Below are 47283 nucleotides of genomic sequence, written 5' to 3'. Positions count from 1 at the left end.
GGCGGCCCACGTCGGCGGCCCACGTCGGCGGCCCGGGTCGGCGGCCCGGGTCGGCGGCCCGGGTCGGCGGCCCGGGTCGGCGGCCCGGGTCGGCGGCCCGGGTCGGCGGCCTGCTACTCGCGGGCGGCGAGCAGGGTGATCGGGGCGCGGCGGGTGGCGGACCAAGACGTGATCAGGCTGGTCGCGCCGGTCACCACCAGCGCCACCGCGCAGACCGCGCCGATCAGCGGCCACGGCAGGGTCAGGGTGCCGTGGCCCGTCACGGCCGCCGTGGAGTTGACCGCGGCCAGGATCGCGCCCGCCGCCGCGACGGCGCCCAGGAGCAGGCCCGCTACCGTCACCGCGGAGGACTCGAGCAGGGCCGAGCGGATCACCTGCGCCCGGGTCAGGCCGGTGATCCGGGCCTCGGCGAACTCGCGGCGGCGGGCGGCGGCACCGATCACGACCGAGTTGACCACGCCGATCAGGGCGTAGAGGCCGCCCAGGCCCATCACGACCAGCATGATCTTGTCGCTGATCTCGGTGCGGGACTTGGCGTCGGCCTGCAGCCACTCGTCGAGGCCGGACACGACGCCGACGCGGGACAGGGCGGCCCGGGTGGCGGCCGCGTCGGCGCCGGGGTCGAGCGTCACGAACGCACGGGTCGGCGCCTCGGCCAGCACGTCGGCGGGGACGAGCCCGGGCGGGAGCAGGAGGTTTGCCCCGCCGCTCATCATGGCGGGCAGGGCCGCGACCACCGGGACCTCGCCGAGGTCGGCGCCGGGCAGCTTCACCCGGACCGTGCCGCGGGTCGGCACGTCCCCGCCCGGCCCGGCCGCCACCGCACGGCCGCGCAGCGCGGCAAGCGAGCCAGTGGAGTGCGCGACCACGTAGGCGGCCGGGTCGATGACCAGGGCCGACTCGACCACGGACTCGGTGTCCTCGCCGGAACCGAAGGTCACCTCGACCGGGACCGAGGTCTCGGTGGAGGCGGACGCCACGCCGGGGGCCGCGAGGATCGCCGCTTCGGCCGGGCCGGTCGTCTCGACGACCAGGTCGGCGTGGGTCTGACGGCGCAGCTCGTCGATGCCGGACGCGGTGAACGACGCGCCGGCCGCGGAGGTGCCGACGACCAGCGCCACCAGGACGATCAGCGGGGCGGCGATCGAGGAGCTGCGGCGTCGGGCGTCCCACAGGTTGGCCCGGGCCAGCGCGCCCGCCACGCCGGAGCCGGTCGGCAGCAGGCGGCCCAGCAGCGGCACCACGAGCGGGCTCAGCGCGGCGGCGGCCACGGCCGCGGGGAGCGGGACGTTCATCGCCATGGCGGCGCCGCCGTCGGGGCCGCCGTGCGGGGCGACGATCATCAGGGCCAGCGCGCCGCCGAAGAAGATCAGGCCGGCCAGCCAGCGGGTCGCGGTCATCACCCGGGAGGCCTCGCCGGTCTCGCGCAGCGCCTCCAGCGGGCGGACGCGTGCCGCCCGGCGGGCCGCGACCATCGCGCCGGCCACCGCCAGGACGATGCCGGTGCCGAAGGAGACGGCCAGGATCCACTGCCGCCACTCGCCCTCGAAGCCGGGCGGGACGAAACCCAGGCGGCGCATCAGCCAGGTCTGCACCGACATGACGACCAGCCCGAGCGGCACGCCGGCCGCGGCGCCGAGGCCGCCGAGCAGCACCGCCTCGCCCAGCAGCAGCCGGCGCACCTGGCCCCGGCTGCCGCCGACCAGCCGCAGCAGGGCGAGGTCGCGACGGCGCTGGGCCACCGTGAAGGCGAACGTGGAGCTGATGATGAAGCCGGCCAGGAACGTCGCGATGCCCAGCACCAGCCCGAGCATCGAGACGACCGCGGCGGTGTTGTCGGAGAACTGCATCCGCTCGGCCTCGCTCAGCCCGGCCGGCGGGTCGAAGTTGGCCGCCGAGATCAGCAGCAACAGCGACGACTGCACGAGCGCGACGCCCAGGGTCACGGAGAGGAACGCGCCGGCGAAGAGCTGCCACCGCTCGGCCAGGCTGGCCCGGCTCATGCCCATCATCGCCGCGCCTTCCCCAGACCGGCCTGCCCCAGACCGGCCTGCCCCAGACCGGCCTGCCCCAGACCGGCCTCCCAGCCGGCCAGCCGGTCGGCGACCTCGCGCGGCCCGGCGCCGACCAGGCGGTCGACGACCCGGCCGTCCCGCAGGAAGACCACCGCGTCGGCGCGGGCCGCGGCCATCGGGTCGTGGGTGACCATCACGATGCTCTGGCCCGCGTCGGCCATCTGGCGCAGCAGGTCGAGCACCACGTGCGCGGCCGACGAGTCGAGCGCGCCGGTGGGCTCGTCGGCGAAGAGGACCTCGGGCCGGGTGACCATGGCGCGGGCGATGGCCACGCGCTGCTGCTGGCCGCCGGAGAGCTCGCGCGGGCGGTGCCGGGCCCGGTCGGCCAGGCCGACGGCGGCGAGGGTATCGCGGACCTCGGCGCCCCGCGGCCGGCGGCCGGCCAGGCGCAGGGGAAGAGCGACGTTCTGCGCGGCGGTGAGCGAGCCGATCAGGTTGAAGCTCTGGAAGACGAAACCGATGCGGGTGCGCCGCAGCGCGGTCAGGGCGCGATCGCCGATGGCGGTCAGGTCGGTGTCGCCGAGCAGCACCTGGCCGCCGTCGACCCGCTCGAGGCCGGCGGCGCAGTGCAGCAGCGTGGACTTGCCGGAGCCGGAGGGGCCCATCACGGCCGTCCACCCGCCGCGAGGGAACTCGAGTGTCACATTGTCGACAGCCCGCACCGCAGCCGTGCCGCGGCCGTAGACCCGGCTCACCCCGCGGAGCGTGACGGCCGCACCAGCCCTGGTCATGGTCGTTGTCGTCATGACCGAAACGCTATGGCGGGCAGAGATCGAAATCCTTACAGCGGGCACCCGTCTCTGGGGTAGTGCCAGCACTACCTGGGGGACCTTAGGGTGGCTCATGGCAAAACGGCGGAGATGGCCGTGGGTGGCGGCGCTTGTCGTGGTGGTCGCGCTTGCCGGGGGTGCGGCATTTCTCCGCGTACGGGATCCGCTCGCGTTCCCGGGCGACCACGAGGTCGACGTGTACGCGGTGAACGACGGCGTCTCGACCCAGGTGAGCGAGCCGCCGAACCTGTTCGGCCGCCTGCTCGGCCGGTGCGACGCCGACACGTACTACGCGACGGACGGCGACCGGCATCTGTGCCTGGTGCTCAACGGTCCTCTCGGCAGGGTCCGCGCGAGCCGCGACGACGGCCGGGTCAAGGTCGCGAAAGACCAGATCGCCCGGCTGCAGGCGATGGCCGCTCAGGACACCGGCACGCCCGCGCCGACCACCACCCTGGTGCTCATGTCGGGCGGCCCGGCGGCCCTGATCCCGGTCGCCGGCCTGTCCGACGGCGCCGCCGTCAGCGTGCCCGCCCTGGGCTGAGACGTGACACTTGCCTGACTCGTCGCGCACCGCACGTCACATTGCGTCGCCTTCGGGCGGCGTAGATACTTGTAAGCCCGCTATGAGGTGACTCCATGACGGACGATCTCTCCGGCCGGACAGCGTTTGCCGACGCCCTGGCCAGGCTCCGGACGAGCCGTGGACTGAACAAGAAAGACCTGGCGAGGATGATGGGCTTCGACCCGTCCTACGTCAGCCACGTGGAGAACGGACGACACCGCCCGACGCTGGAATTCGCGAGCCGGGCTGACGCCGTCCTGCGGACCGGCGGCGAGTTGTCGGCCGCCTTCGAGGAATTCCTGGCCGAGACACACACCCGGCCGGCCCACCCGTCACCGCGCACGACCCGCACGGTCGTGCAGATGTCGCGTGGCCTGGTGGTGCGCCGCGAGGAGGCGGCGCTCACCCTGGGCGACGACGGCTACTACCGCATCCGCATCCTGCGCGATGTGCACAACGCGGGCGACCAGCCGGTCACCCGCTTCCCGGTGCGCATCGAGGTCGACGCCCATCCCGCCGACCCGACGCTGTCGCGCGACTTCTACCGGGACAATCCGATCACCCTGGCCGAGCTCGACTTCCACGCCACCTTCGACGGCGAGCCGGCCCGGTGGGAGTTGGTGAAGGACTGCGACGCGTACAAGAAGATCTATGTCTTCTTCGAGCCGGGCGGCCTTCCCGCGCCGATCTACCCGGGGCGATCGGCCACGATCGTCTGTGCCTACCGGGTGCACGCGACGAAGTGGGGCAACTGGTTCGAGCGAGAGATCCGCTGGCCCACCGAGCAGTTGTCGGTGCAGCTGCGCTTCCCCGACAGCATGGGCGTGCGGCTGACCGGCCGCGAGGTCACCTGGAGTGGCGACCGCACCCTGCCGACCGAGCTGACCGCGGCCACCCGGGACGGCATGACGAACTACTCGTGGAGCACATCCGTGCCGCCGCTGACCAACCAATACCGGTTCGATTGGAAGGTCGCCTGACCGGGTTGCCGGCCGAGTGCCGGCGAAGCTGACCGGCACCGCGAACGCCACCTCGTCGATCTCGCGGAACGCCGCGTGGTCGGCGAGGCGGGCGGCGATCTCGTCCGACGTGCCCACGGCACCGCGTGGGCGCGCCCGTCAGGCGATCGGGGACGCGGCCACCCACGTCCCGTCCGGGGTCAGGTACCGCTCGACGAACAGGCCGGCGTCGCGCAGGGCCGTCTCGAACTGCTCGACGGTCAGCGGGCGGGAGCGGAACGTCTGGGTCCAGTGGGCGTCGGGGAAGTCGTACTCGACGTGGACCTCGCGGACGCCGTCGCCGACGTCGTTCGAGGCGGTGACCCGGCTGAAGCCGTCGGCGATCGGGTTCTGTCGGGGGATCCTGGTGTGCCAGCCGGCGCCCTCCCGCTGGACGATCACCACTCCGTCGGGCTCGACGTGCCGGCGGCAGGCCCGCAGCATGCGCCCCCGGACCTCCGGATCGGGGGCGTGCACCAGGAACGAGCTGAGCCAGACGATGTCGAAGACCCGATACAGCGCCAGATCCTCGATCGAGCTCCGGACCGACTCGATGCCGGGGCCGCCGTCGCGCACGTCGAGGGCGCCCTCGACGGCGGCCAGCATCTCGGCGCTCTCGTCCACCGCCGTGACCCGGTAGCCGAGCTCGGCCAGCGGGCGGGTGACCCGGCCGGCGCCGCAGCCGAGCTCGAGCAGGGTGGCCGGCGGTGGCTTCACCGCCGCGATGATCTGCGGCTCGTCCCGCACGGGGATCCGCCGGTAGAGGTCGACGGCGCAGCCGTCGGGGGTGAACTGGCCGGGGCCGGTGCCCTGATATCCGGGTCGTTGTCGCACGAGATCCAGCCTGGCACGGATGGCCGGGTTCCGGGGGCGCCGATCCAGGCGCGGTCCGGCATCGGCGGGCCACCGCGGGGCGGGCCGCCGTCGTAGCCTGGCGGGCATGTCCACCACCACGTACACCCCGGGACAGGTCGTCGAGAAGACCGGCTTCAGCCTCGACACGCTCCGCTACTACGAGAAGATCGGCTTGCTGGAGAGCGTCGGCCGCACCTCCGGCGGCCGCCGGCAGTATCGGGACGACGACGTCGGCTGGCTCGAGATGCTGCGCTGCCTGCGCGACACCGGCATGCCGATCGCCCGGATGCTGGAGTTCGCCGAGCTCACTCGGGACGCGGGCACGATCGCCGACCGGATCGCGCTGCTCGAGGAGCACGACCGGGACGTCGAGGAACGGATCGAGATCCTGCGGCGGCAGCGCGACCACATCCGCGGCAAGATCGCGTATTACCGGAGCGAGCTCCAGCGGTAGATCTGGCCGTCGCGCAGCTCGCCGGACTCCGGCGGGACAGCCGCCCGGAGTCCGACGAACAAGCCTCAGGCTCCGCGCAGCGTCGCCCCGTACCGCGAGGCGACCGCCGCCACCGCCGCGTCCCGGGCGGCGAGGGCCTCCTCGGAGGTCAGCGTCCGGTCGGGCGCCCGGAAGGTCAGCTTGTACGCGAGCGACCGCTTGCCCTCCCCCAGCTGGTCCGACTCGTACACGTCGAAGAGCGCGACCGACTCGAGCAGGTCTCCCGCGCCGGCGGCCAGGGCCGCCTCGACCTGCTCGGCCGGGACCGTGCGGTCGAGGACCAGCGCCACGTCGATCAGCGCCGGCGGGAACGACGAGATCCGCACCCCCTGCACGACCGGCGCCGCCGGGATCGCGCTGAGGTCGAGCTCCATCGCCACGGTCCGCTTCGGCAGGTCGAGGGCCGACACCACGGCCGGGTGCAGCTCGCCCGCGTGCCCGACCACCTGGCCGTCCACCGAGATCGCCGCGCACCGGCCCGGGTGCCAGGGCGCGAGCTCGGCCGCCGCCACGGTTACCCGATCGGAAGCCATGCCCGCCGCCGCGAGCGCGATCCGCGCCGCCTCGATCGCGTCGGCCCACATCGCCGCCCGGCCGCCGCCCCACCAGCCCGACGGCTCGAACTCGCCGGTCAGCACGGCCGCGAGGTGCCACGGCTGATGCGGCACGAACGCGTTGGCCGCCGCCCAGTCCTCGTCGCTCGGACGCCGGTCGACGCCCATCGCCGGCGGCGCCGTGTCGGACGAGGACGGCAGGAACACCGTGCCGATCTCGTAGAGCGCGAGGTCGCGCAGCCCGCGGCCGAGGTTGCGCTTGAGCGTGCCGAGCAGGGGCGCGAGCAGCGACGTACGCAGCAGCGGCTCCTCCTCGGAGAGCGGGTTGGTCAGTCGCACCGCGCTGCGCCGCGGGTCGTCCACCGGGAAGCCCAGCGAGTCGGCGAGCCCGGGCGCCACGAACGGGTAGGACAGCACCTCGACGTACCCGTTCTCGGCCATCGCCCGGCCCACCGTGCGCCGCCGGCGCTGCGCCGGGGTGACGCCGCTGCCGCCGCGCGCCGGGGGCAGCAGGCTGGGGATGTCGTTGTACCCGCCGAGGCGGGCGACCTCCTCCACCAGGTCGATCGGGGCCACCAGGTCGGGACGCCAGGTCGGCGGGGTGACCTCGAGCGGGCTCACCCCGGCGACCGTGCAGCCGATCCGCCGCAGCAGGTCGACGACCCGGTCGGCGGGGTAGGACACGCCGATCCGCTGCGCCGGCAGCGCCGGGTCGAGCAGGATCACCCCGGGCTTGCGTACGTGGTCGATGTCCAGGACGCGAGGATCGACTGTGCCGCCCGCGTGCGCGGTGAGGATCTGCACCGCCCGCTCCAGCGCGGCGAGCGTCAACGAGGGGTCGACGCCGCGCTCCCACCGCTTGGCCGCCTCGCTGAACAGCTTGTGGCGGCGGGCCGTGCGGCCGACCATGATCGGGTCCCAGTGCGCGGCCTCGAGCAGCACGTCGACCGTCTCGGGCTGCCACTCGCTGGTCTCGCCGCCCATGACCGCGGCGAGCGAGATCGGGCCGGTGTCGTCGCAGATCACCATGTCCTCGGCGTCGAGCAGCCGGGCCACGCCGTCGAGGGTGGTCAGCTTCTCACCCGGGCGGGCGCGGCGCACCACGAGCGGCCCGCTGATCCGGTTGAGGTCGAAGACGTGCATCGGCTGGCCGAGCTCGAGCATCAGGTAGTTGGTGATGTCGACGGGCAGCGAGATGGTGCGGATGCCGGCCGCCACGAGCCGGCGCTGCATCCACTCGGGCGAGGTGGCGTGCGGATCGATGCCGCGCACCACCCGCGCCGAGAACCGGTCACAGCCGACGGTGTCCTCGACGGTCAGGTCGTAGGGCGCCGCGGTGGTCGCGCCGGGCGCTTCGATCGCGGCCGGGTCGGTGAAGGCGGCCTCGAACGCGTACGAGAGCTCGCGCGCGAGCCCGCGCAGGCTCATCTCGTAGCCCCGGTCGGGGGTGATCTCGACCTCGACCACGACGTCGTCCAGACCCACCACCGGCCGGGCGTCCTGCCCGGGCGCGGCCGCGTCCGGGGGCAGCACGATGATGCCCGAGTGGTCGCCGGACAGGCCCAGCTCGGCGGCCGAGGTGATCATGCCGTTGGAGTTGCGGCCGTACGTCTTCCGCGCCCCGATCTTGAAGCCGCCCGGCAGCTCGCCGCCGGGCAGGATCACCACGACCAGATCGCCCTCGGCGAAGTTGCGGGCGCCGCAGACGATCTCCTGCGGGGTGTCGCGGCCGACGTCGACCGTGCAGAACCGGATCGGCTTCTTGAAGCCGGTCAGCTCCTCGATGGTCAGCACCCGGCCGACCACCAGGTCGCCCTTGACCGTGGCGGCCTGGTCGACGATCGACTCGACCTCCATGCCCAGGTTGGTGAGCGCCTCGTCCAGCCGCTCGGCGGTGAGGCCCGCGGGCAGCTCCACGAATTCGCGCAGCCACGAGAGTGACGTCTTCATCGCCGGTCAGACCTCCATGCCGAAGTTCTCGGTGAACCGCACGTCGCCCTCGACGAGATCGCGCATGTCGCCGACGCCGTTGCGGAACATCAGGGTGCGGTCGACGCCCATGCCGAACGCGAAGCCGGAGTACCGGTCGGGGTCGATGCCGCAGGCCACCAGCACGCGGGGGTTGACCATGCCGCAGCCGCCCCACTCGACCCAGCGCGGCCCGTCGCGGTGCTCCGCGAACCAGACGTCGAACTCGGCGCTGGGCTCGGTGAACGGGAAGTAGTGCGGCCGCCAGCGGGTGCGCGCGTCGGGGCCGAACATCGCCTTGGCGAAGTGGTCGAGCGTGCCGCGCAGGTGGGCCATCGTGATGCCCTCGTCGACGACCAGGCCCTCGATCTGGTGGAAGACCGGGCTGTGGGTGGCGTCGAGCTCGTCGGAGCGGTAGACCCGGCCCGGGCAGACCACATAGATCGGCGGCTGCTTGGTGAGCATCGAGCGGACCTGGCCGGGCGAGGTGTGCGTGCGCATCACCAGTCCGGGCAGGTCGACGTAGAAGGTGTCCATCGAGCCGCGTACGGGGTTGTCCGGCCCGATGTTGAGCGCGTCGAAGTTGGCCCACTCCAGCTCGAGCTCGGGGCCCTCGACCACGTCGTAGCCCATGCCGGCGAACAGGTCGCCCATGTGCTCCATCAGCGTGGTGATCGGGTGCCGGGCGCCGCGCGGCCGCCTGTCCCACGGGAGGGTGACGTCGACGCGCTCCTCGACCAGCACCCGCGCGGCCCGCTCGACCTCGAGCTCGGCGTTCCGTTCGTCGAAGGCGCCCTGGATGGCCTGGCGCGCGATGTTGACCCGCTTGCCGGCGTCGGCCTTGGCGGCCGGTGGCAGCGAGCCGATCTCGCGGCGGGCGAGCGAGACCGGCGAGCGATCGCCGAGATGGGCGGGCTTCAGCGCGCCGAGCGCGTCGAGATCGGACGCGGCCGCGAACGCCGCTCGCGCCTGCGAGATGGCCGCGTCGAGGGCCTCGGGCGAAAGCAGGGCGGCCTGCTTGGGATCGTATGGATCGTTGCGGTAGGACATGGACTCCCTCACACCGGATCAACCACGGGGCAGTGTACGGAGAGGCGGCTGAGCCGCAGCCCGCCGGTCAGGGAGTCAAACGCGCAGAAGTCAGATCCGGCGCCCGCGACCAGCGGGCCGGCTAAACAGCGTCATCGGGTCCGACACGTCAGCCAGCATACTCGTTCACCGCGACGACGATGCCCGCGGACCGCGCGATCGGGTCGTCCATCGCCATCAGCGCCCGGCCGGCGTCGGCGAGCGGAACGGTCGAGCCGACCAGGCGGCGCGGGTTCAGCCGGCCGGAGACCACGAGATCGAGCATGGCCGGGTAGTCGGCGGCCGCCATCCCGTGCGATCCGGCCACCGTGAGCTCGTGGGCGACGACGAGGTCCCACGGCAGCGGCGCGCGGGCGTCGTCGCCGAGCATGAGCCCGACCTGGACGTGCCGGCCGCCGCGGCGCAGGCTGCGCACCGAGGCCATGGCGGTGGCGGCCGAGCCGTACGCGTCGATCGCCACGTCCGCCTCGCCGGCGATCTCGGCCTTCGGCACCGCGCCGAGGCCGGCCGCGGCGGCGCGGGCGGCCGGCGACGGGTCCACCACGAGCACCCGCGCGCCCAAGGCCACCGCGATCATGACGACGGACAGGCCGACGCCGCCGCAGCCGTACACGGCCACCGTCTCCCGCGGGTGCATCCCGCGCAGCGCCCGGAACGCGGTGGCGAACCGGCAGCCCAGCGCGGCGGCCGCGACGAAGTCGATCTCCTCGGGCAGGCGGACCAGGTTGGTGTCCGCGGCGCGCACCACCACCCGCTCGGCGAACGACCCGTGATGGGTGAAGCCGGGCTGCGTCTGCGAAGGGCAGATCTGGGCGTTGCCGGACCGGCAGTAATCGCACTCCCCGCACCCGTTGACGAAGGGCGCGGTGACCCGGTCACCGACGGCGAAGCGCTCCGCATCCGACGAGACGACCACGCCGGCGAACTCGTGTCCCGGCACGTGCGGCAGCGCCACCGGGTCGTGTCCGCGCCAGGCGTGCCAGTCCGATCGGCACACCCCCGTGGCGCGCACCCCGATGACGGCGCCGCCAGGCGGGCACACCGGGTTTTTCAATTCTTGTAGCGAAATCTCGCCGCCGACCTCGTCGAAGACGAGCGCCTTCATCGGTGCGCCCGCGCCGACGCGTAGAGGCAGACGGCGGCAGCCGCGGCCAGGTTGAGGCTCTCCGCGCCGCCGTAGATCGGCACCCGCACCCGCCGGTCGGCGGCGTCGAGCACCTCGCGGGGCAGCCCGTGCGCCTCCGACCCGAAGATCCACGCGGTGGGCGCGTCCAGCACGCCGTCGTCGAGCAGGGAGTCGAGGTCGTCCGCGCCATGTCCGCTGGTGGCGAGCACCTGCAGGCCGGCGTTCCGCAGCTCGCCGACCACACCCAGCCCGGTGCGCACGACGTCCACGTGGAACAGCGAGCCCGCGGAGGCCCGTACACATTTGCCGTTGTAGGGATCGACGGCGTCGCCGGCGAAAATCACCGCGCTCGCCCCCGCCGCATCGGCCGTCCGCAGGACGGTCCCGGCATTGCCGGGATCCCGAATCTCCGCCGCCACCGCGACCAGCCGGGGCCGCTTCGCGAGCGCGTCGCCGAGCGTGACGTCCATCTGCTCACAGACCGCGACGAGACCCTGCGGCTGCACCGTCTCGGCGAGCGCGGCCAGCGCGTCCTCGTCGACCGGCGACACCACCGGCGCGAGCAGCGCGAGATCACCGTGCCGAGTCAGCGCGCCGTCGGTGCCGAACAGCTCCAGCACCACCCCCGCGGCCAGCGCCGCGCGCACCGCCTGCGGTCCTTCGGCGAGAAATCGGCCGGTCTGATCGCGATCCTTGCGCCGCTGCAGGCGCCGGGCCGCGACAATCCGAGGGGTACGGGTGGTGAAAGTCAACGTGGCCTCTCGAAAAGCCGGGCGCCCCCCGAGGATCCGGGAGGCGCCCTGCTGATGATGCGGGTCAGGCAGCCTGGGCGGACGCGCCGCCGGTGCCCTCGGCCGCGACGGCAGCCCGCGCGACCTCGACGATCGCCGCGAACGCCGCGGGGTCGTTGACGGCCAGGTCGGCCAGGATCTTGCGGTCCACCTCGACCTCGGCCAGCCGCAGGCCCTGGATGAGGCGGTTGTAGGTCAGGCCGTTGGCCCGGGCCCCCGCGTTGATCCGCGTGATCCACAGCTGGCGGAAGTCGCCCTTGCGGTCACGGCGGTCGCGGTACGAGTACTGCATCGAGTGCAGCACCTGCTCCTTGGCCTTGCGGTACAGCCGCGAGCGCTGCCCGCGGTAGCCGCTCGCGGTCTCGAGCAGGGTACGGCGCTTCTTCTGGGCGTTGACAGAACGCTTGACGCGTGCCATTTCGGTACTCCTAACGGGGTTACGTGTGTGGCGCGCGCGTCAGCGGCCCAGCAGCTTCTTCACTCGCTTGGTGTCGGCCTTGGCCACGGTCACCGTGCCGGTCATCCGACGCGTGACCTTGGAGGACTTGCCCTCCAGCAGGTGGCGCTTGCCGGCCTGCTCGATGACGAGCTTGCCCTTGCCGGTGACCTTCACCCGCTTGCCGGTCCCGGTGTGGGGCTTGAACTTCGGCACTTGAAGCCTCTTTCTCATCTTTCCGCGCGGCCGGTGGGCCGAGCGGAAAAGCTTGACTGACGAGGACTGTTCACGTCGGTGGAGATCATGCGATCCACCCGCGTGAACAACCCTCACTCTGCGGTGGTGTCGGCCACAGCGGCCGGCGTGGCGGCACCATCGCCCTCACGCGGCTCCCGCGCGGGCTTGGCCGCGCTGGCGGTGGCGGCGTTGGCCGCGGCCTTCGTCGCCCGGTGCGGAGCCAGCACCATGATCATGTTTCGGCCGTCCTGCTTCGGGCTGGACTCCACGAAGCCCAGGTCCGAGATCTCCTCGCTGAGCCGGCGCAGAAGCCGGAACCCCAGCTCGGGGCGGCTCTGCTCACGACCGCGGAACATGATCGTCACCTTGACCTTGTCGCCCGCCTTGAGGAACCGCACCACGTGACCCTTCTTGGTCTCGTAGTCGTGCGGGTCGATCTTCGGACGGAGCTTCATTTCCTTGATGACGGTCTGCTGCTGGTTGCGCCGCGCTTCGCGGGCCTTCAGTGCGCTCTCGTACTTGAACTTGCCGAAGTCCATGAGCTTGCACACCGGCGGCCGCGCCATCGGAGCAACCTCGACCAGGTCCAGGTCTACATCCGCGGCCAGCTGCAGGGCGCGCTCGAGCGGCACGATGCCGACCTGCTCGCCCTCGGGACCGACCAGACGGACCTCACGAGCCCGGATCTGTTCGTTGACGCGTGGTTCGACGCTGATGGGGCCTCCTCAGTTGCGTTTCTCGCCCGGCCGGCGGCCGGGCGCTGCCAATGTCGGTCGGCCTCGGGCGTGCCCCTTGGTACGGACACGCCGAGAAAGCAGAAGGCCCTGTCCGCACTGAGATCAGTGCATGCCAGGGCCCGCTCGACCGGTCATCGGCGTCCATGAGGACGCTCCCCATGCCCGGGATATTTCCCCGAGCCGGGTGACCGGACCCGATCGCCTCAGGGGCGAGTGGGTGGGAGCCGGCGGGCTCCTCTTTCGCGCCCTCGGGAGGAGGGCGTGGTCGACTGCCGTGAAGTCTATCAGGCCTCGACGGATGCCGAATGCAGGGCCCGCAGCGCGCGGACGCCCTCGACCGCGTAGTCCTTGTCGGCCGCCTGCAGCGCGTGGATCGACACCTGCTCGTCGTCGTGCAGCTCGAGCTGCGCCCACGGCGAGTTGCGGTCGAAGCGCACCGCCCGCACCACCGACCAGGGCAGGTCATAGCCGCCCACCACGTTACGGATCTTGATGTGGTCGGCGTCGGCGTCCACCCGCGGCCGGCAGAACGCGAGGATGCCCAGCCCGATCAGGACGCCCAGGCCGATCATCGCGGTCTGGTCGCCGCGCTCGAACTGGCCCGAGTTGTCGAAGCCCTTGGACCCGTGCAGCCCGAAGCTGATCGCCGTGAACAGCACCACGACCCCGGCCGCCGCGATCCCGGCGACCCAGCGGATCTTCTTCGGCCGATAGCTCACCACAGCCACCACGCTACAACCTACAGTTCGCGATGTCGGTGACCAGGATGGCGCGGGCGCCCAATTCGTAGAGCTCGTCCATGACGCGGTGGACGGAGGCGCGCTGCACCATGGCCTGCACGGCGACCCACCCCTCGCGGTGCAGCGGAGACACGGTCGGCGATTCGATGCCCGGGGTCAGGGCGGTCGCATTTTCCAACAGATCCGCGCGTACGTCGTAGGCCAGCATCACGTAGCTGCGGGCCACCAGGACGCCCTGGAGCCGGCGGAAAAGCTGAGCCGCGCCGGCCGCGGTGTGCCCCGGACGGCCGATCAGGATCGCCGACGAGCGCAGCAGCGGCTCGCCCAGCGTCACCAGGCCGGCCTGGCGCAGCGTCGCGCCGGTCTCGACCACGTCGGCGATGAGGTCGGCGACGCCGAGGCGGACCGCGTTCTCCACCGCGCCGTCGAGCCGCACCACGTCGGCCTTCAGCTCGTTGTCGGCGAGGTAGCGTTCGACCACCCCGGGGTAGGCGGTGGCGATGCGCCGCCCGCCGATCTGGTCGGCCGACACGATGGTGCCGGCCGGCGCGGCCCAGCGGAACGTGGCCCCGCCGAACGCGAGGTCGACCAGCTCCTCGGCGGCGACGCCGGAGTCGACCAGCAGGTCCCGGCCGGTGATGCCGAGGTCGAGGTCGCCGGTGCCCACGTACGTCGCGATGTCCCGCGGGCGCAGGTAGAAGAACTCGACGTTGTTCGCCTCGTCCCGGCAGATCAGATCCTTGGGGTCGGTGCGCTGGCGGTACCCGGCGTCGCGCAGCATCTGCGAGGCCGGCTGGGAGAGGGTTCCTTTGTTCGGGATGGCGATGCGCAACATGGACGTGCTCCTTCGTTGTCTTCGGAAACGACAGAACGGCACGTCAGAGATGTCGGTACACGTCCTCGAGGTCGAGTCCCGTCGCGATCATCAGGACCTGGGCCTGGTAGAGCAGCTGGGAGATCTCCTCGGCGGCCCGCTCGGGCCCCTCGTGCTCGGCGGCCATCCAGGACTCGGCCGCCTCCTCGACGACCTTCTTCCCGATGAAGTGGACCCCGCGCTCCAGGGCCACGACGGTGGACGAACCCTCCGGGCGCGTCTCCGCCTTCTCCCGCAGCTCGGCGAACAGCTCTTCGAACGTCTTCACGGCAAGCATTGTGACAACTCATCACGGGATCGATACGAACGGCCCCGCCAGGTGAGACGTGCCCTAGGCTGCCGGTCATGGTCAGCCGAAACACCCTCACCACCGTCGGCGGCGCGGCGCTGATGATCGCCGCCCTGGCGGCCTGCGCGCCCGCCGACGAGACCGACGGCGCAAGCCCCACCGCCTCGGCGTCCACGAACTCCTGCGCGCCCGGCACGCTGCGGACGAAGACGGCCGGCAAGCTCACGATCGGCACCGACAACCCGGCCTACGAGCCGTGGTTCAGCGACAACAAGCCGAGCAACGGCAAGGGCTTCGAATCGGCCGTGGCGTACCAGGTCGCCCAGCGTCTGGGATACGCGGCCGAGAACGTGACGTGGGTCTCTGTGACGTTCAACAACGCCATCGCGCCCGGCCCGAAGTCGTTCGACTTCGACATCAACGAGTTCTCGATCACCGATGACCGGAAGAAGGCGGTCGATTTCTCGTCGCCGTACTACCTGGTCCGGCAGACCGTGATCACCACGAAGGGCTCGAAGATCGCGAACGCCAAGTCGATCGCCGACCTGAAGCCGGCCAAGCTCGGCGCCCAGGTCGGCACGACGAGCTACCAGGCCATCACCGACCTGATCAAGCCGAGCACCCAGCCGTCGGTGTTCAACAACAACGACGACGCCAAGGCCGCGCTGGTCAACGGCACGGTCGACGGCATCGTGGTCGACCTGCCGACGGCGTTCTACATGACCGGCGCCGAGCTGAAGGACGGCGTGATCGTCGGCCAGCTGCCGCAGGTCGGCGTGCCCGAGCAGTTCGGCCTGGTGCTCGACAAGGACTCGCCGCTCACCGGCTGTGTGAGCACCGCGGTCGACCAGCTGCGCCAGGACGGCACCCTCGCCGTGCTGGAGAAGACCTGGCTGACCCAGACCGGCGGGGCCCCCGAGCTGCAGTGAGCCCCGAGATCCACCACCCGAGCGACCGGCAGCTCGGACGGATCGCCTACCGCCGCCGGCAGGCGATCCGGTCCGTACTGCTCGCGGCCCTGTCCACGGCGGTCCTGGGCACGCTGCTGGGCCTGCTGATCACCGGCGCGCCCGGCTGGGAAAGGGTCAAGCAGTCGTTCTTCGACCCCGAGATCGCCCGGGAGTTCCTGCCCGAGATTCTGGTGGGGCTCTGGCTCAACATCCGGATGCTGGTCGTCTGCGCGCTCTGCGCCCTGGCGCTGGGCCTGCTCACCGCGGTGCTGCGCACGCTGCGCGGGCCGGTCTTCTTCCCGGTGCGGGCGATCGCGACGATCTACACGTACTCGTTCCGCGGCCTGCCGCTGATCATCGTGATCTACCTGTTCGCGTTCGGCGTGCCGGGCCTGCGGTTGCAGGGCACGCCCAGCGTGACCGTGCTCGGCGGCGCGGCCATCGTGATCACCTACGGCGCCTACCTCGCCGAGGTGTTCCGGGCCGGCATCGAGTCGGTGCATCCGAGCCAGATCGCGGCGGCGCGGTCGCTCGGGCTCACCTACCGCCAGTCCATGCGCCACGTGGTGCTGCCGCAGGCCGTGCGCCGGGTCGCCCCGCCGCTGCTCAACGACACGGTCGCGCTGCAGAAGGACGTCGGGCTGATCTCGCTGGCCGGCCCGATCGACGCGATCCGGGCCGCGCAGATCGGGGTGGCGCAGACGGCGAACTTCACGCCGTACGTCGTCGCGGGCGTGCTCTTCGTCCTCCTGGCGCTGCCGCTGATCGGGGTCACCGACTGGGTCACGCTACGCGCCGCACGCCGGCAGAACGCGGGGACCTGATGCTGTTGACCTGCACGGACGTTCGCAAGACGTTCAGCGACGCGGTGGTGCTCGACGATCTGAGCCTGGCGGTCGACGAGCACGAGGTGGTCGCGCTGATCGGCGCCTCGGGCTCGGGCAAGTCGACGCTGCTGCGGTGCGTCAATCTGCTGGCGCAGATCGACGACGGCGTGATCGAGCTCGATGGGGAGGACATCACCAACCCCAAGATCAACCCCGATGTGGTACGCCGGAAGATCGGCCTCGTCTTCCAGTCGTACAACCTGTTCCCGCACATGAGCGTGCTGGACAACATCACGCTGGCCCCGACCCGCGTGCACGGGCGGCCCGCCGCCGAGGCCAAGGCGCAGGCGATGGAGTGGCTGGAGCGGATCGGCCTGGCCGACAAGGCCGGCAGCTACCCGGACCGGCTCTCCGGCGGCCAGCAGCAACGCGTCGCGATCATCCGCGCCCTGGTCAACTCCCCGCGGCTGCTGCTGCTCGACGAGGTGACGTCGGCGCTCGACCCCGAGCTGGTCGGCGAGGTGCTCACGATGATCCGCGACCTCAAGGGCGAGGGCGTCACCATGATCCTCGCGACCCACGAGATGGGCTTCGCCCGCCAGGTGGCCGATCGGGTGGCCTTCCTCGACAAGGGCCGCGTGCTCGAAGTAGGCCCGCCCGCCCAGGTGCTCGGCGACCCGGTCGAGGCCCGCACCCGCCAGTTCCTGGCGAGGATCATCGAGGCCGGTCGTCTTTAGCGGACACCGTCGGATCACGGACGGACGGCGTGGGGCTGCGCCGGCTCGGGCTGCGCGGCGGCGCTCGTCCGCGTCCGCGTCACCTAGCTAGGGTCTGTGTCGGATCACGGCTTGCCCAGCTCGCGCAGCACCAGCGCGGCGTCGAGCGCGGCGACCGTGCTCTGCCAGCCCTTGTCCTCGATCGAGTCCTCGAGCCCGGCGCGGTCGCGCGCCTGCCCGAGGCTGTGCACGGTGAGCACGCCGTGCGCGACCGGGGTGCGCTCGTCGAGCGCGATGCGGGTCAGGCCGGTGGTGACGGAGTCGCAGACGTACTCGAAATGCTCGGTCTCGCCCTTGATCACCACGCCGATCGCCACCACCGCGTCGCACTGCCTCGCCAGAGCCTGCGCCACCACGGGCAGCTCGACCGCGCCGGCGACGCGGTGGACGACGACGTCCGTCACGCCGCAGGCCTCGGCGGCGGCCGTGGCCCGCTCGATCATGTGATCGACGAGGTCGGCATGCCACCGTGCGCCCACGATGCCGAGCCGCAGCCCGGCAGCGTCGACGGTCTCCATGTGCGGATCACCGAAGCCGGCCATGTTTGCCCCCTTTTTCCGATAATTTCACACTAATCAGCCGAGCGCTTCGAAAAGGTGGCCCATCCGGTCCCGCTTGGTGCGCAGGTACCGCACGTTCTCCGGGTGCAGCCGCACCGGCAGCGCCTCCCGGCCGGTGATCGTCAGCCCGTACCCCTCGAGCCCGGCCCTTTTCGCGGGGTTGTTGGTGAGCAGCCGCATCGAGCGCACGCCCAGGTCGTAGAGGATCTGGGCGCCGGTGCCGTAGTCGCGCGCGTCGGCCGGCAGGCCCAGCTCGAGGTTGGCGTCCACCGTGTCGAAGCCCTTGTCCTGCAGCTGGTACGCCTGCAGCTTGTGCAGCAGGCCGATTCCCCGGCCCTCGTGCCCGCGCATGTAGAGCACCACGCCCCGCCCGGCCTCGGCGACCCGCTGCAGCGCCGCGTCCAGTTGGGGCCCGCAGTCGCAGCGCCGCGAGCCGAAGACATCCCCGGTCAGGCACTCGGAATGCACCCGCACCAGCACGTCCTCGCCGTCGCCGAGCTCGCCGTAGACCAGCGCCACGTGCTCGCCGTCGTCGACCGTCGCGCGGTAGCCGACCGCGGTGAACTCGCCGTGCTCGGTGGGCAGCCTGGTCTCGACCACCCGCTCCACCTGCCGCTCCCGCTGCCGCCGGTAGGCCACCAGGTCGGCGATCGTGATCAGCGAGAGGTCGTGCTCCTTGGCGAACCGCTCGAGATCGGGGCGGCGCTGCATGGTGCCGTCGTCGTTGACCATCTCGCAGAGCACGCCCGCCGGCCGCAGCCCGGCCAGCACGGCCAGGTCGATCGCAGCCTCGGTGTGGCCCGGCCGGCGCAGCACGCCGCCCGCCTTGGCCCGCAGCGGCACCACGTGGCCGGGGCGGGAGAGGTCGGTGGGGCGGGTGTCCGGGGACGAGAGCAGCCGCAGGGTACGGGCCCGGTCGGCGGCCGAGATGCCGGTGCTGACCCCCTCGGTCGCGTCGACGGTCACCGCGTACGCGGTCCCGCGCCGGTCCTGGTTGGTGTGGAACATCGGCGGCAGGTCGAGGCGGTCGGCCTCCTCCTCGGTGATCGGCGCGCAGATGTAGCCCGAGGTGTAGCGGACCATGAACGCGACCAGCTCCGGCGTGGCCTTCTCGGCCGCGAAGATCAGATCGCCCTCGTTCTCACGGTCCTCGTCGTCCACCACGATCACGGCCCGGCCGGCGGCGATGTCGGCGATCGCCCGCTCCATGTCTTCGAACATCATCGGCTCCCCAGCATCTTTTCCACGTACTTGGCGATCACGTCGACCTCCAGGTTCACCGGGTCGCCGGCGCTCTTGGATCCCAGGACGGTCAGCTTCAGCGTGGTCGGGATCAGGCCGACGCTGAACGACTCGTCGTCGACCGCCATGACGGTCAGCGACACGCCGTCGACGGTGATCGAGCCCTTCTCCACCACGTATCTGGCCAGGTGGGGCGGCAGCGAGAAGCGCAGCACCTCCCACTCGGACCCGGGCGTGCGCTCGAGGATCTCGCCGACCCCGTCCACGTGCCCCTGCACCAGGTGGCCACCGAGCCGGCTGCCGACCGTGGCCGCCCGCTCCAGGTTGACCTGGCTGCCCACGCGCAGCGCGCCGAGCGACGACCGCCGCAGCGTCTCGCCCATCACGTCCGCGGTGAACACGCCGTCCTCGTTGTCGATCACGGTGAGACAGACCCCGTTGACCGAGATCGAGTCGCCGTGCCGCGCGTCCGACGTGACGACGGGCCCGCGTACCGCGATGACCGCGGAGTCGCCGCCCGCGTCGACGAGGCGGACCACCTCACCCAGTTCCTCGACGATGCCTGTGAACATTAGAGAGCCTTCCATTCCGGATACGGGTGGTGGGCGGGCTGGTCGGACGGCTTCTGCCGGAGCGATGCGATGAAGCGCAGGTCGGGGCCGATCTGCGCGATGTCGGTGAGATCGAGCTCGATGGCGTCGCCGATCGTGGTGACGCCCGCGTCGACCAGCGCCGGCTTGCCGGCGCCGAGCAGCTTGGGCGCGACGTAGCCGATCACCTGGTCGACCAGCCCGGCGGCCAGGAACGACCCGGCCAGCGTCGGCCCGCCCTCCAGCAGCACCGAGCGGATGCCGCGCCCGAAGAGCGCGGCGAGCAGGGAATGCAGGTCGACGCGGCCGTCCGGCCCCGCGCCGACCTCGGCCGTGGTGACGATCCAGGTGGGTGCGGCGACATCGCGGACGCGAGCTTTTTCCGGCGTACGCCCGTGCGAGTCGACCACGACACGCAGCGGCTGCTTGATCGCGAGGGTGCCGTCCTTGAGGTCACGCACGGTCAGTTGCGGGTCATCGGCGATCACCGTGCCGGCGCCCACCATGATCGCGTCCATCGTGCTGCGCAGCACGTGCACGTCGGTGCGCGCCGGCGCCGACGTGATCCACTGGCTGGTGTTGTCGGCGGCCGCCGAGCGGCCGTCCAGCGTCGCGGCGAACTTCCAGGTCACGTACGGCCGTCCGCGACGCACCGCGGTCAGCCAGGCCACGTTGCCCTGCTCCGCCTCCTTGCGCCGCACCCCGGTCTCGACCTGGACGCCGGCCGCCCGCAGCGTGGTCGCCCCGCCCGCCGCGACCGGCGTCGGGTCGTCCACGGCGATCACGACGCGCCGGACGCCCGCGTTGATCAGGGCGTGGCTGCACGGCCCGGTGCGACCGGTGTGGTTGCACGGCTCCAGGGTGACCACGGCGGTGCCGCCGCGCGCCCGCTCGCCGGCCTGCGCCAGCGCCACGATCTCGGCGTGTGGCCCGCCCGCGTAGGCGTGGAACCCCTCGCCCACGATCTCGCCGTCGCCGTCGAGCAGGATGCAGCCGACGACCGGGTTGGGGCTGGTCGTGCCGAGGCCCCGGGCGGCCAGCGCGATCGCGCGGCGCATCGCCTCGTCCTCGGTCACCATCCGCTTGGGTCCTCTCGAGCGCGGTACGGTCACGCGCCGAGGGAAGCGGGAGATAACGCCAAGAATCGGACACCTGGGTACGCTTCGCGCACCCCCGGTTGTCGCCGGGCACGCATACGCGAGCCCGAGGTCCGATTCCGCGCGCTGTCTCCCATCCGGACTGTCTGACCGTGCGGCTCGTTGCCTCGCCGCTCGATCAACCGTCGGCCCCGGATTCTCACCAGGTCCACCGTCCGTCTGTCGACGTCCGGGTCGCGGGCTTACCGATGCTTGCGCGTCGGATCACCGCCGGTTCGGAATTTCACCGAGTCCCGCCAGCGCGTGGTGGGTCACCACCGAGTCTTGCACGCTCGCCGGATTTTGCCATCACCTCCGCGAGCCATCTCACATCCGGCCGCGAACCCGCAGCTCAGTCGGGTGGGCAGGCGCTACGACTCGGCGTCGGCGACGGTGCGACGGCGGTCGATGGCGACGTACGAGCCGGGCTGGGACTTGGCGACCTTCTTCATCTCGGAGGCCACCGCGATCACCACCCGCGGGTCGGCGAACGTGCGGCCGTCCACGGTCGCCTGGGCCACGCCGATCGAGAGGGTCACCAGGGCGGCCCGGTTCTTGTTGCCGCGGCGGTCCGGGACCTCGATGTAGCCGCGCTCGGCGTCCGAGGGGTCGTACAGCTGGTCGGCGGCCTGCTCGAAGTCGTTCACCGTCTTCTTGGTCAGCGGCAGCACCTGGTCGGGCGCGCAGATGAAGACGAAGTCGTCGCCACCGATGTGGCCCAGGAAGATCGACGGCGGGCCGACCGAGGTCACCGCCTTGTGCAGGCTGCGGGCCAGCGCGGTGATGAACTCGTCGCCGCGGTCGAAGCCGTACACGTCGTTGACGCTCTTGAAGCGGTCGATGTCGATGTAGCCGACCGAGTACTCGCCGCCGGCCTTCATCCGGTCGGCGATCTCGCGCCGGACCCGGGCGTTGCCGGGCAGGCCGGTCAGCGGCGAGACCTCGCGGAACTCCTTGTTGCGCCGCAGCGTCGAGCCGACCCGGGCCAGCAGCTCGGCCGTGTCGAACGGCTTGACCAGGTAGTCGTCGACGCCGGCGGTCAGGCCGACCACCTTGTCGATGGTCATGCTCTTGGCGGTCAGCATGATGACCGGCAGGGCCGAGGTGAGCGGCTCGGCGCGCAGCCGCTCGGTCAGCTGCACCCCGTCCATCCGCGGCATCATCCAGTCGACGACGGCCAGGTCGGGCCGGTTGTCCTGCATGAGCTCCAGGGCGTCCTCGCCGTCCTTGGCGCGGATCACGTCGTAGCCGTGCATCTTCAAGTTGAACTCGACGAAGCCCGCGATGTCCTGATCGTCGTCGACGACGAGGATCAGATCGGGCCGGTCCTCCGGCTCGGGGCCGAACTCGTCCACCTCGTCACGCACCACGCCGGTGCTCATCCTCGATCCCGCTCCCGCCTACCCGGAAAACGCCGAAACGGCTCAATCATGCGACGGCTGCGCCGGCGCGGCCAGTGCCCGCAGCCGGCGCACTGCCTCGGCCGGATCGGAGGCGCCGTACACCGCCGTGCCGGCCACGAACGCATCGGCGCCCGCCTCGGCCGCCTCGGCGATGGTGTCGGCCGCGATGCCCCCGTCGACCTCGAGGCGCACCTCGAGACCCTTCGCCCGGATGCGGCGGCGCACGTCGCGCACCTTGCCGAGCATCTCCGGCATGAACGCCTGCCCGCCGAAGCCCGCCTTGATCGTCATGATCAGCAGGGTGTCGATGTAGGGCAGGAACTCGAGGTAGGGCTCCACCGGCGTGTCCCGGTCGATCGCCAGACCCGCCTTGGACCCGGCGGCGCGCAGCGTCTTGGCCAGGGCCGCAGGGTTCTCGCAGGCCTCGGCGTGGAAGGTCACGTTGTACGCCCCGGCCTCCGCGTACCCCGGCGCCCAGCGCTCGGGGTCGGTGATCATCAGGTGCACGTCCAGCGGGACGTTCGTCGCCTTGCGCAGGCTCTGCACCACGGGCAGGCCGATGGTCAGGTTGGGCACGAAGTGGTTGTCCATGACATCGACGTGCACCCAGTCGGCCGTGAGCTCGATGGCGGCCACCTCGTCGGCCAGCCGGGAGAAGTCGGCGGCCAGGATGCTCGGCGCGATGATCGGCGTTCGGTCCACGGGGGCAGTCTATGGCGTCCGGTGGGCGGCCGAACGGACGGACGGGAAGCACACGTTAGAGTGACCCGTCCGGACGGCCTGGGGAGGCGATCATGCGACGGTGGGTGGCCGCCATGTCCATGATCACGTGCGCCGCCCTGGCCGGCTGCGGCGCCGATCTCCCCCGCGGCGTCGACGGCGACCTCACCAACAACTGGCCGCCGATGGCCCCGGCCACCCAGTTCCGCCCGTCGGCCGGCGCCTGCCATGCCGAGCTCACGCGCACAGCGACGGCCGACGACTACGAGCCCGTCCCGTGCGCCGGCGCCCACCTGGCCGAGACCGCGGCGGTCGCCGAGGTGACCGAGCAGAGCCAGGCGTACGCCACCTGCGCCGAGAAGGCCAGCACGTTCCTGGGCGGCGACTGGCGCACCGGCTGGGTCGTGCTGCAACCGGTGCTGCCGAGCCGCGCGGCCTGGTCGGGCGGCGCCCGCTGGGTGCGCTGCGACGTCGTCGAGACCTCACCGGTCGACGGCGCCCTGGTCCGCCGCCGGGGCAGCATGAAGGGCGCCGTGCAGCCGGGCGGCAGGCTGCGGATGGCCTGCGCGAACCCGACGATCGAGGACGACTCGGTGACCGAGATGCACCCGGTGGCCTGCGGCCGCACGCACACCGCCGAGTTCGCCGGCCTGTTCGCCACCGACCGGGCCAAGTCGTCCCAGCTCTCCGGCGACGAGCTGGCCAAGGGCTGCGACGCGGCGATCGCCAAGTTCGCCGGCCTGCCCGACGACGACACCCTGCCGAGCCGGATCGGCTGGCTGGGCTTCCCGCCCGACGACGCCGCGTGGGCGATGGGCGACCGGGCGATCCGCTGCTTCCTGTGGCTCAACGGCGAGACGATGACGGGCTCCTACCGCAACGCCGGCACCGCCAAGCTGAAGATCCACTACAAGAAGCGCTAGGCCCTGTTTCGTAACCCGGCCAAGTGCGAGGCGACCCCTGGGCCACGCCGCAGCCCTGGTCGGGTTACGAAACAGGGCCTAGGCCGTACGCCGCAGCATCGCCAGGAACATCGCGTCGGTCCCGTGGCGGTGCGGCCACAGCTGCACCGTCGGCCCCGGGCCGAGGCCCGGCATGCCCGGCGGCAGCAGCGGGCGCGCGTCGACGAAGTCCACCTCGACCCCGCTGCGCCGGCTCCCCTCGGTGACCGTCACCTGCGTCTCGACCATGTGCGGCGAGCACGTCACGTACGCCACCAGCCCGCCCGGCCGGACCGCCCGCAACGCCGCCACCAGCAGCTCCCGCTGCAGCTTGGTCAGCGCCGGCAGGTCGGACGGCTGCCGCCGCCAGCGCGACTCCGGCCGCCGCCGCAGGGAGCCCAGGCCGGTGCACGGCGCATCGACCAGCACCCGGTCGAACGACTCCTCCGGCAGATCCGGGTCGCGGCCCACCGAGCGGCCGTCCATCGGCAGCACCGTCACCGGCATGCCCTCGGTCGCGTGCTCGACCAGGCGCGCCCGGTGCTCCTGCACCTCGACCGCCGTGACCTCGGCGTTGCGCAGCGCTGCGATCGAGCCCAGCAGCCCGGCCTTGCCGCCCGGCCCCGCGCACAGGTCGAGCCAGCGGGTGTCGCGGCCCTCGATCGGCGCGGCCAGCAGCGCCGCCGCCACCAACTGGGAGCCCTCGTCCTGCACGTGGGCGCGGCCCTCGGCGATCGCCGCCAGCTCGCGCGGGGAGCCGCCGTTCAGATAGACCGCGTACGGCGAGAACGCCCCCGGCACCCCGTCGACCTCGTCGGCGAGCTCGACGGCGTCGGCCCGCCCCGGGCGCGCGCACAGGTGCACGATCGGCGCCTGGTTGTCCTCGATCAGCAGCCGCGCGGTCTCTTCCAGGTCGCCGCCGAGCGCCTCGGCGAACGCCCGCACGATCCACTGCGGGTGGTTGTGCAGCACCGAGAGGTTGCCGACCGGGTCGGCGTCGTAGGCCGGGGCGAGCCGCTCGAGCCATTTGTCCAGCGGGGTCTCGCTGATCGTCCGCATCACGGCGTTCGCGAAGCCGGCCGCGCCGGGCACGACCGAGCGCACCAGGTCGACGGTCTGGTTGACCGCGGCGTGATCCGGCACCCGGGTGTACAGCAACTGGTAGGCGCCGAGCCGCAGTGCGTCGCGGGCCGGCGGGTCGATGCGGGCCACGTCGCGCCCGGCCGCCGACCCGACGATCAGGTCGAGGGTGCCCAGCGCGCGCAGGGTGCCATAGGTAAGCTCGGTGGCGAACGCCGCATCTCGCCCGCTGAGGCCCATGTCGCGGAGGATGTCGGCGAGCACGAGGTTCGCGTACGCGTCGTCCCGGTGGACCGCGGCGATCGCCTCGTACGCGGCCTGCCTGGCCGGATCCGACGGCGGGCGACCGCCTCGCGGAGCCCGGCCCGAACGTGCGTCGCGGGAATAGCCCGGACCCCCGGCCGCCCGCGGCGGCCGTCCCGAGCCGTGCGGGCGCCCGGCCCGGTGGTCGCTCATGCGAAGCTCTCCGATGACGCGATCCGCAGGCCACGGGCCCAGTCGGTGGCCGGCATCGGTTTCTTGCCGGCCGCGCGCACCTCGCCCAGCGCGACCGGCGTGGTGGCCGTGCCGACCAGCACCTGAGTCCGCTCGACGTGCAGGCCGCCCGGTTTCAGCGCGGGCCCGTTGGCGACCGGCCGGACCGGCCCGAGCTTGACCCGGTCGTCGCGGAAGGTGCTCCACGCCCCCGGTGCCGGGGTGCAGGCCCGGATCCGCCGGTCGACCGCGAAGGCCGGATCGTCCCAGCGCACCCGCGCGTCCTCCACCGTGATCTTGGGGGCGAAGGTCACCCCGTCGGCCGGCTGCGGATGCGCTCGCGCCGTTCCCGCCTCGATCGCGTCCAGCACCGCGACCAGCAGGCCGGAACCGGAGACGGCGAGCCTATCGAGCAGGTCGCCCGACGTGTCGGTGGGCCGGATCTCCTCGGTCAGCGTGCCGTAGACCGGCCCGGTGTCGAGCCCCGCCTCCAGCTCGAAGACGCTCGCCCCGGTCACTTCGTCGCCGTGCAGCACGGCATGCTGCACCGGCGCCGCCCCCCGCCACGCCGGCAAAAGGGAGAAGTGCAGATTTATCCACCCGTGGACGGGAATTTCCAGTGCGCTCGGCGGCACCAGGGCGCCATATGCCACGACCGGCACACAATCGGGGGCGATCTCGCGCAGCCGCTCCTGGAATTCCGGCTCGCGCGGCTTGGCCGGGGTCAGCACCTCGATGCGGCGCTCGTCGGCCCAGGCCCCGGCGGCCGAGCGCACCAGGCGACGGCCCCGGCCGGCCGGCGCATCGGGGCGGGTGACCACGGCGACCAGCTCGTGGCGCGAGGCGGCGATCGCGTCGAGGGCGGGCAGCGTGACGGCCGGGGTGCCGGCGAAGACGAGGCGCAACCCGCTCACCGCCCCAGCCCGAAGATGCCCCGGCCGTGCGGGCTCTCCTTGACCACGGGCGGTTTGTCGGCGTTGTACCACTCGGCCGCGCGGATCTGCTTCATCGCGTCCTTCCGCCCGGCGGCGTCGAGCCGGTCGAGGAAGAGCACCCCGTCGAGGTGATCGGTCTCGTGCTGCACGCAGCGGGCCATCAGCCCGGTGCCGACCAGCTGGACCGGGTCGCCGTGCTCGTTGAAGCCGTTGGCGACGACATTTTGCCGGCGCTTGGTGTCGATGTAGATGCCCGGGATCGACAGGCAGCCCTCGGGACCGTCCTGCTCCTCCTCGTCGGGGAACGACAGCACCGGGTTGACGATGTGGCCCACCACGTCGTCCACGTCGAAGGCGAACACGCGCAGGCCGACACCGAGCTGCGGCGCGGCCAGGCCGGCGCCGCCCTCGTCCTGCATCGTCTCGACCAGATCGCGCACGAGCTTGCGCAACTCCTTGTCGAAATCCACGACGGGGTCGGCCGGCGTCCGCAGCACCGGATCACCGAAGAGACGGATGGGCTGAACGGTCACGCGGCGGTACTCCTGACATTCCGGTGCGGCACGCGACCAGTCTACGGAGTGCCGCGGCGCGCTATCGCGCCAGCGTGACGGTCACCTCCCCGGCACGCCCGACCGGCCCGGCAGCGGTTGCGTGGGTGCGGGCGCGATCCGCGTGTCGGGGCGAGCGATGACCTGTGGGCGCTGCGGAGATCAGAAATGCTTGCGGGTGATCTTTGACTGGGCTGGGAGCTTGCCGTGCCGGGGTGGTGGGTGACCCCCGGCGGGCCGGTCGCGGTGCCCGGGCGTCCCGGAATGTGATACCCGGTTCCAGCAGAGTGGGAGGATGTCCGTATGGCGGCCGCGCGGTCCCGAGTGCTGGCGAGTGGTCCCATCTGATGGGAGCGCCGCCGGAAATATCGGGTTATGTCGGCGGTGGCTGGCGTGGGGCCGGGCCAGGTTGGTGACTTCCTGCTCGCCCCGCGCGGGAGGTCATCAAGATCTCGCGATGACCCGAGCGCCACAGGCACAGCGCGACCCGGACGCAGCGCGACCCGGACGCAGCGCGACCCGGACGCAGCGCGACCCGAGCGCAGCGCGACCGGCGGCGCTCCCGGTGACCACGCACGGGGGTCGGCCATGGCAGCCCCCAGCTCAGCCACCCCCTGCACCGCGACCGGCGGCACACACCGTAACCACGCAGCGCGGGGCCAGAGAGCAGGACCGCGAGGAAAGCAGAGCTCGGCCGCGGAACGTGTCCCGCCACCGGTCAGAAGATCGTCAGTGGGTCCACCTCGATGCGGACCGTGAGCGCCGCCTTCCGCGCGCTGCGCACCGCGGCGGCCTCGTGCAGGGCGTGGGCCATCGCCGCGGCTTGGGAGCGGGACGTCCGCACCAGCATCCGTTCCTGGTCGTCGCCGGCCGGGACCGGGCCGAGCAGCTCGGCGCCCTCGGGCAGCCGGGCCGCCGCGAGCAGCTCGGCCACCGCCTCCGGCTTGCCGGTGAGGCTCGCCATCCGGGCCGCGGGCGGGAAGCCCAGCTCGCGCCGCTCGGCGAGCTCCCGGGCCGCGAACCACGCCGGCTCCCACCGGATCAGCGCCTGCACCGTCGCCAGCGACCCGTCGGCCACCACCACGACCCGGCCGCCCTTCGCACCCGGCTTGGCCAGCGCCGCCGCGTTGAACCAACGGCGCATCGTCTCCTCGGCCGCGCGCAGGTCGGAGCGGGTCAGCAGGGCCCACGTGTCGAGCAGCAGCACCGCGCCATACCCGCCCTCGGCGTGCGGCTCGGCCCCGGGCGTGGCGACGACCACCGACGGCGCCTGCGGGACCGTGCCGAGGATCTCGTCGCGCCCCGAGGTGCGCACCGTGACCCCGGGGAAGGCCCGCCCCAGCTCCTCGGCCGTGCGCCGGGCCCCGACGACCGAGGCGCGCAGCCGCCGCTCGCCGCAGGCCGGGCAGGTGTAGGCCGGCGACACCCGCCCGCACCACCGGCAGCTCGGCACATCCCGCGACCCGGAGAGCGCGAGCGGCCCCGAGCAATGCGGGCACCGGGCCGGAGTGCGGCACTCGGCGCAGGCCACCGACGGCAGGTATCCCCGGCGTGGCACCTGCACCAGCACCGGCGCGCCGGCCTGCAGCGCCTTCCGCGCGGTCTCCCACGCGATGCTGGGCAGCCGCGCGGTGGCCGCACCGGGGTCGCGCGCCAGCTGCGGGTCGTCCCCGGTCGGCGCGACCGCCGGCGCCCGGGACCGCAGCACGTCGCGCGCCGCCGAGATCTCCTTGGCCCAGCCGGTCTCCAGCAGCAGCTGCGCCTCCCCGGTGCGCGCGTGCCCGGCCACCAGCGCCGCGCAGTCGGCCAGCCGGGCCCGGGTCAGCAGCACCTCGCGCGCGTGCGGGTACGGCGCCCGCGGCTCGGCGTGCAGGTCGTCGCCGTCGTCCCAGAGGACGACCAGCCCCAGCTTGGCGACCGGCGCCCACATCGCCGCCCGGGTGCCGGCCACCACCGGCACCTGATGCCGGCTGGCCCGCAAGAATCGCCGGTATCGCTCGGCCGGCCCCAGCGCCGCGTTCAGCGCGACGTGCCGCCCCTCGCCGAGCACCTCGCCCAGCGCCCGGTCGACCCGCTCGAGATCGCGCGCATCGGCCACCACGATGACCGTCCCCCGCCCGCCCCGGGCAGTCGCCGCCGCCGCCTCGGCGATCCGCAACGCCCAGTCTTCTCCCGGCAGCGCCCCCCACACGGCGCGTGCCCCCCGGCCGTCCGCAAGCGCTTTCAAAAAAGCCGGACCCGCCACATACGAGTCCCACCCGCCGGCAATCGGCTCCCGCACGTCCCGCGGCCCGCCACCAAGAGCCGCCGCCGACGCCTCCCCCGGCCCGCCACCAAGAGCCCCCGCCGGCACCTCCTCCGACCCGCCGCCAAGAGCCCCCGCCTGCGCCTCCCCCGGCCCGCCACCAAGAGCCCCCGCCGGCACCTCGGCCGACCCGCCGCCGGCAGCCGCCGACCGGCCGCCCGCAGCCGCCGACTCCTCGGCCGACCCGCCGCCCGCAGCCGCTGCCTCCTGGGCCACCTGTGCCTCCACCCGCGCATGGCGGGGCGGCACCGCCAGCCGCAGCACATCGCACAGATTTCCGGCGTATCGATCGGCGACCGCCCGGGCCAGCCGCGCGACCTCGGGATCCAAGACCTGCTCCCCGGAGACCACCTTGTCCAAGTAGGCCAGTTTGCCGCCGTGCGGGGACGACTCGGCCCGTTCCAGCAGGAAACCGGCGACCAACTGCCCGGCGAACCGCACCTTGACCCGCACCCCGGGCCGGGCCACCTCGTCGAGGTCGGCCGGCACCAGGTAGTCGAAGGGGCGATCCAGGTGGGCCAGCGGCACGTCGACGCACACCCGGGCCACCGGCAGCCGTTCCGCCGGTACCCGTTCGCCGCGTGCGCTCTTGCTAGTCATCGCCGAACATTCTGCCCGGCACCCCCGACAAGAATCGTCACCGCAGGACGCCGGCCAGCGCCGCCGCGATGGCGCGCTCCACGTCCGCGTCCGCCGGCGGCGTCCCGTCCCGGTCGGCGAACATCAGGTGCCCCGTCCCGATCAGCATCCCGGCCGTCATCTGCAGGTCGGCGTCCCGCCGCACCCGCCCGCGATCGCGCTCGGCCGCCAGGTAGGACGAGATCATCTCGGCCGCCTCGGCCAGCACCGGCACCCCGGGCGTGGATCGCACCGCCCGCAGCCGGGCCCGCAGGTCGTCGCGGAACGTGATCAGGCTGATGATCGCCACGGCCACCGACCCGAACAGATCCTGCAGCACCACCCGCAGGTTGCCCGCCACCGTGCCGGCGCCCGCCATGGCGAGCAGCCGCTCCCGTTCGAGGCGAAGCCGGCCGATCCGATCGAGCACCAGCTCGGCCAGGAACTCGTCGAAGTCCGCGAAGTGCCGGTGCAGCACCCCCTTGGCGCAGCCGGCCTCGGCGGTCACCGCCCGGCTGGTCAGCGCCTGCGGACCGGCCCGCAACAACACCCGCTCGGCGGCCCCGAACAACTGCTCCCGTACGTCCCGGAACGCCACGCCCGTCGGCACACGACCTCCCGCAGGTTGAAGAGTGGGCGCGTGCCCACTTAAAGTGGGCGCGTGCCCACTATAACCGCGAGGGGAGCCCGACGATGAGCGACATCCACCAGCAGCGCCAGGTCGCCGAGTCTTTCGGCGTCGACGCCGAGCGCTACGACCGCACCCGCCCGAGCTACCCCGAGGCGGTGATCAAGCGCATCGTCGAGGCCGCGCCCGGGCCGGCCTTCCTCGACGTGGGCACCGGCACGGGCATCGCGGCCCGCCAACTCCAGGCCGCCGGCGCCGACGTCCTGGGCCTGGATGTCGACGAGCGCATGGCGGAGCAGGCCCGCCGGCGGGGCCTGGAGGTCGAGGTGGCCAAGTTCGAGGACTGGGATCCGCGCGGCCGCCGGTTCGACGCCGTGGTCGCCGCCACCACCTGGCACTGGATCGACCCGGCCCTCGGTGCCGCTAAAGCCGCAGAAATACTGAAAAATCAGGCGATCGTCGCTCTGATGTGGAACGTCGGCGAGCCACCGGCCGAGCTCAAATCGGTCTTCGCCGCGAACAGCGCCCGGATCTTCCCCGGCATGCCCAACCCCTGGGCGAGCACGGTTCCGATGGTCGAGGCGTACCAGGCCATCCCCGACCGGGCGGTGGCCGGCCTCAACCAGATCGGCGCCTTCGCGCAACCGGAGCAGTGGCGCACCGACTGGGAGCTCACCTACACCCGCGACGACTGGCTCGACCTGATCCTCACCCACGGCGGCCTGGCCGCTCACATCACCCCGGAGCAGGCGGACGAGCTGCGGACGGCGACCGCCGCGGCCATCGACGCCCACGGCGGCACCGTGACCATGCACTACAGCACGCTGACCGTGCTCGCGAAACGGGCATGAACGGACCGCGGTCGCGAAACGGGCATGAACGGACCGCGGTCGCGAAACGGACATGAAAGAACCGGCGCCCCGAACGGGGCGCCGGTCCACCAAGCCGTCCGATATCAGGCGGCGGCGTTCTTCAGGTCCTGCGCGCGGTCGGTGTTCTCCCACAGCAGCTCCGGCACCTCACGCCCGAAGTGGCCGTAGGCGGCGGTCTGCTGGTAGATCGGCCGCAGCAGGTCGAGGTCGCGGATGATCGCGGCCGGGCGCAGGTCGAACACCTCGCCGATGGCCTTCTCGATCCGCTCGACCGGCACGTTCTCGGTGCCGAACGTCTCGACGAACAGCGAGACCGGGTGCGCCTTGCCGATCGCGTACGCGACCTGCGCCTCGCACCGCTCGGCCAGGCCGGCCGCCACGACGTTCTTGGCGACCCAGCGCATCGCGTACGCCGCCGAGCGGTCCACCTTGGACGGGTCCTTGCCGGAGAACGCGCCGCCGCCGTGGCGCGCGTACCCGCCGTACGTGTCAACAATGATCTTGCGGCCGGTGAGGCCGGCGTCGCCCATCGGGCCGCCGATCTCGAAACGGCCGGTCGGGTTGACCAGCAGGCGGTAGCCCTCGGTGTCGATGCCGAGGCCTTCCAGCTCGGGCGCGATCACGTGCTCGCGGATGTCGGGAGTGAGCAGCGACTCGAGCGAGATGTCGGCCGCGTGCTGCGACGAGACCACCACCGTGTCGAGGCGGACCGGCTTGAGGCCGTCGTACTCGATCGTGACCTGGGTCTTGCCGTCCGGGCGCAGGTACGGAATCGTGCCGTCCTTGCGCGCGGCGGACAGGCGGCGGGCCAGCCGGTGGGCCAGCGCGATCGGCAGCGGCATCAGCTCGGGCGTCTCCGAGCAGGCGAAGCCGAACATCATGCCCTGGTCGCCGGCGCCCTGCGCGTCGAGGACGTGCTCGGAGTCACCCGCGCGCAGCTCGAGCGCGCTGTCGACGCCCTGCGCGATGTCGGGCGACTGCGCGCCGATGGAGACGCTCACGCCGCAGGAGGCGCCGTCGAAGCCCTTCTTCGACGAGTCGTACCCGATGCGCAGGATCGTGTCGCGCACGATGCTCGGGATGTCGGCGTACGCCTGGGTGGTGACCTCACCGGCCACGTGGACCTGGCCGGTGGTGATGAGCGTTTCCACCGCCACCCGGCTGCGCGGGTCCTGGGCCAGCAAGGCGTCGAGAATGCCGTCGCTGATCTGGTCAGCGATCTTGTCCGGGTGGCCTTCCGTGACCGACTCGGAGGTGAACAGGCGGCGTGCCACGGTGCTCCTCAGCTGTTCGAAGTTCAACGTATCGCGAGAGTGTAGTCACCACGCACGACCGGAGTCGCCTGGGTGCTATGCCGTCCCACCGTCGCCGACCTGGGATTCCAGGAGCGCGGCGGCCCGGTCCAAAATCCTATCGGCCACGTCTTCTTTCCGGAGTTCACCGAGCGTGGCGGAGGATCCGTCCGATCCGAGGATAGTCGCGTCGTTGTGATCCGCTCCGAAGACCCGGTCCACCCCGACCTCGTTCACCACGATCAGATCGGCGCGCTTCTTGGTCAACTTGGCCCGGGCGTGCTCGATCGCGTCGTGCGTCTCGGCCGCGAACGCGACGAGCACCTGGCCGGGCCGCTTGACCGCGCCCAGTTCGGCGGCGATGTCGGGATTCGTCGTGAGGACGATGGCCGCAGGCGTACCCGAATCGGTCTTTTTGATTTTCTGGGCCGCGATCGTGGCCGGTCGGAAATCGGCGGGCGCGGCCGCCATCACCACGACGTCCGCGTCGGCGGCGGCCTTCACGGTCGCCACCCGCAGCTCCTCGGTGGTGCCCACGCGAGTGATCTCCACGCCGGCCGGATCCGGCAGCGTGACGTTCGCCGCGATCAGCGTGACCCGCGCGCCGCGTGCCGCGGCGGCCTTCGCGATCGCGTATCCCTGTTTGCCGGACGACCGGTTTCCGAGGAATCGCACCGGATCGAGCGGTTCGCGAGTCCCGCCCGCGGTCACCACCACGTGCCGTCCCCCCAGATCCCGATCAAGACCATGATTGCGTACGCGTAGCGCAAGATCGAAGATCGCCTCGGGGTCGGGCAGCCGGCCCTTCCCGGTGTCCGCCCCGGTGAGCCGGCCCACCGCGGGCTCGATCACGATCGCACCGCGCTCGCGCAGGGTGGCGACGTTGGCCCGCGTCGCGGCGTTCTCCCACATCTCGGTGTGCATGGCCGGCGCGTACACGATCGGACAGGTCGCCGTGAGCAGCGTGTTGGTCAGCAGGTCGTCGGCGAGCCCGTGCGCCGCCTTGGCCAGCAGGTCGGCCGTCGCCGGCGCCACCACCACCAGATCGGCGCTCCGGCCGATCCGCACGTGCGGCACCTCGTGCGCGTCGTCCCAGACCTCGGTGGCGACCGGTTTGCCGGACAGCGCGGCCCACGTCGGCGCCCCCACGAACTTCAGCGCCGAGGCGGTCGGCACCACCCGCACGTTGTGCCCCGACTCGGTGAACAGCCGCAGCAGCTCACACGCCTTGTAGGCGGCGATCCCGCCGCACACCCCCAACACGACCTCAGCCATGAAAGCAATGATCCCGCGCCCCCGAGCGGGACGCGGGATCACCCTTCAGACATGTGACGGGACTACACCGCCCGTGGGGTTTCCGGGGGCTCGGCCCCCGGAATCGGTATGGGTCGGCCGTCCGTCGGCCCGCGCTTTTTGCGGACGGACTGCACCTTACGGCTGATCCGTGGCCTCGGCGGTCAGCAGGCCGGCGTTGATCTCACGCATGGCGATGCTGAGCGGCTTCTCCTGCGGGGTCGTCTCGACCAGGGGGCCGACGTACTCGAGGAGACCCTCACCGAGTTGGCTGTAGTAGGCGTTGACCTGCCGGGCACGCTTGGCCGCGAAGATCACCAGCGAGTACTTCGACGAGGTCTTGTCGAGGAGCTCGTCGATGGGCGGGTTGGTGATGCCTTCGGGGTTCGCGATGGTTCCCACTGTTCGAAGATCCTTAGTGATCGGGAGCTTGTGCCGGAGTCAGAAATGACGAACCGAGCAATCCTACCAGCTCGTCCGCGGCCCGCTCGACGAAGTCGTTGACCACCGTCCGGTCGAACTCCTTCTCGGCGGCCAGTTCCTCGTCGGCGTGAGCCAGCCGGCGGCGGATCGTCTCCTCGTCGTCCGTGCCTCGTCCGATCAGGCGACGCTTGAGCTCCTCGACGCTCGGCGGCGCGAGGAACACCAGCTGCGCCTCGGGCATCGCGGCCCGCACCTGACGGGCGCCCTGGAGATCGATCTTGAGCAGGACCGGCTGGCCCTGGCTCAACCAGCCCTCGACCTGCGCCCGGGGCGTGCCGTAGAGATTGCCGGCGAACTCGGCCCACTCGAGCAGCTGACCGCCGTCGATCAACCGCTGGAACTCCGAACGGGTCACGAAGTGGTAGTGCTCGCCGTCGGTCTCGTAGTCGCGCTTCTTCCGGGTCGTGACCGACACGGACAGCTTGATCCAAGGCGAGCGCGCCCGGATCAGCTCGATCACACTGTCCTTCCCGACCCCGGAGGGACCGGAAAGGACCGTGAGGCGGGCTGCCGGGCGCGCGTCGTCATCCATGCTCACAAGGCTCATTCAACACGAGCCCATGAGTCAGTTGGCAGCGAACTCCCCCAGGAGGGCCTTCCGCTGCTGGTCGCCGAGACCGCGCAGCCGGCGGCTGTCAGCGATCTTCAGCTTCTCCATGATCTGCGTGGCGCGGATCTTGCCAATGCCCGGCAGCGCCTGAAGCACGGCCGAGACCTTCAGCTTGCCCACGACCTCGTCCTCCTCCGCGCGGTCAAGCACAGCGGCGAGGGTGGTCTTGCCGGACTTGAGCTGTTCCTTCAGCTCAGCCCGAGCCTTGCGAACTTCCGCGGCCTTCTCCAGCGCTGCAGCGCGCTGCTCGGGGCTCAGTGACGGGAGCGGCACCAGTTCTCCTCAGGTCCCTATCGCGCCGTAGTCGAATACCGGCGCTTCTGTGAAACGTGGTGTGCCAGGGAACCAAAGGGGCATGTGGTTCCCGGCGCGGGGAAAACTAGCGGTCAACGGCGGTTTCGGCAACGTGGGGGTACCCCCGGCCCGGGTGTCCGGCGGCCTGGTAAGCAGGCTCGTTTCACCCGAGAGCGGCGCGGCACTCGTCGACGGCGCGCTCCGTGGCGGCCCTCAGCGCCGATACGGAAGGTCCCGCGGAGAGAACTTCCCGTGAGTACGACGGCAGCACGTTGCGCAGGCTTTCGCCGAAGACGGAGCGCAGGTCGGACGGGGTCGCGCCCTGCGCTCCGAGCCCCGGAGCGAGCAGCGGACCGTTCACCCGGGACAGGTCGTGCCCGGTCCGCCCGATCGTCGCGCCGACCACGAGACCGAGGTTGCCGAGCGGCTGGGCACCCACGTTGACCTGCGAAATCTCATCGATCACGGTCTGCGCGACGGTCCGGCCGTCCGCCGCCCGGGCATGCTGGACGCTCGCTCCCTCCGGGTTGGACGTCAGCGCGAGGACGAAGACGCCGGCGCCGTTGGCGGCCGCGAGGTCGAATGCCGACTGCAACGACCCGACTCCTAGGTAGGGACTCACAGTAATCGCGTCGGCACACAGGGGACTCGATTGATCAAGGTAGGCGGACGCGTACGCGGCCATCGTCGAGCCGATGTCGCCCCGTTTCACGTCCAGCAGGACGAGGGCTCTGGCCTCGCGCAACTGTCGGATAGTTGACTCAAGAATGCCGATGCCGAGTGACCCAAATCTCTCAAAAAACGCCGACTGCGGCTTGAAGACGGCCACCCGATCGGCCAGTGCTTCGACGACCGTACGGGCGAAGCGTTCCAGGCCGGCCACGTCGTCGGTGAGCCCCCAGCCGGTGAGCAGGGCGGGGTGCGGGTCGATGCCGACACACAGCGGCCCCCGCTTCCCGACGGCGTCCGTGAGCCGCTGTCCGAAGGTCTCCATCGCTGCATACCTCTTCCGTGTCAGGTAGCCGGTTGTGCGGGTGTCAGGTGGCCGCCACCGCCGCGGCGATCCCGGCGGCGATGCGGGCCACGTCGGCCTCGTCCGCCACGTAGGGCGGCATCGTGTAGATCAGATCCCGGAACGGCCGCAGCCAGACCCCGGCGTCGACGGCCGCGGCGGTCGCCTTCGCCACGTCCACCGGATGGTCGAGCTGCACGACGCCGATCGCGCCCAGGACCCGCACGTCGGCGACCCCGGAAACCCCGCGCAACGGCGCCAGGCCGTCCCGGAGACCGCTTTCGATCACCCGTACGTGTGATCGCCAGTCCCCGTCGCGCAACAGCCGCAGCGAGGCGTTGGCGACCGCGCAGGCCAGCGGATTGCCCATGAACGTCGGGCCGTGCGCGAGCCCGCCGCCGTCCCCGCCGGAGATCGCCGCGGCCACCGCCGTCGTGCACAGCGCCGCCGCCAGCGTCAGGTAGCCGCCCGTGAGCGCCTTGCCCACGCACATGATGTCCGGGCTGACGCCCGGGTGGCCGGCCGCGAAGAATTCCCCGGTGCGGCCGAATCCGGTGGCGATCTCATCGAAGATCAACAAGATTCCGTACGCGGCGGTCGCCTCCCGCAGCACCCGCAGGTACTCCGGATGGTGGAACCGCATCCCGCCCGCGCCCTGCACCACCGGCTCGACGATCACGGCCGCCACGTCGTCCGCGTGCTCCGCGATGAGCGCCCGCAACGCCGCCGCATACCCCTCGTCGAATTCCACCGGCGGCACGTCCGCGAAGACCTGCACCGGCAGCACCCCGGTCCACAGCGAGTGCATCCCGCCCTCGGGGTCGCACACGGTCATCGGGTGGAACGTGTCGCCGTGGTAGCCCCCACGCCACGTCAGCAGCCGCCGTCTCCGCGGGCGCCCGAGCGCGAGCTGGGCCTGCAACGCCATCTTGATCGCGACCTCGACGCTCACCGACCCGGAGTCGGCGAGGAAGACGTGCTCGAGCCCATCGGGCGCCAGGTCGACCAGCGTGGTGGCGAGCTCGATGGCCGGCTCGTGGGTGAGCCCGCCGAACATGACGTGGCTCATCCGCTGCGACTGCCGGACAAGCGCCTCGTCGAGCACCGGGTGCCGATACCCGTGGATGGCCGCCCACCACGACGACATCCCGTCGACCAGCTCGCGGCCGTCGGCCAGCCTGAGCCGCACGCCCTGGGCGCTCTCCACCAGGTAGGGATCGCTCTTGCCGGGCATCGGCCCATATGGGTGCCAGACATGCGCCCGATCGAGCGCAAGCAGCTCCCGCTCGCGGCTCATCCGCCGCACCGGCCCGCGCACCACGCGTTCGCCTCTCGGCCCGACGTCGCGCACGACGCGCCGCGGCCGCCCGCGCAACGCCACGCACGGGCCATCAGCGTGCCTCCACCGCGCCGGCCCGCGCTCGACGCGCCGCGGCCGCGCGCGCCGCGCCGCGCACGAGCGCCGGTCCGTGATAGATGAAGCCGCTGTAGAGCTGCACCAGCGACGCGCCCGCATCGAAGAGCCGGAGGGCATCGTCCGGGCCCATCACGCCGCCCACTCCGATGATCGGCAGGCGGCCGCCGGTCTCGGTGTGCACGAAATGGACGACCTTGCGGGCCTTCTCGGTGAGCGGCCGCCCCGACAGGCCGCCCGCCTCGGCGGCCCGCGGCTGGTCGGCCGGGGCCAGGCCGTCCCGGGCCAGGGTCGTGTTGGTCGCGATCACGCCGGCCGCGCCGTGGCTCAGGCACACCTCGAGCAGCTCGGCGATCGCCGGCTCGGTGAGATCGGGCGCGATCTTCACCAGCACCGGCTTCGTGCCGACCAGCGCGCCGAGCAGGTCGGCGATAGCCGATTTGTCCTGCAGCGTGCGCAACCCGGGCGTGTTCGGCGACGACACGTTCACGGCGATGTAGTCGGCATACGGGTGCAGCAGCTCGTAGGAGGCCAGGTAGTCGTCGACCGCCTCGTCGAGCGGCGTCACCTTGGACTTGCCGAGCGAGACGCCCAGCGGGACACCGATCGGCCCCAATGTCTGCAGGCGGGCGGCCAGCGCGGCCGCCCCGGCGTTGTTGAAGCCCATCCGGTTGATGATCGCCTCGCTGTCCCGCAGCCGGAACAGCCGGGGCTTGTCATTGCCGGGCTGCGCCTTCGCGGTGACCGTCCCGACCTCGACGAACCCGAACCCGAGCGCCGGCCACGCGGGCAGCGCCACCCCGTTCTTGTCCATCCCGGCGGCCAACCCCACCGCGTTCGGGAACCGAACTCCGAACACCTCGACCGGATCGTCGGTCGCATAGCGCGCCCGCAGCATCGAGCGGGCGCCCGCGCCCAGCCGGGCGAGGCGCCCGAGCGTGAACTCGTGCGCCTTCTCGGCGTCCCCGCCGCCGACCCGGAAGAGAACGGGCCGCACCGTTCGCTCGAACGCCGTCACGCCGACCCCTCGCCCCGCACCGCCGTCGTCGCGCCGGCAGGGGAAGGCGCGGCGGAGGGGAAAGGCGCGGCGGAGAAGGCAACCGCGGCGGAGGGGGAAGGCACGGCGGGGAAGGCCATCACTCGTCACCCCGGAGAGCGGCGTGCAGCTCCTGCAGCGGCCGCACCGACATGTCGCCCCGCATCAACGCCTCGATGCCCATCACGGCCGCCGCGGCGCCCTGGGTGGTGGTGATGCTCGGGATGTCGGCGGTGACGGCGGCGCTGCGGATCTCGTACCCGTCGGAGCGCGCGCTCGCGCCGGAGCCCTGCGGCGTGTTAATGATCATGGCGATCTCGCCGGCCAGGATCAGCGCCACCGCGTTCTGACCGGGGCTCTCGAAGTGCTTGGGCACGACCTCGCAGTCGATGCCGTGCCGGCGCAGCACCTCGCCGGTGCCGGCGGTGGTGACGATCGTGAAGCCGAGGTCGGCCAGCCGCTTGATCGGGAAGATCATCGTGCGCTTGTCGCGGTTGGCGACCGAGACGAAGATCTTGCCGCCGGTCGGCAGCGACCCGTACGCGGCGGCCTGCGACTTGGCGAACGCCTGGCCGAAGCCGGCGTCGATGCCCATCACCTCGCCGGTCGACTTCATCTCGGGGCCGAGCAGGCTGTCCACGCCCTTGCCGGCCGGGGTGCGGAACCGCTTGAACGGCAGCACCGCCTCCTTGATCGCGATCGGCGCGCCGGCCGGGACCGTGCCGCCGTCGCCCTCGGGCAGCAGCAGCCCCTCGGCGCGCAGCTCGGCGATCGTGGCGCCGAGCATGATCCGCGCCGCCGCCTTGGCCAGCGGGACCGCGGTCGCCTTCGAGACGAACGGGACTGTCCGGGACGCGCGCGGGTTGGCCTCGAGCACGTAGAGGGTGTCGTCCTTGAGCGCGTACTGGACGTTGAGGAGGCCGCGCACCCCGACGCCGCGGGCGATCGCCTCGGTGTAGCGGCGCACCTCGGCCAGGTGCGAGCCGGCGAGGGTGACCGGCGGCAGCGAGCAGGACGAATCGCCGGAGTGGATGCCGGCTTCCTCGATGTGCTCCATCACGCCGCCGAGGTAGACCTCGCCGGTGTCGTCGCAGAGCGCGTCCACGTCGATCTCGATGGCGTCGTCGAGGAAGCGGTCGACCAGCACGGGATGGTCGGGCGAGATCTGGGTGGCCCGCTCGATGTACCCGGCCAGCGTCGGCTCGTCGTACACGATCTCCATGCCCCGGCCGCCCAGCACGTACGACGGCCGCACCAGCACCGGGTAGCCGATCGCGTCGGCGATCGCCTTGGCCTCGTCGAAGCTGGTGGCGGTGCCGTGGTCGGGCGAGCGCAGGCCCGCTTTGTGCAGCACCGCGCCGAACAGGCCACGGTCCTCGGCCAGGTCGATCGACTCGGGCGAGGTGCCGACGATCGGGACGCCGGCCTTCTTGAGCCGGTTGGCCAGCCCGAGCGGGGTCTGGCCGCCGAGCTGCACGATCACGCCGACCACGCCGGGGCCGCCGGCCGCCTTGCCGGACGAGTCCTCGGAGTGGACGACCTCGAGCACGTCCTCGAAGGTGAGCGGCTCGAAGTAGAGCCGGTCGGCGGTGTCGTAGTCGGTCGAGACGGTCTCGGGGTTGCAGTTGACCATGACCGTCTCGTAGTCGACGCCCCGCAGCGCCATGACGGCGTGCACGCAGGAGTAGTCGAACTCGATGCCCTGGCCGATCCGGTTGGGCCCCGAGCCGAGGATCAGCACCTTGGGCCGGGCCGACGGCGCGACCTCGGTCTCCTCGTCGTAGGACGAGTAGTGGTACGGCGTGTTCGCCTCGAACTCGGCCGCGCAGGTGTCGACGGTCTTGTAGACCGGGCGGATGCCGAGCCGGTGCCGCAGGGTGCGCACGCCGTCCTCGCCGGCCAGCTCGGGCCGCAGCGCGGCGAGCTGCCGGTCGGAGAATCCCGAGCGCTTGGCCCGGCGCAGCAGCTCCTCGTCGAGCACGGCCGCGTCCGAAATGTCCCGACGCAGCTCGACCAGCGCCTGGATCTCCTCGAGGAACCACGGGTCTATCCCGCCGCTGGCCTCGTGGACCTGCTCGATCGACGCACCCAGCCGGAGCGCCAGCTCGACCGTGTAGAGGCGGCCGTCGTGCGGCGTGCGTAGAGCCGACAAAACGGAATCGAGGTCGGCGAAGGAGTCGGCCGAGGTCCAAAAGCCGGACCGGGAGGTCTCCATGGACCGCATGGCCTTGTTCAGGGCTTCGGCGAAGTTGCGGCCCAGCGACATCGCCTCGCCGACCGACTTCATCGTCGTGGTGAGCTCCGGGTCGGCGCCCGGGAACTTCTCGAACGCGAACCGCGGGATCTTGACCACCACGTAGTCGAGGGCCGGCTCGAAGGCGGCCGGCGTCTTGAGCGTGATGTCGTTGGGGATCTCGTCGAGCGTGTAGCCGATGGCCAGCTTGGCCGCGATCTTGGCGATCGGGAAGCCGGTGGCCTTCGAGGCGAGCGCCGACGAGCGCGAGACCCGCGGGTTCATCTCGATGACGACCAGGCGGCCGTCGCGCGGGTTGACCGCGAACTGGATGTTGCAGCCGCCGGTGTCCACGCCGACCTCGCGCAGCACGGCGATGCCGAGGTCGCGCAGCTTTTGGTACTCCCGGTCGGTCAGGGTCATGGCGGGCGCGACGGTGACCGAGTCGCCGGTGTGCACGCCCATCGGGTCGACGTTCTCGATCGAGCAGACCACCACGACGTTGTCGTGCTTGTCGCGCATCAGCTCGAGCTCGTACTCCTTCCAGCCGAGCACGCTCTCCTCGATCAGCACCTCGTGCACCGGCGAGGCCGCCAGGCCGGCGCCGGCGATGCGCTCCAGGTCGTCGTCGGAGTGCGCCATGCCCGACCCGAGGCCACCCATGGTGAACGACGGGCGGATGACCACCGGCAAACCGAGGTCGGCCACGGTGGCCCGGACCTCGTCCATCGAGTGGCACACCCGCGAGCGCGGCGTCTCGCCGCCGGCCTTCGCCACGATGTCCTTGAACAGCTGGCGGTCCTCGCCGCGGCGGATCGCGTCGATGTTGGCGCCGATCAGCTCGACGCCGTACTTCTCCAGCACGCCGCTCTCGTGCAGGGCGACCGCGGTGTTCAGCGCGGTCTGCCCGCCCAGCGTCGGCAGGATCGCGTCCGGCCGTTCCTTGGCGATGACCAGCTCGACGAACTCCGGGGTGATCGGCTCGACGTAGGTGGCGTCGGCGAACTCGGGGTCGGTCATGATCGTGGCCGGGTTGGAGTTGACCAGCGAGACGCGCAGCCCCTCGGCGCGCAGCACCCGGCACGCCTGGGTGCCGGAGTAGTCGAACTCGCAGGCCTGGCCGATGACGATCGGGCCGGAGCCGATCACCATGACGTGCTTGAGATCTTCACGCTTCGGCATGATCAGGCCCTCTCGACGAGCTCGACGAACCGGTCGAACAGGTAGTCCGCGTCATGCGGGCCCGCCGCCGCCTCCGGGTGGTACTGGACGGTGAACGCGGGAACCTCGAGGCCCCGCAGCCCTTCGACCACGTCGTCGTTGAGGCAGACGTGCGACACCTCGACGCCGCCGAAATCGGTGTCGATCACCGAGTTGAGCGGGGCGTCGACCGCGAAGCCGTGGTTGTGCGAGGTGACCTCGACCTTACCGGTGGTCTTGTCGAGCACCGGCTGGTTGATGCCGCGGTGGCCGTACCCGAGCTTGTAGGTGCCGAAGCCGAGCGCGCGGCCGAGGATCTGGCTGCCGAAGCAGATGCCGAACAGCGGCGTACGCCGCCGCATCACCTCGCGGGCCAGCGCGACCGGCCCGTCGGCGGTGGCCGGGTCGCCGGGCCCGGGCGAGAAGAACACCGCGTCCGGGCTGACCGCCAGGAGGTCGTCGATCGAGGACGAAGCCGGGAAGATGTGGGTGGTCACCCCGCGCTCGGCGAGCCGGCGAGCCACGTTGCGCTTGATCCCGAGGTCGAGCGCCGCGACCGTGTACCGGTGCTCGCCAACCGCGTCGACCGTGTATTTCGCCGAGGTCGTGACTTCGGCCGACAAGTCGGCACCGACCATCTGCGGCGACGCCTGGACCCGCTCCAGCAGCGAGGCCGGGTCAAGGTCCACGCTGGAGATCCCGACCCGCATGGCCCCGCGGGACCGCAGGTGGCGGGTCAGCGCCCGGGTGTCGATCCCGCTGATGCCGACGACTCCCTCGGCCGCCAGCCGCTCGCCCAGGTCACCGGTCGAGCGCCAATTCGAGGGGCGGCGAGCCGGATCGCGTACGACGTAGCCGGCGACCCAGATCTTGCCGGATTCGTCGTCCTCGGCGTTGACGCCGGTGTTGCCGATCATCGGGGCGGTCTGCACGACCACCTGCCGGTGATAGGACGGGTCGGTGAGCGTCTCCTGATAGCCGGTCATGCCGGTGGTGAAGACCGCTTCCCCGAACGTCTCGCCCGGGGCGCCATAGGCGTTGCCCCAGAAGGCCCGCCCGTCCTCGAGCACGAGGATCGCTTTGCTCATTTCACAGCCTTCCCGTCGAGGACCGTCGGCTCTCCCCGGAGGAAGGTCGCGACGATGCGACCCGGCAGGGTGGTGCCCGTGTACGGCGTGTTGCGGCTGCGGCTCGCCAGCTCGCTCGGGTCGACGACCCGGCGGGCGGACGGGTCCACCAGCGTGAGGTTGGCCGGCGAGCCGGCCGTCAGGTCGGTGCCGTGCCCGTCGAGGCCGGCTATCCGGGCCGGGGTGCGCGACATCCGGTCGGCGATCAGATCCCACCGCTCGCCGAGGACGCTGAGCACGATCGAGAGCGCCGTCTCGAGCCCGAGCATGCCGGGCCGGGCGTACGCCCACTCGCATTCCTTGTCCTCCACCGCGTGCGGCGCGTGGTCGGTCGCCACCACGTCGATGACGCCCTCGACGAGCGCCGCGCGCAGGGCGGCGACATCTTTCGCCGTACGCAATGGGGGGTTGACCTTGAAAACCGGGTCGTAGGACGCGGCCAGCTCGTCGGTGAGCAGCAGATGGTGTGGGGTCACCTCGGCCGTCACCCGCACGCCGCGGGCCTTGGCCTGCCGCAGCACCTCGACCGAGCCGGCGGTGGAGACGTGGCACACGTGCAGGCGGCTGCCGACGTGCTCGGCCAGCAGCACGTCGCGGGCGATGATCGCCTCCTCGGCGACGGCCGGCCAGCCGGTGAGGCCCAGGCGGGTGCTGACCTCGCCCTCGTGCATCTGCGCGCCCTCGGTCAGGCGGGGCTCCTCGGCGTGCTGGGCGATCACGCCGCCGAACGCCTTGACGTACTCCAGCGCCCGGCGCATGAGGCGGGGGTCGGCGACGCAGAAGCCGTCGTCCGAGAAGATCCGGACGGCCGCCGCGGAGGTGGCCATCGCCCCCAGCTCGGCGAGCTGCTTGCCGGCCAGGCTCACGGTGACCGCGCCGATCGGCTGCACGTCGACCAGCCCGGCCTCGCGGCCCAGCCGCCAGACCTGCTCGACCACCCCGGCCGTGTCGGCGACCGGCGACGTGTTGGCCATCGCGCAGACCGCCGTGTAGCCGCCCAGCGCCGCGGCCCGCGAGCCGGTCTCGACGGTCTCGGCGTCCTCGCGGCCCGGCTCGCGCAGGTGGGTGTGCAGGTCGACCAGCCCCGGCAGAGCGACGAGCCCGGTCGCGTCGATGACCTCCTCGGTGCCCTCCGCCGCCTCGGCGACAAAGCCGTCACGAATCACCACATCGGCCGGCGCGCCGCCGAGAACCGAGACATTCCTCAAGACATACGAGCTCACGCCTTGCCCCCCAGCAGCAGATAGAGAACCGCCATGCGGGCGGAGACCCCATTGGCGACCTGTTCGACGATCGTGGAACGGGACGAGTCGGCGACCTCGGGCGTGATCTCCATGCCCCGGTTCATCGGGCCCGGGTGCATGACGATCGCGTGCTCGGGCAGCTTGCGCATGCGCGCGAGATCGAGACCGTAGCGGCGGCTGTACTCCCGGGCGGACGGGAAGTACGAGTCCTGCATGCGCTCGGTCTGCACCCGCAGCATCATCACGACGTCCATGTCGGGCAGGACGCTATCGAGGTCGTACGACACTTTTGCCTTCGGCGACAGCGCCGCCGAGATGTCCACCGGGATCAGCGTGGGCGGCCCGACCAGGGTGACGTGCGCGCCCAAAGTCGTGAGCAGCAGCACGTTGGAGCGGGCGACCCGGCTGTGCAGGATGTCGCCGACGATGGCCACCTGCAGGCCGTCGAGACGGCCAAGACGAGACCGCATCGTGTACGCATCGAGCAGCGCCTGCGTGGGGTGCTCGTGGGTGCCGTCGCCGGCGTTGATCACCGAGCCGTCCACCCACGCGGCCAGCCGGTGCGGCGCGCCCGAGGCCGAGTGCCGGATGACCACCGCGTCCGCGCCCATCGCCTGCAGGGTGAGAGCGGTGTCCTTCAGGCTCTCACCCTTCGAGACGCTCGAGCCTTTCGCGGAAAAGTTGATGACGTCCGCCGAGAGCCGCTTAGCCGCCGCCTCGAACGAGATCCGGGTCCGGGTCGAGTCCTCGTAGAAGAGGTTCACCACGGTGCGGCCGCGCAGCGTCGGCAGCTTCTTGACCTCGCGGCCGGCCAGCGCCGCCATCTCGCCGGCGGTGTCCAGGATCAGGGTGGCGGTGGCCGCGTCCAGGTCGGCCGCCGATCGCAGATGTTTGATCACTTGTCGCCCCCGGTCAGCTTGACCTCGTCCAGGCCGTCGGTCTCGGTCAGCGAGACCCGCACGCTCTCGGACACCGCGGTCGGGATGTTCTTGCCCACGTAGTCGGCGCGGATCGGCAGCTCCCGGTGGCCGCGGTCGACCAGGACGGCGAGCTGCACGGAGCTGGGCCGGCCGACGTCGTTCAGCGCGTCGAGCGCGGCCCGGACGGTACGGCCGGAGAAGAGCACGTCGTCGACGAGGATGACGCGGCGCCCGTCGATGCCGCCGCCGGGCAGCTCGGTCTTCCCGAGCGCACGGGTGGCGTGCAGCCGCAGGTCGTCGCGGTAGAGGGTGATGTCCAGCGAGCCCACCGGCACGTCGATGCCCTCGAAGGCGTGGATGCGGGCGGCCAGCCGCTGTGCGAGCGGGACGCCGCGGGTGGGGATGCCGAGAAGCACGGTGCCGGTGGCGCCCGACGTCTTCTCGAGAATCTGGTGAGCGATCCGGTCGACGACCCGGTGCAGGTCGGACCCGGTCAAAATGATCTTCGTGCTCGTGTCGGCGCGCGGCGAAGCCACGGCGGACCTCCTTCCCCGCCTCACGGGACGGGTCGTTAAAGGACGTCGACGGGCACCTCCGGCAGAGGTGGCCCGATGGCTGACGCTACGTTACCAGCGAGCCCGCCGATGACCATGGTGACCTGCCCGACCCTCGGGATTATCCGGACGAATCCGACAGAACACCCACGCGCCGCACGACTCATCGGTAACCAACACTTGACCGGCGGACTCACACTGCGTACCGTCACGCTGCGTAGCGATCGCGGAGGAAGAACCCTCCGGGCCAGCACATGGGAGTGTTCCGAATGCCGTCTGAGTACGCCAAGTCGTTGGGCGCCCGCCTGCGCTCCATCCGCCAGCAGCAGGGCCTGTCCCTGCAGGGTGTGGAAGAGAAGTCGAACGGCCGGTGGAAGGCCGTGGTGGTGGGCTCGTACGAGCGTGGTGACCGCGCGGTCACCGTTTCCCGCCTCGCCGAGCTGGCCGACTTCTACCGCGTGCCCGTCTCGGAGCTGCTGCCGGACGGCAGCGGCGTCCGCCTCGAGGCAACCAACAAGATCGTGCTCGACCTGGAAAAGCTGTACGACACCACCGGCGAGGACCTCGCTTACGTCGCACGGTACGCCCGGGCCATCCAGCAGCAGCGCGGCGACTACAACGGCCGCGTCCTCTCCATCCGAGCCGACGACCTGCGCGCGCTCGCCATCGTCTACGACATCTCCCCGAGCGGCCTCATCGAGCGCCTCACGGAGCAGGGTGTCCTGGTGGCCGACCCGCGGGCCTTCTTCGCCAGCTGATTCCGTACGACCGGAGGCCCGCGGTTGATCCGCGGGCCTTTCGCATGCCCGCTCGCCCCGGGCCGCCGCCGCTTCGACAGCCCGCTGCCGCTCCGACAGCCCGCCGCCGGCGCGGCCGACCCGGGATGAGCCGAGCGCCCCACCTCGCCCCGCCACTGCCCGTGACGCCGCCTCCCGACGCGGCGACGCCGGATATCACCGACCGTGCGGAACGGCGTTCGCAGCCACACACCATCGCCCGTTTTCGCACATTGAGCGAACGCGAAAACTCACACCCGCCCCTCACATTCCGCCCCGCCCCTCCGTTGCCCGCGCCCCCGCTGCGCGCGCCCCGCTGCCCTCGCCCCGCTGCCCTCGCCCCGCCCCGCTGCCCTCGCCCACGCTGCCCTCGCCCCCCGCTGCGCGCGCTCCCACTGCGCGCGATCCCACTGCGCGCGATCCCACTGCGCGCGATCCCACTGCGCGCGATCTTGGTGATTTTGGTCAAGCCCCTGGAAGTGGTGTAACGGCTGATCTTTCGAGTTGTGCTGGTTAGAAGGGTTGGTCTGCGGGCGGGAGGGTGTGAGGTTCGCCGGTTGCGGGTCGCCAGTCGTCGATGTCGTCGGGCC

The 47283-nt window shown here is 71.8% G+C and carries 46 protein-coding genes and 1 riboswitch; of the genes, 9 read left to right on the top strand and 37 right to left on the bottom strand.

The features are described from left to right. Positions 1–113: 113 nt before the first annotated feature. Together ACFQS1_RS36810 and ACFQS1_RS36805 are read right to left on the bottom strand one after the other, a co-directional pair. The gene (locus tag ACFQS1_RS36810; RefSeq protein WP_378976983.1) at positions 114–2003 is read right to left on the bottom strand and encodes an FtsX-like permease family protein; all 1890 of its coding nucleotides are present in this window, start codon (positions 2001–2003) and stop codon (positions 114–116) included. A 5-nt stretch (positions 2004–2008) separates the two neighbouring features. Beyond that, entirely contained in the window at positions 2009–2821 is an 813-nt protein-coding gene (locus ACFQS1_RS36805) for an ABC transporter ATP-binding protein (RefSeq protein WP_378976981.1), read from the bottom strand. A 124-nt stretch (positions 2822–2945) separates the two neighbouring features. Between ACFQS1_RS36805 and ACFQS1_RS36800 the strand changes: the two genes are divergently transcribed. Both ACFQS1_RS36800 and ACFQS1_RS36795 read left to right on the top strand, forming a co-directional pair. Further along, entirely contained in the window at positions 2946–3389 is a 444-nt protein-coding gene (locus ACFQS1_RS36800) for a hypothetical protein (RefSeq protein WP_378976979.1), read from the top strand. A gap of 95 nt (positions 3390–3484) precedes the next feature. After that, positions 3485–4390, top strand: coding sequence for a helix-turn-helix domain-containing protein (locus ACFQS1_RS36795; protein WP_378976977.1), 906 nt, complete (start codon positions 3485–3487; stop codon positions 4388–4390). Between the two features lie 138 nt (positions 4391–4528). On the opposite strand, the gene ACFQS1_RS36790 is transcribed toward ACFQS1_RS36795, so the two are convergent. After that, a complete protein-coding gene (locus tag ACFQS1_RS36790; RefSeq protein WP_378976975.1) occupies positions 4529–5242 on the bottom strand; it encodes a class I SAM-dependent methyltransferase in 714 nt (237 codons plus the stop codon). Between the two features lie 106 nt (positions 5243–5348). Here ACFQS1_RS36790 and ACFQS1_RS36785 point away from each other — a divergent pair, with 106 nt between their 5' ends. Next, a complete protein-coding gene (locus ACFQS1_RS36785) occupies positions 5349–5717 on the top strand; it encodes a MerR family transcriptional regulator (protein ID WP_378976973.1) in 369 nt (122 codons plus the stop codon). A 65-nt stretch (positions 5718–5782) separates the two neighbouring features. Here ACFQS1_RS36785 and pheT read toward each other — a convergent pair whose 3' ends face one another. From pheT to ACFQS1_RS36735, 10 genes are all read right to left on the bottom strand, one after another. Next, positions 5783–8260, bottom strand: coding sequence for a phenylalanine--tRNA ligase subunit beta (gene pheT, locus ACFQS1_RS36780; protein WP_378976971.1), 2478 nt, complete (start codon positions 8258–8260; stop codon positions 5783–5785). Positions 8261–8266: 6 nt separating this feature from the next. Continuing rightward, a complete protein-coding gene (locus tag ACFQS1_RS36775) occupies positions 8267–9328 on the bottom strand; it encodes a phenylalanine--tRNA ligase subunit alpha (protein ID WP_378976970.1) in 1062 nt (353 codons plus the stop codon). Between the two features lie 148 nt (positions 9329–9476). Then, entirely contained in the window at positions 9477–10472 is a 996-nt protein-coding gene (locus ACFQS1_RS36770) for an alcohol dehydrogenase catalytic domain-containing protein (RefSeq protein ID WP_378976968.1), read from the bottom strand. Continuing rightward, positions 10469–11245, bottom strand: coding sequence for a TrmH family RNA methyltransferase (locus ACFQS1_RS36765; protein WP_378976966.1), 777 nt, complete (start codon positions 11243–11245; stop codon positions 10469–10471). Before ACFQS1_RS36765 ends, ACFQS1_RS36770 begins: the two co-directional genes overlap by 4 nt. Positions 11246–11309: 64 nt before the next feature. Beyond that, positions 11310–11702, bottom strand: coding sequence for a 50S ribosomal protein L20 (gene rplT, locus ACFQS1_RS36760; protein WP_378976964.1), 393 nt, complete (start codon positions 11700–11702; stop codon positions 11310–11312). A gap of 39 nt (positions 11703–11741) precedes the next feature. Then, on the bottom strand, positions 11742–11936 hold the full coding sequence (gene rpmI, locus ACFQS1_RS36755; protein WP_378976963.1) for a 50S ribosomal protein L35: 195 nt from the start codon (positions 11934–11936) through the stop codon (positions 11742–11744). Positions 11937–12049: 113 nt separating this feature from the next. Further along, the gene (infC, locus tag ACFQS1_RS36750; RefSeq protein WP_378976991.1) at positions 12050–12673 is read right to left on the bottom strand and encodes a translation initiation factor IF-3; all 624 of its coding nucleotides are present in this window, start codon (positions 12671–12673) and stop codon (positions 12050–12052) included. A gap of 305 nt (positions 12674–12978) precedes the next feature. Next, entirely contained in the window at positions 12979–13422 is a 444-nt protein-coding gene (locus ACFQS1_RS36745; RefSeq protein ID WP_378976989.1) for a PH domain-containing protein, read from the bottom strand. A gap of 4 nt (positions 13423–13426) precedes the next feature. Next, a complete protein-coding gene (hisG, locus tag ACFQS1_RS36740; RefSeq protein ID WP_378976961.1) occupies positions 13427–14269 on the bottom strand; it encodes an ATP phosphoribosyltransferase in 843 nt (280 codons plus the stop codon). A gap of 43 nt (positions 14270–14312) precedes the next feature. Next, complete coding sequence (locus ACFQS1_RS36735) at positions 14313–14576, bottom strand: phosphoribosyl-ATP diphosphatase (RefSeq protein WP_030440099.1); 264 nt, start codon at positions 14574–14576, stop codon at positions 14313–14315. Positions 14577–14653: 77 nt separating this feature from the next. Here ACFQS1_RS36735 and ACFQS1_RS36730 point away from each other — a divergent pair, with 77 nt between their 5' ends. Genes ACFQS1_RS36730 through ACFQS1_RS36720 form a run of 3 tightly spaced genes read left to right on the top strand, consistent with a single transcriptional unit; the run spans position 14654 to position 17111 of the window. Continuing rightward, complete coding sequence (locus ACFQS1_RS36730; protein WP_378976957.1) at positions 14654–15526, top strand: ABC transporter substrate-binding protein; 873 nt, start codon at positions 14654–14656, stop codon at positions 15524–15526. Then, positions 15523–16371, top strand: coding sequence for an amino acid ABC transporter permease (locus tag ACFQS1_RS36725; protein WP_378976955.1), 849 nt, complete (start codon positions 15523–15525; stop codon positions 16369–16371). Before ACFQS1_RS36730 ends, ACFQS1_RS36725 begins: the two co-directional genes overlap by 4 nt. Further along, entirely contained in the window at positions 16371–17111 is a 741-nt protein-coding gene (locus ACFQS1_RS36720) for an amino acid ABC transporter ATP-binding protein (protein ID WP_378976953.1), read from the top strand. Before ACFQS1_RS36725 ends, ACFQS1_RS36720 begins: the two co-directional genes overlap by 1 nt. Before the next feature lie 104 nt (positions 17112–17215). On the opposite strand, the gene ribH is transcribed toward ACFQS1_RS36720, so the two are convergent. From ribH to rpe, 6 genes are all read right to left on the bottom strand, one after another. Further along, a complete protein-coding gene (ribH, locus tag ACFQS1_RS36715) occupies positions 17216–17692 on the bottom strand; it encodes a 6,7-dimethyl-8-ribityllumazine synthase (protein ID WP_378976951.1) in 477 nt (158 codons plus the stop codon). A 33-nt stretch (positions 17693–17725) separates the two neighbouring features. Next, the gene (locus tag ACFQS1_RS36710; RefSeq protein ID WP_378976987.1) at positions 17726–18931 is read right to left on the bottom strand and encodes a bifunctional 3,4-dihydroxy-2-butanone-4-phosphate synthase/GTP cyclohydrolase II; all 1206 of its coding nucleotides are present in this window, start codon (positions 18929–18931) and stop codon (positions 17726–17728) included. Further along, positions 18931–19524, bottom strand: a complete 594-nt coding sequence (locus ACFQS1_RS36705) for a riboflavin synthase (RefSeq protein ID WP_378976949.1) — start codon at positions 19522–19524, stop codon at positions 18931–18933. The genes ACFQS1_RS36710 and ACFQS1_RS36705 overlap by 1 nt, the downstream gene beginning before the upstream one ends. Then, on the bottom strand, positions 19524–20621 hold the full coding sequence (ribD, locus tag ACFQS1_RS36700) for a bifunctional diaminohydroxyphosphoribosylaminopyrimidine deaminase/5-amino-6-(5-phosphoribosylamino)uracil reductase RibD (RefSeq protein ID WP_378976947.1): 1098 nt from the start codon (positions 20619–20621) through the stop codon (positions 19524–19526). The genes ACFQS1_RS36705 and ribD overlap by 1 nt, the downstream gene beginning before the upstream one ends. Before the next feature lie 139 nt (positions 20622–20760). After that, positions 20761–20944, bottom strand: a riboswitch (FMN riboswitch). Positions 20945–21049: 105 nt separating this feature from the next. Then, entirely contained in the window at positions 21050–22060 is a 1011-nt protein-coding gene (locus ACFQS1_RS36695) for a GGDEF domain-containing response regulator (RefSeq protein WP_378976945.1), read from the bottom strand. Between the two features lie 42 nt (positions 22061–22102). Then, on the bottom strand, positions 22103–22783 hold the full coding sequence (gene rpe, locus ACFQS1_RS36690; RefSeq protein ID WP_378976943.1) for a ribulose-phosphate 3-epimerase: 681 nt from the start codon (positions 22781–22783) through the stop codon (positions 22103–22105). Positions 22784–22875: 92 nt separating this feature from the next. Here rpe and ACFQS1_RS36685 point away from each other — a divergent pair, with 92 nt between their 5' ends. Then, on the top strand, positions 22876–23724 hold the full coding sequence (locus tag ACFQS1_RS36685) for a septum formation family protein (RefSeq protein WP_378976941.1): 849 nt from the start codon (positions 22876–22878) through the stop codon (positions 23722–23724). Positions 23725–23802: 78 nt separating this feature from the next. Here ACFQS1_RS36685 and ACFQS1_RS36680 read toward each other — a convergent pair whose 3' ends face one another. From ACFQS1_RS36680 to ACFQS1_RS36660, 5 genes are all read right to left on the bottom strand, one after another. Continuing rightward, positions 23803–25278: an RsmB/NOP family class I SAM-dependent RNA methyltransferase gene (locus ACFQS1_RS36680; protein WP_378976940.1), complete on the bottom strand. Its 1476-nt coding sequence runs from the start codon at positions 25276–25278 to the stop codon at positions 23803–23805. Beyond that, the gene (fmt, locus tag ACFQS1_RS36675) at positions 25275–26201 is read right to left on the bottom strand and encodes a methionyl-tRNA formyltransferase (RefSeq protein ID WP_378976985.1); all 927 of its coding nucleotides are present in this window, start codon (positions 26199–26201) and stop codon (positions 25275–25277) included. Before fmt ends, ACFQS1_RS36680 begins: the two co-directional genes overlap by 4 nt. A 5-nt stretch (positions 26202–26206) precedes the next feature. After that, the gene (def, locus tag ACFQS1_RS36670) at positions 26207–26764 is read right to left on the bottom strand and encodes a peptide deformylase (RefSeq protein ID WP_378976938.1); all 558 of its coding nucleotides are present in this window, start codon (positions 26762–26764) and stop codon (positions 26207–26209) included. A gap of 736 nt (positions 26765–27500) precedes the next feature. Then, the gene (locus ACFQS1_RS36665; RefSeq protein ID WP_378976936.1) at positions 27501–29687 is read right to left on the bottom strand and encodes a primosomal protein N'; all 2187 of its coding nucleotides are present in this window, start codon (positions 29685–29687) and stop codon (positions 27501–27503) included. A gap of 37 nt (positions 29688–29724) precedes the next feature. Next, positions 29725–30315, bottom strand: coding sequence for a TetR/AcrR family transcriptional regulator (locus ACFQS1_RS36660; protein ID WP_378976934.1), 591 nt, complete (start codon positions 30313–30315; stop codon positions 29725–29727). 83 nt (positions 30316–30398) lie between these two features. On the opposite strand from ACFQS1_RS36660, the gene ACFQS1_RS36655 reads away from it, so the two are divergent. Continuing rightward, entirely contained in the window at positions 30399–31184 is a 786-nt protein-coding gene (locus ACFQS1_RS36655; protein ID WP_378976932.1) for a class I SAM-dependent methyltransferase, read from the top strand. A gap of 104 nt (positions 31185–31288) precedes the next feature. Here ACFQS1_RS36655 and metK read toward each other — a convergent pair whose 3' ends face one another. The 13 genes from metK to pyrR all read right to left on the bottom strand — a co-directional run bounded on the left by metK (position 31289) and on the right by pyrR (position 45899). After that, a complete protein-coding gene (metK, locus tag ACFQS1_RS36650; RefSeq protein WP_378976930.1) occupies positions 31289–32479 on the bottom strand; it encodes a methionine adenosyltransferase in 1191 nt (396 codons plus the stop codon). 75 nt (positions 32480–32554) lie between these two features. Further along, complete coding sequence (coaBC, locus tag ACFQS1_RS36645) at positions 32555–33772, bottom strand: bifunctional phosphopantothenoylcysteine decarboxylase/phosphopantothenate--cysteine ligase CoaBC (RefSeq protein ID WP_378976928.1); 1218 nt, start codon at positions 33770–33772, stop codon at positions 32555–32557. Positions 33773–33928: 156 nt separating this feature from the next. After that, positions 33929–34192 carry a DNA-directed RNA polymerase subunit omega gene (rpoZ, locus tag ACFQS1_RS36640; protein WP_071807772.1) on the bottom strand — a complete coding sequence of 88 codons (264 nt, stop codon included), beginning with the start codon at positions 34190–34192 and terminating at the stop codon, positions 33929–33931. 13 nt (positions 34193–34205) lie between these two features. After that, positions 34206–34805 carry a guanylate kinase gene (gene gmk, locus ACFQS1_RS36635; RefSeq protein ID WP_378976926.1) on the bottom strand — a complete coding sequence of 200 codons (600 nt, stop codon included), beginning with the start codon at positions 34803–34805 and terminating at the stop codon, positions 34206–34208. A 33-nt stretch (positions 34806–34838) separates the two neighbouring features. Next, positions 34839–35156, bottom strand: a complete 318-nt coding sequence (gene mihF / locus ACFQS1_RS36630; RefSeq protein ID WP_020517554.1) for an integration host factor, actinobacterial type — start codon at positions 35154–35156, stop codon at positions 34839–34841. Positions 35157–35340: 184 nt separating this feature from the next. Beyond that, positions 35341–36171, bottom strand: coding sequence for an orotidine-5'-phosphate decarboxylase (gene pyrF / locus ACFQS1_RS36625; RefSeq protein ID WP_378976923.1), 831 nt, complete (start codon positions 36169–36171; stop codon positions 35341–35343). A gap of 43 nt (positions 36172–36214) precedes the next feature. Further along, positions 36215–37486, bottom strand: coding sequence for an adenosylmethionine--8-amino-7-oxononanoate transaminase (locus ACFQS1_RS36620; protein ID WP_378976921.1), 1272 nt, complete (start codon positions 37484–37486; stop codon positions 36215–36217). Positions 37487–37580: 94 nt separating this feature from the next. Then, on the bottom strand, positions 37581–38621 hold the full coding sequence (locus tag ACFQS1_RS36615) for a quinone-dependent dihydroorotate dehydrogenase (protein ID WP_378976919.1): 1041 nt from the start codon (positions 38619–38621) through the stop codon (positions 37581–37583). 118 nt (positions 38622–38739) lie between these two features. After that, entirely contained in the window at positions 38740–42054 is a 3315-nt protein-coding gene (gene carB, locus ACFQS1_RS36610; protein ID WP_378976917.1) for a carbamoyl-phosphate synthase large subunit, read from the bottom strand. 2 nt (positions 42055–42056) lie between these two features. Continuing rightward, positions 42057–43160, bottom strand: a complete 1104-nt coding sequence (carA, locus tag ACFQS1_RS36605; protein ID WP_378976915.1) for a glutamine-hydrolyzing carbamoyl-phosphate synthase small subunit — start codon at positions 43158–43160, stop codon at positions 42057–42059. Next, complete coding sequence (locus ACFQS1_RS36600; RefSeq protein WP_378976913.1) at positions 43157–44422, bottom strand: dihydroorotase; 1266 nt, start codon at positions 44420–44422, stop codon at positions 43157–43159. Before ACFQS1_RS36600 ends, carA begins: the two co-directional genes overlap by 4 nt. Then, a complete protein-coding gene (locus ACFQS1_RS36595) occupies positions 44419–45342 on the bottom strand; it encodes an aspartate carbamoyltransferase catalytic subunit (RefSeq protein ID WP_378976912.1) in 924 nt (307 codons plus the stop codon). The genes ACFQS1_RS36600 and ACFQS1_RS36595 overlap by 4 nt, the downstream gene beginning before the upstream one ends. Then, positions 45339–45899 carry a bifunctional pyr operon transcriptional regulator/uracil phosphoribosyltransferase PyrR gene (pyrR, locus tag ACFQS1_RS36590; RefSeq protein WP_378976910.1) on the bottom strand — a complete coding sequence of 187 codons (561 nt, stop codon included), beginning with the start codon at positions 45897–45899 and terminating at the stop codon, positions 45339–45341. The genes ACFQS1_RS36595 and pyrR overlap by 4 nt, the downstream gene beginning before the upstream one ends. A gap of 287 nt (positions 45900–46186) precedes the next feature. On the opposite strand from pyrR, the gene bldD reads away from it, so the two are divergent. After that, positions 46187–46675 (top strand): transcriptional regulator BldD, encoded by a 489-nt coding sequence (gene bldD / locus ACFQS1_RS36585; protein WP_020517563.1) that lies wholly within the window; start codon positions 46187–46189, stop codon positions 46673–46675. The last annotated feature ends 608 nt before the right edge of the window (positions 46676–47283 follow it).

It is taken from the genome of Paractinoplanes rhizophilus (assembly GCF_042664765.1).
GTDB lineage: Bacteria > Actinomycetota > Actinomycetes > Mycobacteriales > Micromonosporaceae > Actinoplanes > Actinoplanes rhizophilus.
The sequence above is the reverse complement of the archived record's forward strand: the minus strand, read 5'-3'. Positions and strand labels throughout refer to the sequence as shown.

Bases quoted from the DNA above. Each gene is read 5' to 3' on its own strand.
- ACFQS1_RS36795 (WP_378976977.1), top strand. From the start codon at position 3,485: ATGACGGACGATCTCTCCGGCCGGACAGCGTTTGCCGACGCCCTGGCC.
- ACFQS1_RS36705 (WP_378976949.1), bottom strand. From the start codon at position 19,524: ATGTTCACAGGCATCGTCGAGGAACTGGGTGAGGTGGTCCGCCTCGTC.
- gmk (WP_378976926.1), bottom strand. From the start codon at position 34,805: ATGGATGACGACGCGCGCCCGGCAGCCCGCCTCACGGTCCTTTCCGGT.
- coaBC (WP_378976928.1), bottom strand. From the start codon at position 33,772: ATGGCTGAGGTCGTGTTGGGGGTGTGCGGCGGGATCGCCGCCTACAAG.
- carB (WP_378976917.1), bottom strand. From the start codon at position 42,054: ATGCCGAAGCGTGAAGATCTCAAGCACGTCATGGTGATCGGCTCCGGC.
- ACFQS1_RS36685 (WP_378976941.1), top strand. From the start codon at position 22,876: ATGCGACGGTGGGTGGCCGCCATGTCCATGATCACGTGCGCCGCCCTG.
- ACFQS1_RS36620 (WP_378976921.1), bottom strand. From the start codon at position 37,486: ATGAGCCGCGAGCGGGAGCTGCTTGCGCTCGATCGGGCGCATGTCTGG.
- ACFQS1_RS36665 (WP_378976936.1), bottom strand. From the start codon at position 29,687: ATGACTAGCAAGAGCGCACGCGGCGAACGGGTACCGGCGGAACGGCTG.
- ACFQS1_RS36680 (WP_378976940.1), bottom strand. From the start codon at position 25,278: ATGAGCGACCACCGGGCCGGGCGCCCGCACGGCTCGGGACGGCCGCCG.
- ACFQS1_RS36730 (WP_378976957.1), top strand. From the start codon at position 14,654: ATGGTCAGCCGAAACACCCTCACCACCGTCGGCGGCGCGGCGCTGATG.
- ACFQS1_RS36770 (WP_378976968.1), bottom strand. From the start codon at position 10,472: ATGAAGGCGCTCGTCTTCGACGAGGTCGGCGGCGAGATTTCGCTACAA.
- ribD (WP_378976947.1), bottom strand. From the start codon at position 20,621: ATGGTGACCGAGGACGAGGCGATGCGCCGCGCGATCGCGCTGGCCGCC.
- ACFQS1_RS36720 (WP_378976953.1), top strand. From the start codon at position 16,371: ATGCTGTTGACCTGCACGGACGTTCGCAAGACGTTCAGCGACGCGGTG.
- ribH (WP_378976951.1), bottom strand. From the start codon at position 17,692: ATGGCCGGCTTCGGTGATCCGCACATGGAGACCGTCGACGCTGCCGGG.
- ACFQS1_RS36655 (WP_378976932.1), top strand. From the start codon at position 30,399: ATGAGCGACATCCACCAGCAGCGCCAGGTCGCCGAGTCTTTCGGCGTC.
- ACFQS1_RS36810 (WP_378976983.1), bottom strand. From the start codon at position 2,003: ATGAGCCGGGCCAGCCTGGCCGAGCGGTGGCAGCTCTTCGCCGGCGCG.
- ACFQS1_RS36710 (WP_378976987.1), bottom strand. From the start codon at position 18,931: ATGTTCGAAGACATGGAGCGGGCGATCGCCGACATCGCCGCCGGCCGG.
- ACFQS1_RS36695 (WP_378976945.1), bottom strand. From the start codon at position 22,060: ATGAGCACCGGCGTGGTGCGTGACGAGGTGGACGAGTTCGGCCCCGAG.
- pyrF (WP_378976923.1), bottom strand. From the start codon at position 36,171: ATGGAGACCTTCGGACAGCGGCTCACGGACGCCGTCGGGAAGCGGGGG.
- ACFQS1_RS36785 (WP_378976973.1), top strand. From the start codon at position 5,349: ATGTCCACCACCACGTACACCCCGGGACAGGTCGTCGAGAAGACCGGC.
- pheT (WP_378976971.1), bottom strand. From the start codon at position 8,260: ATGAAGACGTCACTCTCGTGGCTGCGCGAATTCGTGGAGCTGCCCGCG.
- hisG (WP_378976961.1), bottom strand. From the start codon at position 14,269: ATGTTGCGCATCGCCATCCCGAACAAAGGAACCCTCTCCCAGCCGGCC.
- carA (WP_378976915.1), bottom strand. From the start codon at position 43,160: ATGAGCAAAGCGATCCTCGTGCTCGAGGACGGGCGGGCCTTCTGGGGC.
- rplT (WP_378976964.1), bottom strand. From the start codon at position 11,702: ATGGCACGCGTCAAGCGTTCTGTCAACGCCCAGAAGAAGCGCCGTACC.
- ACFQS1_RS36775 (WP_378976970.1), bottom strand. From the start codon at position 9,328: ATGTCCTACCGCAACGATCCATACGATCCCAAGCAGGCCGCCCTGCTT.
- bldD (WP_020517563.1), top strand. From the start codon at position 46,187: ATGCCGTCTGAGTACGCCAAGTCGTTGGGCGCCCGCCTGCGCTCCATC.
- ACFQS1_RS36805 (WP_378976981.1), bottom strand. From the start codon at position 2,821: ATGACGACAACGACCATGACCAGGGCTGGTGCGGCCGTCACGCTCCGC.